Here is a 57671-nt window from a genome sequence, read left to right as displayed (position 1 = left end):
ATGACCGTTTCGAGATAGGGCTCGACGACCAGCGATTGTCCCAAGGCCTCCATCACGGGGATCTGGTCGACGCCGTCGCCGCCGACGCCGCCCCATTCGGGAGCAAAGCCCAGACCGAGGATGCCGAGATCGGTAGAGAAACTGCGCCAGACCTCCATAGACCAGCCTTGCGACGACTGGACGATGCGCCGTCTTTTCTCGAGATCGTAGGCGGCGCCCAGGTAGGATTGCAGGGCTTCTCTCAGCATGTGCTGTTCGGGCGAGGCGTCGAAGGTCATGAACAATTCTCCCAGATCCCGACCATGTTAGGACGTGGGGAAATTTCGCGCTGTCCCGGCTAACGGGACAGGTGGGGGGAAGCGGGCTGGCGCTCTGTCCCTGCAGCGAGGGACTAACGACGTCGGGCAGCACGCTAAGTTCGCTTCAGTGATCTGTCAGGAGCGTTTCATGTCCCCAGCCGCGTCCGTTTCGTCCAATTCGGCGTCAGGCGTTGAAGCCTTTCGCGCGCAGGTGCGGGCGTTCCTTGCAGAAAGGCTCCCCCCGGCCATCGCCGAAGCGCCTCGAACCACTCAGTTGATCGATCACACGGTCCAGCAGGCGTGGCATCGCATCCTCGCCGAACAGGGCTGGGCGACTCCGACGTGGCCGGTCGAGCATGGCGGATGTGACTGGCCGCCCGGCTATCTCGCTGTCTTCGAGGAAGAGCTGGCGCGCGCCAAGGCGCCGCCGATCAGCGTCTTTGTCGAGATGATCGGTCCGGTTCTCTACACGTTTGGCGACGAGACCCAGAAAGCTCGCCATCTGGCGCCGTTGAGAGACGGGGAGGTGATCTGGTGTCAGGGATATTCGGAGCCTGGATCCGGCTCGGATCTGGCGTCTCTGCGAACGCGTGCTCGGAGAGTGGGCGACCACTATGTCGTCAACGGACAGAAGATCTGGACAACCTATGCGCACCGGGCCGATTGGATGTTCGCACTCGTCCGGACGAGCGACGAGGGGCGGGCCCAACAGGGCATTTCCTTTTTGCTGATCGATATGGCGACTCCGGGTATCGAAGTAAGGCCGATCCGATCCATCGACGGCCTTCATCATTTGAACGAGGTCTTCTTCTCAGAGGTCCATGTCCCGGTCGCAAACCTGATCGGGCAGGAAAACGCGGGATGGTCCATCGCCAAATTCCTTCTCGAGCACGAACGGAACGGCGTGGGATCCCTGCTGACGGTCTGGTCTCAGATCGAAGCGGTTTCCTGTTTGATCGATCAGACCTATCCCGCTGGCGATCCAGATTTGGCCTTTGAGCGTGATGCGCTGAAGTCCGCGCTCGCGGAAGCCGAGATCACCCTGTTGGCAATAGACGGGTACAACCAACGGCAGACCGCTCTTGCGCAGCGTGGTGCGGCTTCCTCGGCGGGTCCGTCGATTCTGAAGCTGGCGGTGACGGAACTGCAGCAGGACATCGCGGAAATCGGCGTCAGGGCTCTGGGCAACGACGCCTTGCGAGATCAGTCCAGCTTCATCGAAGACTATCGTCCGGAAGCCATGCTTGGCGGGGAGGGCGGCGCACTGGCCATGCTGCAATATCTCTTCGGGCGGGCCTACACGATTCTTGGCGGCACCAGCGAGGTGCAGCGGAATCTGATCTTTAGAGGACTTTCAGGAGCCGGCGGCCTTGCGCACGCCGGTTAGGTCGAAGGCGACGCCTGCCAAGGCCCGGTCTGGCCGACCGCTTGCGAAAGCGGCGGCTCCGCGGTCAACGACCATCAAGATTTCAGAGCTGGCCCGGAGACTGGACACCACGCCTCGCGCCCTAAGGTACTACGAAACGATCGGCCTTCTTGCGCCCGCTCGCACGCGAGGCGGCTCGCGTCTCTACTCCGAAGTCACCCTGGATCGGGCTCGCAGAATAGTCACGCTTCGACGGCTGGGCCTGACCTGCCCCGAAGTCGCCGTCTGCATGGGATTGGATCTTCATTCCGACGCGGATCGCCTGCAACTCCGGACCCGTCTTGAGTGCCTGCTCGCGCGATCGCTTCGCGACTGTCAGGACTTGAAGGTCGCCGTCAGTTGGTTGCAGCGCTGAGGCGAGTGTCCAGCCTGCAGGTGCTGTCAACTTAACCGCCTTCGGACGAAGTTTGCTCAACCCCGTCCAATCTAGGCGACAGCCGCCGTCCAAGCGACATCCGCCTGGGCGCGGAAGCGCCGAAGGGTAGGGCGGCTGATCAGGTGCCGTTGGACGTTGAAGGTGTTGTAGATCGCGGCGTGGGTGGTGAGGAAACGTTGGGCCGAGGCCTGGGACTTGAAGCCTTGTTGCTGCCGTTCTCGTCGTCGGATCGGCAGGTGGGAGTTCTCGACCCGGTTGTTCTCTCGCAGGCGGCCTGGGTGGTGAAGCTGAGAGAGGCCAAGCTCCCGAAGCGCCGCACCGTATGACGCCAAGCCATCGGTCGTGATCCTTTCCGGCTCAACGGGCTGGTTGCGCAGCAGGCGGCCCAGCAGTTTCAACGCCGCTTCCGTATCCCGTCGTCGCTGAACGACGAGGTCGAGCACCTCGCCTTCGTCGTCCACGGCGCGCCAGAGATACATCCGCCGCCCGCCGATCCAACAGACCATTTCGTCCAGATGCCAGAGTGGCGACGGCCCCGGCCGGCGCTTCCTCAGCCGCTTGGCGATCAAAGGGCCGAACTTGCGCGTCCAGCAACGGATCGTCTCGTAGCTGACCTCGATCCCGCGTTGAGCCAGCATCTCCTCGACATCGCGCAGGCTGAGGCTGAAGCGAAAATACAGCCACACCGCATGGCGGATCACCTCCGCCGGGAAACGGTGGCGCTTGAACGACAGCGGTTTCACGAAATCTGTCTCCGATCAGCCCTTTGCGGGGACGTTGAGTGGAGACAAGTTAGCGTGACGCCCAAAGACTCGAAAGGAGACCGAGATGGCCGATGTTGAATCCCGTCCACCCGTGAATAAGGCCCTGTTCGTGCGACTGCGCGCAAAGCCTGGCAAGGAGGCTGATCTAGAGGCCTTCCTGCGCAACGGGCTGGCGGCTGTGATGGAGGAGCCGGACACGACGACATGGTATGCGGTCCGCTTCGGCCACGACGACTTCGCCATATTCGACACCTTCCCGAGTGACGCCGGACGGCTCACCCATCTCGCGGGGAAGGTCGGGCGTGCGCTCGTTGCCAAGACCCCTGAGTTGCTCGATGGCCTGCCGAAGATCGAGGATGCACAGGTTCTCGCGTACAAGCTTACAGATCAAGACGGTCAGGTCAGGGACTGAGGCTCCGAGCGGCCCCTGCCTTTGACTGCAAGGCGGGGGCTTGTTGGCCGGGTTCGTGACATGCCCAAGCGTTGGCGGGGCAGCTTAAAGCCGCCCGACAGTAGACTTCTCACAAATCACAAACCGCCCTCATGGCCGTGTAGCGGCCAATCCAAGCTAAAATGCTGGCTTTGGATTTGCTCTCCGATGCGACCTCCGCTTCTGGCATCGACCAGCTTGGCTGAACGTCTGGAATCCGGCACCAAGCCAAAGTCCGCTACTGGCGCACTTCGGACGCGCCGGAGCAGAATTGGGTAGGGCGCTTTGCGCCTAAAGCGGAATTCGCGGAAGCTGGATTGCGGGTCGATGTCCGCCTTCCTCCGATGCGAGCCAATCGAAGCCCCGCGATGGAAGCGGGCCCATCATCTGAAGAGATCATGCCTGCGGTCCACCGCGTATTCAGATGGACGCCGCCAGTCGCACAACCCGACTGACAAAGTTTGGCCCGCCCCTGAGCCACTGAAGGTTCGGAACAGGCCGGTTCGGATGTTTCCTCCCGGATGCCTTTTAGATAACGCGTTGTTCAACCCGCAAGTCTGCTCTGATGGATGATCAGGCCTACGCGAACGTCTGGCTGATCAACTGATCGGTCAGGTCGAGGTGAACCTCCAGGGCGGCAAGGGCTTCCGTCCGCGCTCGCTCGGCAGCTGCTCGGTCGCCTGCCGTCAAGTGCGCCCCGAACTCGGTGATCTTGGCGGCGACCAGCTGCTCAGCCCCCATAGCGCGCCGCTCCAGCGTCCCGTCATCCATTGCAACTCCCCATCGCAGTAATGCGGCCCGGCCAATGTGTCCTCGCCCAGCCGGGCCGCGTGACGCAGTTCGGGCATGAGCCGCGACAGCTCTGCCGTATCGCCTCACGGCACGGCTTGGCAAATTTGGAAGACTGGCCGGGGCATCTGCGGAACCTCCGGCCCTTAGCCTTCGACGGACAAAGGTAGCCTTGATCTACAAGAAGACCGGAAACCTGCGCGCCTGCCAACTCGTGCTCGGCCAAGGAAAGCTGGAGAGCACCGTTAGATATCTCGGCATCGAAGTGGACGACGCGTTGGAGATTTCGGAGCAGATCGACCTTTGAGTCGGCTTGGGGCAGCCTGCCGGAAAGCGGACTGCCCTAATGTCTCGCAGGGGTGGGCAGCGGGCCTGCGCTTAGTTGGGCAATCTGTTGTGATTGGCTTGGAGTTTAGTCAGCCGTGAGTTTGTCGACTAAAGCACAGGCTGCGGTCAGCGTTGGCGCTGCCAGGTGATTCCGGGCTCCATGGTTCATGTCCACCACCCTAAGCCATGTGTCGAAGAAGCGGTCGGTCGTGACGACAACTGTATAGGTGCGAAGTAGAGGATCACGAACTCGGCGCTGAAAATCTGCGCCGATGCGCGCCACCCCCGCGACATCGATATCTTCTATTGGACCCCTATCGTCGATGATCCACGTCCATTCCGATAGGATCAGGCTCCTTGGCTATTGTTGCCAGCGTAGCCGCCTCGAATGACGCCTAGCGAGTGCCTTCTGAAACGGTGACGATCACCCGCTGAAGCTTTTCGTTCGTGTCGATGGTGACCGGCATGGAAGCCGCTCTTGTAAGCCTGAAGTTTGTTGGGTCGAGCCCCTCAGGCTAAGCAACCACACGCAGCTTAGATGAACTCTGATGAGGTCTCGAAGGCATTTCTCGCGCCTGGTCATCCAGCTTGAAGCGGGCAATCAAATCGACAAGCTGTCCAGCCTCGTTGCTGAGGCTCTGGCTGGCCGCCGTAGATTGTTCCACCATCGCGGCGTTCTGCTGCGTCACCTGATCCATCATGTTGACGGCCGTGTTAACCTCCCGAAGGCCTGTTGCCTGCTCCTGGGTGGATGCCGCTATCTCGGAAACAAGGCTATCAATCTCGGCTACCCGGCTCACGATCCGCTTAAGCGCTTCTCCAGTCTGGCCGACCAACGCGACGCCGGTGTTAACCTGCGTTGTTGAGCCGGTGATCAGAACTTTGATCTCCTTTGCCGCGACTGCCGATCTCTGGGCGAGTGCCCGGACCTCAGATGCCACCACGGCAAAGCCTCGACCGGACTCGCCCGCGCGTGCAGCTTCAACACCTGCATTCAGAGCCAGTAGATTGGTCTGGAATGCGATCTCGTCGATCACGCTGATGGTCTGACCGATCAGGTGAGCGGAAGCATGGATCGCGTCCATCGCGGAAACCGCTTCCTGCACCACCTCACCACTGGCTTCTGCATCGTTCCGGGCTGCAAGGACGGTTGCCGACGCCTCTTTCGCGCCAGATGCCGTGCGACTAACTGTGGCTGTTATCTGGTCCAGTGCTGCCGCCGTCTGTTCTAGGCTAGCGGCTTGCTGTTCCGTCCGGCGGGACAAGTCGTCAGATGCGCTACTGATTTCAACCGCGCCAGACACAATGGAACGAGCATTGGTATTGATGACCCTCAGATCGGATTGGAGCGCGCTGATCGCCAAGTTAAAGTCATCCTGGAGCTTGGCGTATTGGGCGGGGAACTGACCAGGAATACGGTAGGTAACATCGCCTTGGGCCATCGCGCTAAGACCTGCGGCAGTTTGCTCGACGATGAGGGCCTGCTCACGAGCCACTTCAAGCTCGAGGGCACGTTTTTCCCCGGCAACGCGGTCGGCTTCGACACGCGAAACCTCCAAAGCCGCAGAGGCATGAACGATACGTGCCGTCGCCTCGTCCGCCGTTGCCTGGCTCAGGGCGTTGGCACCGAACATAGCGGTCACGCTGGCTGCGCTCCAGGCAAGGACGGCGGCTTCGACAATCAGAACAACAGCGTGGAAGATCACGCGACCCAGGTCCGCTGACCCCGGAAACACGAGGTCTGGCAAGACGAAACTCAAGACGAGATGGTGGACCGCGACCGTCGCGGCCGCGCCGACGATGGCGCGCCAGTCGCAGTAGATGACGACGACAGCGAGAGCCGCGAAATAGGCCATGTGCATGTCGATCTGATAGGCATGCCCCGCGAGGCCTGCCACGAGGGTCGAAACCAGCGCCATCAGCAGTATCGACGAGAGCATCCGCCCAATCGAGCGGGATCGAAACATCTTCCAGATCATCGTCTGCAGGCCTGCGAGCAGCAGCACAGGCAATACTGATCTAACGAGATCTGATCCCATCAGAAGGCTCTGACCCAACCCGACTGCGGCAAGACCCCATGACAGCAGCGTGATTAGATCGCTTCCCACCGCACGCTGATGAGCAAGATCACGGGTTTGAAAGGTCATTTGGAGACATCCGGCGCGGGGCCGCAGGTCAGCATTCCGGGATCCAGAATAAGCCAGACGCCTGCCCGGCGAAGTTGGGGTTGAAGATCGGTCCCGCCATAAATCGTGACGATATTAGGCGTCCGACCAAACGAGGCAGCCGCCCCCATCGGCGTCACCACTCGACGGACTTCTGCAGCGCTCCACCATGGTGGAAACACCGCCGTCACCACGAACGCTGAGGCTGGCGGGGCGGAAATGAGCACAATAGCGACCGTGCTGGCCAATATTGCTAGCGGCGCCATGGTCAGTTCCAGCGATCTGGGCATGTGAAAAGACAGAACAGCACCTCCGGACGTTCATGGGGCAACTGGCCTAAATAAATCACTAAGGGATTGGTCTTCCGAAAGGCAGTTGTTGGATTCCGTTCAACTGAAGTCGTCCCGTCTTTTCGTGAATGTCTGCATAGGGTCGATTTCAGGCTTGAGCTTCGCCGCCGAAAGCGGACGTTCGCCTCCAGGCCGGAAAACGGTCGCGGTCGATGTCAGCTAAGGGTGGTTAGCGGACGTACCCACCTCCTCAGTCACCCTTATCATTGAACTCCGGAGCAGAGCAGTTCTCGGTCGAGACAGTATAACGACCGTAGTTCCTACCAATCTGGTTCCCGGGAGCCGTTCTCGTCTGGACCAGAACAACCTCTCCATCAGCGCTTACTTGAATGCGTCCTTGGTTGCTCCAGCCGTCTGTGAAATCAAAGACAAGTCCGCCATCGGTCGTTATCCGGGCAACGTCAGTTTGGGCAGTGAGTATCTGCGGGCTGTCGGGCATCTTGTTCCAGAACGACATTCCATACCCGGCCGGGGTTTCGGTCACACGGATCTGCATGAGGAATGGTCCAAGAGGCACATCTTTGCCGGTCCCTGTGTACCCAAGCATTTCGCGTTTGAGGCAGTAGCGCCCGGGAGAAAGCGTTGCAGCCAAAGAGCGCTCTGGAGGGCGGGATTTTACTCCAGTAAGCGATTGCTCAATAGGTGCTTTGGCGCATCCTGCGAGATGCACCGCGCCCATAAGCAGGATCAGAGACAAACGATCGGTCATGCGATCAGCATCTTTGAACCCGCAACTGTCCGCAATGGGTCGATTTCAGTCTTGGGCTTCACGGCCGAGAGCGGACGTTGGCCTCCAGGCCGGAAAACGGTCGCGGTCGATGTCAGCTAGGGGTGGGAAGCGGTCCTGCCGATGGGCTCAAAAGCGAAAACCCGTCTGGCTAACTTCAGAAGCTGGCGAAAACGCTCGCGACCAACGCGCCTTTATCAACGTCGCTGTCTATCCACTCGAGTCCGGCAGTCAGGACACCTACGGGCATGAACCCGCCAACACGCCAGTCGGTCTTTCCGTCGGGCGCCCAGGCGCCGTCCTCATAGCCAATCGATGCGGTCAGACTGACGGTCCAGGATTCAGGCGCGTAGTCCACGCTAGTCCAGACGTAGCGATTGTCCTCGTCGCCGAGCGCCCGCTGCTCGGGAGCGAAAGCGACGCCAAAGGTTGTGGTGACGGGGCCGAAAGCGCGGCTGACCTGCACCGGCGCCTCTACATAGTCGACTTCGTCGCCACCGGGATATCGGTAGGCCGACAAGGCCGCGTCCCAATCCAACCCTAACCAAGAACCTGCCCAGCCGCCCGTAAGCGTCACCTCGAGTTCCGACCCATCGCTGTCATCCCCTGCACCGTATTCTTCAATGCTGGACAGATAGACATCAGTGTAAAAGCCAGAAGCGTGCGACAGGGTTGCGCCCGCTTGCAACGCCGGATCGCCCCCGGACAAGCTCAACCCGCGGAAGCGATAGTCGCTGACCGCTCCGATCCTAGCCTCGACGTTCCAAGCGCCGCCGTCATCCTGCGCCGACACCGCAGCCGGCAAAGCGACACCCAGGCCCGCGGCGATTATCACCAAGCGCTTCATAACCAGTCCCCTTTTGGGGAACGGGTACTGCGAGGAGGTTAAGTTTGTCAGAAGTATCCAAGTCTTAAGGCTGACTATGGATCATCCCACTACGGAAGGGTTGGGAGTCCGACATGAACAATGCATTGCCTGCGCTACGGCGCGAGATGCAGCTGATGAAAGCCGGCGCGGCTCTCGTTCTAGGCGTCGTCTGTTTGGGCATGGTCATAGCTCTCCTGCTGGTAAGCCGCGCCATCGACGCCAGTGCGCTCATGAATGAGCAAGCTCTGGTCGAGCGCCGCATCGCGCGCAGCCTGACTGGCATAACCGACGACATCACCTCCGCCACGATCTGGAACGACGCCGTCACGGCGATTGAAAGCCGGGATCTGGAATGGATGCAGATCAACTTCGGCGACTACTATGCTGATTACATGGATCACGTCGTCACCCTGGTCTTCGACGAGCAGGGCCAGCTTCTGCAAGCGTCGCGCGACAGCGAAACTGTGAGCGCGGCCCGCGAGGCGCCATTGATCACGGCAACGCAGATGCTGCTTGCCGAGGTCAGGAAACACTCCACGGAGGCCCCGCGCCGCACGGCGGTGGGTTTCAGCGGAGTGGCGACCCGATCGGGTGTCGTGCGGGCGGACGGGCAACTCTATCTTGTGGCAGCGGCGACCATCGTTCCAGAAGAAGAGGCTCCGGTTGCGCGACCGGCCCGGGACGCCGTCGTGATCTCGGCCAAGCCTGTTGAGGCCCTGATGTCCTCAATGAGCGCCGACCTGGGTTTGCAGGCCCCCCGGCTGACCGCGTTGGACGCGCCTCATCTCGCCGTGTTGCGGTCCGCTGATGGGTCGGCCCTGGCCGGTCTGTCGTGGACGCCTGCACGTCCCGGACGGCAGGTGCTGATCAGGGTAGTCCCCGTTTTCGCGGGCTTCCTCATCGCCTTCCTGATCGCAGCCGCTTCGATGTGGCGGCGCATTGCTGGAAACGTCCGTCGCTTGAGCGAAAGCGAAGCGGCGCTCAGCGGAGCGCTAGTCGCGGCCGACGCTGCTAATGTGGTCAAGTCGCGCTTCCTCGCCAACATGAGCCATGAGCTGCGCACGCCGCTAAATGGGGTGCTCGGCATGGCCGAGATTGTATTGCTGAGCGGCCTGACAGGGCCGCAGCGGGCGCAGGTCAATATTATTAAACAATCCGGCGAGCACCTCCTGAGCATGATCGAGCGGATCCTTGAGATGGCCCACATCGACAGTGCGCTCTCGGAGCCCGAGGTCCGGCCGATGGATCCCGCTACGGTCTTCGCTCAGGTGGTGGCAGGTCTGCGAGACAAGGCGGTCGCCAAACGGCTCGCGCTGATGGAGGACTACAGTTCTGCAGGACCAAGACTCGGCGATGCCGGCAGGGTCTCGAAAGTTCTACACGCTATCATCGACAACGCTATCCAGTTTACCCCGCAGGGGTCCGTTCGTTTGACGCTGGAGCAGACAGAGAAAAGCGTGATCTTCATCGTGGCCGACACTGGGGTCGGCATGTCGCAAGAAACGCAGTCCCGCCTCTTCACGCCTTTCAGCCAAGGCGATGATTCCGCAACCCGCTCTGTTGATGGCGCGGGACTGAGCCTGGCCCTGGCCAAGCGCCTGGTGACCTCAATGGGCGGGCTCATCGAGTATGATACCCGGGTAGGCAGCGGCACGACCTTCCGAGTTCAGTTACCTTTACCGGCGGCGCAATGAGCGGGCTTGGCATCCACATTGGCGGTCTGAGCCCGCTCAGCCAGGTTCCGGCTTTTCGGGCTACTGATTGGCTGGCGTTTTTCGGACCCGCATGTGTCTGACTCGAGGCACGAGCTCGCGTCTAGGTCGGCTCACCGGAATGTCCGCTCCGGGTGGGAAGCGGACGTTGGACTTGGGCCGAGAGCTGATTATCCAACCTAACTCATATCGCTACGCGCGTGATGCAGCCCTCGCTTCGGCGCGGGCGTCGCGACGGGCTACGTCACCACCCATTTCGAAACCCTGTGCAAACATTTGCCAGCCAAAGAGAGCGACCCACGCCAGCGCCAATGCGGTCTGAAAGCCGCGATAAAGGGCTGCTCCGCGGGGTCGCGCCTCGATAACTGGACGGTTTCTAATCAAAGCCAGAAACCCGACGCTAAGCGCGATCATCAGAATGTAAGGCAAAATGTTCACGTTCGTCTCCATGCTGGCTCAGCGACCTTACAACGACTGGTCGTGTTCGCCAGTCGCATGCAGACCACGATAGGGCGATAAAACCAAAGGCGGTGCCTGAACGGACGTCCCGAATGTCCGCAACGGGTCGGGAACCGTCATGGGCTGTCAGCTGGAATTACGACTTTCGATCACACTGAATGTCGTGTTTGCGGCAGCCGGCGAATGACCGCTTCTGGCGCTTCTGAGACCTTGAGGCTTAACCGCCGTTCGTGACTGAGGCTGTGTAAAAACGAGTTGAGCTGCGGGCGTGCGCGAGCGGCATGATGCGCAGAGCGCCTCATTCTCAGGCTCTGATCGCGTCTATCAGCGACTTGGCCCCCAACACCGCCATCGCCCGCTTCATGTTATAGGCCAGGATGTGGAGGCTGATCTCGGTCTTCACGTTGGGCAACCGCTTCATCAGGAAGTGGGTGTGGCCCATCCAGGCCTTGATGGTGCCGAACGGATGTTCGACCAGGCTTCGCCGCTCGCGCATGGCTTTGGGCCTCAGGTCCATTCGGGTTTGCAGGGCATCGATCACCGCCTCATGCTCCCAGCGCGTGACCTTTCGCTCGACCGCAGGCGTGCACTGAGCCTTGATGCTACAGCCTGTGCAACTGGCCCGATCCCAGTATCGATGCAGCTTCATGCCTCTTTCGACGACGGTCATGTGGTATGGAAGCAGGGAGCCGGCCGGGCAACGGTAGACGTCTTGATCAGGCAGATAGACGAAGTCCTGCTTGCCGAAGCGCCCATTCGCCTTTGCGCCTGACGTCAGCGTCTTTGGCACGAAGGGCGTCGCGCCCAGGGCCTCACAGGCCAGGATCTCCTCGCCGGAGAAGTAGCCCCGGTCCGCCAGCACATCGAGCCTCTCCACGCCCATGGCGTCCTTGGCTAGACCAGCCATGTTCGCCAGCTGTTGCTTGTCCGATCCGGTCATCACCACCTCATGGGCGACGATCAGGTGATGCTCGCCCTCGACGGCGGACTGGACGTTGTAGCCAACGATGCCGCTCCCCCGGCCTGATGTCGCCATGGCGCGAGCATCGGGATCGGTCAGGGATACCTGGCCATCAGGCGACGCTTCGACCTCAGCCTCCATGACCTTCAACATCGCCATCTGAGCGCGAAGGCGACCGATCTTCTCGACCAGCCTCACCGATCGCGCCTCCACGCCATCTCCCTCGTGACGGTCGGTCGTGTCGAGGTCCCGCAAATAGCCGGCGATGTGCTCGGCGACCTGCTCGATCCGCCGCTTCACCTTGTAGGCGGTGAAGTTCTTGTCGCGGGTGTTCACCGCCTTGAACTTTGAACCGTCGATGGCGACCAAGGCCGCGCCGAACAGGCCAAGCTGGCGGCACAGGACCACGAACTGCGCACAGGCCGCCTGGATCGCCGGACCATTCTCGCGGCGGAAGTCGGCAATGGTCTTGTGATCCGGGGCCAGCCGCCCCGTCAGCCACATCAGCTCGACGTTGCGCTGCGCCTCGCGCTCCAACCGCCGGCTCGACTGCACCTTGTTCAGGTAGCCGTAGACGTAGAGCTTCAGCAGCATGGCCGGGTGATAGGCCGGACGGCCCGTCGCCGCCGGCGTCATACCCTCGAAGCTCAGACCGATCAGATCCAATTCGTCGACGAAGACATCGACCACCCGGACCGGATTATCCTCGGCCACATAGTCATCGAGACACTCGGGAAGCAGCGTCTGCTGCCGGCGATCTGCACCCTGAACGAAGCGGCTCACAACCCACCTCCTGCTGACCTCAGGAGGCTAACCTAATTCGCTCATTCCGGAGGCGTTTTCACACAGCCTCGACTCATTGCAGACGGAGAGAAGGTCCGCTGCCGGACCAGTGGCCATCTAATCGCTAAGGGCGGATGAGTGGACAACTTCTTGTGTTAAGGCCAAGCCCTGAACTCGACCACAGCCGCCCAAAGGTCATCGACGCCTGGGTCTGCTTGGCTGTACCAGCGATCAAACAAGGCACGGAAAACGACAGCCAGCGCTGGCCATGCACGCGCACAGGCCAAGGCACCTAAATAGAGCCGGCGGTATGTGGAGGCGGGATCGTCTTCGCGGGAGCCGGCGATCAGAACCATAAGGACGGGATCCACGACATCGGCGGTTCGTGGGTCGTCCAAACGAACAGCGCTGGACATCGTCTTCGCAACTCCGCCAGCGATGGCGTGCATCATCCTGAAGAAGGCGTCGTCGTCGAGAGGATGCGCCTGAAGCCCCTCGACTGCTATTTGGCAAAGGGTCATTCCATCTTGGGATAGGGCTAGGGTCGAGAAATCGAGGGCCGCCACCGCAGCGGAGTAACGCTCAGCTTCGGCCTCTGCGCAGCCCGGGCGGGCTAGGAGGCTCGCCATTCGCCAAGCGTCCAGCGCGCCGGATCCTGTCTCGATCTCGCTCAAGGCCGCTTGGAGATAGGCTCGCCGGAGGGTTCCGGGCACCAGGTCGGAGGCGAGCAAGCCCTCAGGCGTACGATTGAGCCATGACCCTAGCGCATTAGTGCTGTGCTCGCTGGCCAGAAGCAGCCCGGCGTCGGGCCCAATCTGATCCGGTGCGAACGCAAGGACGCGGGTGGCCAACTCGCCTTGGAGCGGCGTCGGCAGTCGCATCCAGTCCGGCGCGCCCCCCAACACATAAGCGAGGCCGTGATAAACGAGGGAGCTGGGCCTCAGAAGAGCAGGCCCAGCGCGATCGCGGTGGAAGGCCGGGTCGCCAGCCAACTGGTCATCCCTCGGAGTGCTGGGCTGATGATCAGCGAACCGTCGGCGGATGTCCGCATAATCGTCGGTCAAGCCGCACAGGACGGTCTGGAGGCGGTGGGCATGCGCCCAGCACAGGGCAAGCCGCTCCTCTAGCGGAAGTGCGCGCCAGTCCGGGTCGGAGGCGTACGCCTTGCGGGACCAGGCAACCAAGTCGAGCAGCAGTCCGTGCGCCTCGTCCGGATGGGCCAGCACGGCCTCGATCGACACCACGTCATCCGCTCCAGCCCTGCGACGCGCCGCAGTCAGATGCAGAGCGGCCACAACGCTGAGCGGAAAGCTTGGGGTGAAGGCCGGGACAAGGTCGGAAAGGTCGACCGGCAGACCACCTAGTCTCAAGAGCGCCTGATCATCGCCCAAGGACGTCGAAAGATTCAGCCATGCCTGACGGACGCGTTCCTCAATGGGGCCGGTTCCGTCGAGCCGCAGAGCGTGCAGGGCGGCTCGAGCCGGCGGGGGAAACAGACCTTGCAGCGGGATGTCTCCCGACCCGGCGAAGGCCTCGGCCAGTTCACTGTAGTGATGCTCGACGACGCTTTCCCGCGCTCGCAACAGGGTTTGGACCAAGGCGGTCTTCGACCGCGACCGGATCGCCGTCGCGTTGGCTTCGTCACGCACTCCGGCCGGCAGGTCTAGGGTCTGCACATAGGCCCGGATTGCCGCACTGCGCGGTTCGCCCGTCAGGGCAAGCGCCTCGGCGAAGGGGAGGTTCATGACGATCCCGGGAGGCGCGCCGACCGTGAGCCGTTGGTCCGCCCAACTCAACGGGACCGACTGACCATCGACCGACTTGACGGTGGCTTGGCCCTGCCGGACAGCGCGTGCGCAGGCGGACCACAAGGGTTGGCTGTCGAAGACATGTTCACCGGTGGACAACCGGGTGTGGGACGTCAGGCCTACTGAGGCGGCAAATACGGGATCCGCGATCAGGGGTTCGCGCAAGGCGTCCGGCAGAGCCATGATCTCGTCGTGGCGCAGCTTGCGGACCAGCCTCATGTCCTCTGGCGCGACTTTCAGGTCGAAGGTCGCCTGGTAGAGCGACCGGTATTGTTCGACCAGCCGCGACACCCACGCCCTGTTCGAGCGGCCCATGCGCGGCGCCAAGGCGCAGCGGCTGAGCCAGTCGATGTAGGCCTTTCGGCGGGCCAAGCGTTCGGCATACTGGCCCCCGTCGATCTGCGCGCCAAGTGCGAACAGCCCCGCCAACGAGATCGAGGCCATCAGGCGGTTGCCATCTCCGGGCTGATCGACCGGGAGGGGGCGCACGCACCGCTCCAGCTTCAGACTCGCCCAGATCCAGTCCGATCGCGCGACGCGATCCTCCTCGGTCACGCCGTCCTCGCTCCAGACCGCGCGCAGGCATTGCTCCATCAAACGCATCTGGGTGCTGAAGAAGGTCTGCTCGCTGGCCCGTTCGCCGGTCAGGCTGACATACAAGTGGCGATCCAGCCGGCCCGTCGAGGCGAGATTGCGCCTCAGGACGGCGAGGTCGGGCGTCTCGCGCAGCACACCGCCACGGATCGGTGCGGGTCGCAGCGACGCCATGACCTCGTCCGCGGTCATGGGGATGAATGCCGCGCCGCCTCTTCGGAGGCGCATCAGCGCGCCGAAGCGTTCCGCGGCTGTCATGCGGCCCGCGCTGACGAGGGCGTTCAGCACCTCGACGACGGTGACGATCGGGTTGTCCTGGCTACGGCGATAGCCGCTGGTCATCCGATCATCGATCCAGACCACGCGGCCCTCACCGCCCGGCGAAGACAACGCGCCCATCAGGCAGGTCTCCAGCGGGGTCACCCGACGCGGCGTCGCCGGATCGGCTTGGGACGCATCGTCTGCGGCGGGATCAACGTCGTCGTCATCGCCCTCACTTTCGCCGTCCTCTGAAAGGGCACTCTCGGTCGACAGGTAGGCGAATGTTCCGCGGGTCAGGCCGAGAGCCACAGGGCTTACCTCAAGGTTTGTTCGTCAGAACACGCTTTGAAGAACGAACCATGAATATGGGCTATGCGGCGCGGTCGTTGAGAGGCCTGAGCCCGCCTGCAGTCGCGGCGTCGGCCCAGAGATAGTCGCCCGTCAGGCCGATATGGGCCCAACTCATCGGCGACAGGTGCGCCAGAAGCTCATCTGGCACCGCGACCTCCCTGTCCTGGAGATGCTCGACGGCGCGCTGCATATATAATGTGTTCCACAGGGCGATGGCGGCGATCACCAGATTGAGGCCCGAGGCGCGGTGCTCCTGGTTTTGCAGGGTGCGATCGGCGATCCGGCCCTGTTTGTGAACGAATACCGCCTGGGCAAGGGCATGGCGGGCCTCGCTTAACTCTTTACGCAGTCAGGTAGCGGAAATTCGCGTCAAAGGCTGACATCAAGCCGAACGCACGGTAGGCATCATCGAGCAGGGTGAGGTGAGTGGTGAAGCCAGACGATATCCGAGTCGAGCCGCCCAAGCCCGCGGACGGCGCCCGCGCGCTGGCCAAGCAGCGCACCGCCGCCCAGATCATCGAGGTCAGCCTGCGGCTCTTTCGCCTACAAGGGTTCGACGCGGTCACCACCGACCAGATCGCCCGCGAGGCCGGGGTCACTCAGCGCACCCTGTTCCGGCATTTTCCGCGCAAGGAGTTGATCCTCTACGACGGCGACTACGACTATGTCGCACGGTTCGAGCGGTTTCTTGACGAGGCCATGCGGGTCTGGGACGATCCCGGCGAGGCTATCCGCTCGGCCTTTCGCTCGTTGACCGCCTATTTCGACGCCAATCGCGAGCGTATCTCCGCAATCTATACGATCATCCAGACTTCGCCCCAGCTCACCGTCGTCGAGCGAGGACACCAGGCGCGGATCGATCGGCTGGTGGCCTGCGCCCTTGATGGGCGCGAGGCCTATCTGGCCCGCGCGTCCGCGCCGTCCATGCATGCCCGGATCGAAGCGGCGGTGCTGTTCGCCACCATTCGCCCCATGTTCCGGGCCTGGCTGAACGGCGAGCTGACAGGCGAGCTACGGCTCTACGCAGAGGTGGGCTGGGCCCATGTCGATCCGGTCCGCCGCGCCGCACGGGCCTATGCCGACGCCACCGGTTTCGATCGCATTGAGGCCGCCCAGGCGAGCTGAGCGTCCCCGCGCAAATGTCACATTTCTAAGATGGACGCTAATGTCAGTCGCTGACATGAGAAGGCGACTTTGCTCGCGGATCCTCGGTCATGACCACCTCGCCGTCGAACCAGCGCCTGGGATGGGCGCGGTTGATCGCCTTCGTCGCGCCGTGGGCGCCGATGGGCGCGATCACGCTGCCCGCCATAGTGTTCCTGCCGCCGCTCTATGCCGGCCACGTAGGGCTGGGCCTGGTGCTGGTGGGGCAGGCGGCCATGGCCTCGCGCCTGTTCGACATCGTGATCGACCCGATGATCGGCGCGGCCTCGGACGCCACGCGCACGCGCTGGGGACGGCGGCGGCCATGGCTGCTGGCGGGGACGCCGATCTTCTGCCTGGGCGCCTGGTTCCTGTTCCGGCCGCCCGCCGACGCTGGCGTCGTCTATTTCCTGGTCACGCTGTTCGCCACCTATCTGGGCTCCTCCCTGATCCTGGTGCCGCACACCGCCTGGGCCTCGGAGCTGTCCCAGGACTATGACGAGCGCAGCCGCGTGCTGGGCGCCAATGAGTGGTTCAACCTGCTGGGCGTGTTGGCCGTGGCGGTGCTGGCGGCGGGATTGGAGCAAGCGGTCCGCGCCGACCTCGCGCGACAGATGGCGGCGGTCGGCTGGCTGGTGACACTGAGCGCGCCCGTGGCGGTGGCCTTCTGTCTCCGGTCCGCGCCCGATCGGGTCGAGGCCGCGCCGATCCGGACGGCCACGCCGCCGCGCCGCTGGCTCCACGCCGCCGCCGTCCTGGGCAACGGCCGTTTTCTGACCCTGTCGATCGTCAAGTTCGTCAACAGCGTCGCCGAGGCCATGGCTTCGGCCCTCTGGGTGTTCGTCGCCGCCGACGTGCTGGGCCTTGCGGGCCAGGCCTCGACCCTGCTGGCCATCCACATCGCCATGGGCTTCGTGGCCATCCCGGTCTGGACGATGGCCAGCTACCGGCTGGGCAAGCGCCGAGCCACGATGCTCGCCATGGGCTGGCGCGTGCTGCTGACCCCGCTGCTGCTGGTGCTGCCGCATGGCGGCTTCGGTGCGGCGGCGCTGTTCATGGCGGCGGTGGGCCTCAGCCTGGGGGCGGAGTCGTCGCTGTTGCGGTCCATGGTGGCCGACGTGGTCGATCAGCACGCCCTGGAGAAGGGCGTGCGGCAGGCCGGCGTCTTCCAGGGCACGTTCAACGTCATCTCGAACCTGGGCAAGGCGGTGGGCGTGGGCATCGCCTATCCGGCCCTAGCCCTATGCGGCTTCACGCCCGGAGCGGTCGATGCGGCGGATCACAGCCGAATCGCGGCCTTGTTCTACGCCTTCGCGCCGCCTTTACTGAACGGCTTGGCCGCCTTGGTCCTGCTGCGCTTCGACCTCTCGCGCGCCGACCTCGCGCGCATCCAGGCCCGCCTCGCCGCTGGCGAGGTCTCCCGTTTCCCCGACCAGCCAGAGTGAAGATGACCAAGCCTTTTGCCTACGCGCCCCGCAATTTCCGCGACCTGGGCGGCACACCCGCCGCCAGTGGCCGAGTCCGCACGGGCCTGCTGTTCCGCTCCGCCCAGTTTGATCGTCCGACCGCCCAAGAGGTTCGATTGATCGCCGGCCAGGCCATTTCGCTGGCCGTCGACCTGCGCCATGACGTTGAGAAGGCCGCGCCGGCCCAGCGCCTTGAGGCGGTCCTGCCGGACCTGCGCGGCCTCGCCGTGTCGCTGACCGACATCATCCCTGACGGAGAGACGCGCTCGGCCGCCGATCTACTCGGCGGCTTGGCTAGCGCTGCTGACGCCCGCCACTGGATGGCCGGGCAGTTCGCCGACACCGTCCGCCGCCGCCGCCCGCAGGTGGTGCAGGTGCTGGAGGCGCTGATGGCTCATGAGCAGGGCGGGGCGCTGTTCTTCTGCGTCGCGGGCAAGGACCGCACGGGCGTGATCGCGTCCCTGTTGCTGATGGCGCTGTGCGTTCCGCGCGCCCATGTGGCCCGCGACTTCGATCGCACCAACCGACGGATCCTGAGTCTGCCGTTCCTGAAGCTGCGCTCGCGAGGGGCCAAGTCGCAATACGACCTGAGCGGGGTGCCCGACGCGGTCATCGACGCCCTGGCCGACGCCCACCCGCTGTTCCTGGACGCTGTCTACCGGACAGTGGACGGCGAGTTCGGCGGGATCGACGGCTACTTGACGAAAGAGGGCGGGATCGACCCCACGATCCTGGCCGCCTTCCGCCGCCGCTTGATCGCCGCGTGAGGTCGAGATGTCGCGCACGGTTCGAACAACCGTCACAATAACCGACTATGTCAGCCACTGACATCAACGGCGTTTTGGTCGCCGAACTCGAGGTGCTGAGATGAAGACGAGACTCGCGGCCTGCGTTTCCCTGATCGCCCTGGCCGCCGCCACCCACGCGGCCGCCCAGGCCGCTCCGGTTAAGTCCGAACCGACCGAGCTGACCGAGCTGACCGAGGTCATCGTCACGGGCGAGAAGTTCGGCCGCACGCTGAAGGACACGGCCACCAGCGTGGGCTACGTGTCTGCGGCCGACATCGAGGCCTCGACCATGATCTCCGGCCGCGACGCCTTCGAGCGGCTGGTCAACGTCAACACCGCCGGCGCCAACGGCCGCTTCGCCATCCGGGGGGTGGCCTTCGACAACGTCACCGGCGCGGGCTTCGGCGCTCTGGGTACGATCTATGTCGACAACGTGCGCATGAGCGACAAGAGCACGCGCTTCGGGCCGGACCTCCTGTGGGACGTCCAGTCGGTCGAGGTCCTGCGCGGCGCCCAGTCCACCCTGCAGGGCCGCAACGCCCTGGCCGGCGCGATCTACATCACCTCGCAGGACCCCACCTTCGATTGGCGCGCCAAGGGCCGGGTGATGGCCACCGACGGCGGCGGCCGCGATTACGCCGTGGCGGTGGGCGGTCCGCTGGTCGCCGACTCCCTGGCCTTCCGCCTGACGGCCGAGAAACATCAGAGCGACGGCTTTACCAGCAATCCGGTGCTCCACACCGACAAGGCCGACTACGCTGACGACCTGCAACTGCGCGGCAAGCTGCTGTTCAAGCCGAACGACGACCTGACCGTGCGCCTGGCCGTCAACTACGCCGACATCGACCGCCGCGACGCGCCGTCCGACACCCGCACCCTGGGATCCGACGGCTATCTGCCCGGCAACGCCTCGCTGGGCTCGGGCTTCGAGACCGGCGTCACCGGCGCGGCCGCGGCCGAGCGTCGGGTGACCTATGTCAACGTCCCAGAATACGACCGCACCAAGACCACGGCCGGCGCCCTGACCGCCGACTGGCGCCTGGCGCCAGGCCTGACCCTGACCTCCGAGACCACGGCCTCCTACAGCGACAACTACAAGCAGCGCGACGGCGACGGCGGGTCTTTCAAGTACAACTACACGGGCGGGGCGATCACCCTGTCCAACCCCCACAAGATCGGAGACTTCGACCGCCTGGCCTCGGGCACGACGACGGCCGACCCAGTGGACCTGCAGCAGGAACGCTACCGGCTGTGGAGCGAGGAGCTGCGGCTGAAGTACGACGCGGGCCAGAACCTGCGCCTGCTGGGCGGCGTCTTCTACACGCGCGAGCACGAGCGCGAGGACAACTTCACCCTCTACGTCTTTCGCAATGTCCAGTCGCTGGTGGCTTCGACGGCCAAGGGCTACGGCCTGAACACGGCCACCGCCAACCTGCTGGCCAGCGCCTACAGCAACGACGCGCCGCTCTACACCTTCAACGCCCAGCCGGTGGATGTGGAGAACTACGCCGGCTATGGCGAGGGCGAGTATGACCTCAGCCCACGCCTGACCCTGAACCTGGGCCTGCGCTACGATCATGAGGAGAACACCTCGGGCGTGACCGTGTCGGGCACGGTGCTGGGCTTGGCCGACCCGACCCAACTGGCGGCCATCAGCCCGGCCCTGGGCCAGCTGGCCGCCGGCATCAACGCCGCCCTGAACCCGTTCACGACCGCCAAGTCCGTGGCTGACCAGAGCTTCCACGCCTGGCTGCCCAAGGCAGGCCTGCGCTACAAGTTGAGCGACGATGTGACGGTCGGGGCGGTCGCCCAGCGGGCCTATCGCGCCGGCGGCGTGAGCGTGAACGTGGTGCGCCAGTTGGTGACCCCGCTGGCGCCTGAATACACCTGGAACTACGAGGTCTATACGCGCGCCGATCTGCTCGATCACCGCGCCCATTTCAGCGCCAACGTCTACTACGTGGACTGGAAGGACCAGCAGGCCGTCATCGACCTTTCCGACAAGGAGAACGACAGTATCGGCGTCAACGCCGGTCGCTCCAAGCTCTACGGCTTCGAGGCCCAGTTGGAGGGTGACCTGACCAAAAGCTTCAAGGTCCATGCGGGCTTGGGCTACAGCCATACCGAGTTCACCCAGTTCAACGTCACCCTGCCGGCCGCCGCCGCGGCTCTGGGCCTGACGGTCGATCCGGCCAAGCTGGACGGGCTGGAAGGAAAGTCCTTCGCCTACGCGCCCCGCTGGACGGCAGTGCTGGGCGGGACCTGGACGGGCCCGCGCGGGACCTTCGCCAGCGTCAACGCCAATTATCAGGGCACGAGCTATTCCGACACCGCCAACACTCACAAGAACGGGGCCCGCACCCTGGTCTCGGCGCGCGTCGGGGCGGATCTGGGCCGCGTGACGGTGGCGGCCTTCGCGCGCAACCTGCTCGACGTCGACTACGTCAAGGACGCCAGCACCGCCCGGCCGCTGCTGGGCGAGCCGCGCGTGGTCGGGCTGTCGCTGGAGGCGCGCTATTAGCATGGGCGACCTGCCGCTGATCGGAATTCCCGCGGGCCTGGGGCTGCTGAGCCTCGTCCTGGCCCTGGCGATCCTGCGCCTCGTCGCGCGACGAGAGGGGCCAGGACGCGTGGGCGCTGCGGTCAGCGGCGTCTCCTGCCTGGTCCTGGCCGGGTTCTGGGCCTTCGTGGCCGGTTTTCACGCCATCACGGGGTAGGGCGATGAAGCGTCTTGTCGCCCTCGCCGTCGCGCTTCTATGGCTCGTGCCCGCCAGCCACGCCCTGGCCTGGGACGAGGTCACCCATGGCCACATCACCGACCAGGCCGTCACCCGGGTGCGCGATCCGGAGCTGAAGGCTTTCTTGCTGGCCCATCGCGACGCCGTGCAGTCGGGCTCGGCCTTCCCGGACTGGGGCCATGCGATCAAGCCGCATGGCGAAGCCCTGCACGCGCGCTATCTCGATGTCGCTTTCGACGACCTGACGGCCCCGGGCGCGCGCGCCCGGCCCGGCTACGACGCCTTCCTGGCCCACTATCTGGGCGCCTACGCCCACGTGGTCGAGGACCGGGTTCTGGACTGCACCCTGAAGCAACAGGCCAAGGTCGTGGGCGAGCGCCGCGACGACATGGAGAACGGTATGCTGGCGATCGCCGGCGAGGGCTATCTGCGGCGCGACTACACGCCGTTCATGCCCCAGGCCGACCTCGCCCGCGTCTATGCCCAGGCCGGCTATTTCGGCGACAGGCGCCTGAACGCGGCCACGCTGCCGACGGTCATGCGCAAGGGCATGGAGGCCGGCGCGATCCAGAACCGGCAGCTGAAGTTCCTGTCGTTCCTGACCTATGACTGGGCCCGGCGGGAATTCCCCTGGGGCTACGCCAATATCGAGCGCGCGCCGGGCGGCTTCGAGTCCAACGCCGCCGCCGTCGCGGCCGGCTGGGAGGCGATCTGGGCCCAACTGCACGGTCGACCCGCCCCTGTCTTCGTGTACAGCCTGCCCAGCGACGGGGGCGTGCTGGCCAGCACCGATCGCGAGGCCCCCTATGGCAAGATCACCGTGGTGGCGCGTCGTCGGTTCACCGTCAGCCGGCTTGACCCGGCCTGGGTGCATTTGTCCGGCCAGCGGTCGGGTGCGATTCCGGCGATGGTGCGGCCCTATCTTCAGGACGGCGAGCACGACACCGACCTGGTGTTCCAGGTCGAGGCGGCCCGGCCCTGGACGCCGGGCGAGACCTATCGCCTGACGATCGACGGCGCGCCCGACGCCACCGGACGCCTGGAAGCCTCGCCACTGACGATCACCTTCCGCGCGCCGACGGGGCCCCAATTCACCCAGCGCGCCCCGGCGCCCCGGCCCTGGCGGCTGGGCGCCTTCCTGGCGGTGCTGGTCGGCGGGATCGGCGGCTTCGTCTTCGGCCTGCCGGACGTGCTGCGGCTGGCCTTGCGTGGCGAGCGCTGCTGGCCCCCGCTGCGGGGGGTCGCCAAGACGGTGGGGTTGGGACTGGGGGGCTTGGCGCTATGGCTATTGGTCACGGACGGCGTCACGCTAATCAACGTCCTGCGTGCGCATCACTGAATTCTCAGCACGAGGGCTCACCTCAAGGTTTGTGCGCTAAACCTCGATTAAATGCACAAACGGTGAACAAGTCTGAACTTTTGGCCATTGCCCTGCAGCGGACCCAGCCTATGCCTCTGACGCAGGGATACGGCCGATGGTCGCCTTGCTGACACCTAGAACCCTAGCCAGGTGGCGAACACTTTCGCCATTGGCACGTTGCTGAGCAACAAAGGCGCGCTGCGCTACAGTAAGGCTGTGGCGACGCCCCAGCTTCACGCCCCGGGCCTTTGCTCGTTCCCGTCCTTCGCTGGTTCGAGACCGGATGAGCTCCCGTTCGAACTCGGCGAGACCGCCTAGGACGGTGAGCATCAGGCGGCCATGCGGGGTTGTAGTGTCAGCCCAGGTGTCGCGGACTGACCGAAATTGCGCGTCTTTGTCCGCGAGCGCGGCCAGCACATTAAGAAGATCGCGGGTGGAGCGGGCCAGCCGATCCAGTCGGGTGACCACAAGCACGTCGCCGGTGCCGAGCGACGCAATCGCCTTTTTAAGCTGGGTGCGGTCGGTCGTGGCTCCAGATGCAATTTCGCTGAACACCTTCTCACAGCCAGCCGCCGTCAGTTCGGCGATCTGGGCGGCGGCGCTCTGGCCGTCGGTCGAAACCCGTGCATATCCGCAAATCATGGGCCTGATTCTGAGACTATAATCTGAGACACGCAAGCCGCTGATATCGTTGGGGCTGGTCAGCGTCTCTTTTTTCAAGAATTGTGAGCCGCCGCAGAAGCGGCGGGGACATTCCCATGGCGCGGCGAAGCTTGCTCACGGGTGATGAACGGCGAAAGCTGTTCGAGCCTCCGGTCACGGACCGGGAGGTGGCGCGCTGTTATACCTTCTCAGCCGAAGACCTCTTATGGATCGAGGCGCGTCATGGCGCCTCCAATCAGCTGGGTGTCGCGGTGCAAATGGCGCTGTTGCGCCATCCGGGGTTCGGGTGGCGTCTGGACGAGACCGTGCCGGCCGCAGTGCTGCGTTTCCTGGCCGACCAGGTCCACGTGGCGCCGTCGGCGCTGGATGACTATGCACGGCGACCGCAGACCCGCCTGACCCATGTTCGACAGCTTCACGAACGATTGGCCTTGCGGCCGTTCAACCGAACCGATCTTCGCCGTGCAGTGGAAATCGCCAGCGCTGCGGCGCGGTCTACCGACAAGGGCGGGCCGATCGTCGAGGCGTTGATCGCGGAACTGCGTCGGCAACGGATCATCCTACCCCCGGCGGAAACCTTGGAGCGCATCGGCCTGGCTGGCCGCGCCCAGGCAAGGCGCAAGGCGGCCGACGATCTGCTTGCTTCGATCACCCTGTCGCAGTTCGAACGCATCGACCAACTGCTGATCAACGATCCGGCTTTGCGCAAATCGCCGCTGGCCTGGCTCCGGGAAATTCCGGAATCGCCCAGCGCCGCCAGCATGGCGGGCATCACCGAGCGACTGGCCTATGTCCGGGCCATCGCCATCGATCCGGCGATCACCAGCAGCATCCACGAGCACCGCTTCGAGCAATACGCCCGCGAGGGATCGGTCGCACCGGCGTTTCTTCTGAGCGGGTACAGCGTCGGCCGACGCCGCGCGACCGTTGTGGCGCAACTGATCTTCCTGGAAAGCCGCCTGAGTGACGCCGCCGTCGATATGTTCGATAAGATGGTCGGCTCGCTGTTCGCCAAGGGCCGCCGCGGCCGCGAGCGCAAGTACCAGGCTAGCAGCCGCGAGGTCAGCCAGATCATGCGTCTGTTCAGCGGCGTGATCGGCGCCGTTGATCAGGCCCGGGTCGATGGCGGCGACGTTCTCGACCGCATCGACGCCCATGTCGGTTGGTGGAAGGTGCTGGCCGCCAAGCCAAAGATCGACGCACTGGCCGCCCTGGCGATCGAGGATCCGCTGGTCAGCGCCGCCGACCGCTACGGGGCGCTGCGCCGGTTTGTCCCGACTTTCCTGGAGCACATGCGGTTCAGGGCCGGGACCGGTGGCGCGCCCTTGCTCAAGGCGTTGGAGATCCTGCGCGACCTCAACCAGTCCGGCCGACGGGAGTTGCCCAACGACGCGCCCCTGCCGTTCGCGTCCAAAAATTGGAAGGCCCTCGTCAAGCCGGTCGGCGGCCCGATCAACCGGCGGCTCTATGAGACCGCGCTGGCCGCCACGTTGCGCGACCGCATGAGGTCTGGCGATGTGTGGATCGAGGGCTCGCGAGCCTACAAGCGTTTTGCAGACTTTCTGCTGCCCAAGGATGAGGTCGCCGCCGAGGCGGAGGCCCTGCCGATCAATGTAGAGATGGGAACATACTTGGCCGAACGGGCAGGCCTCCTGGATCAGCGCCTGACCGCCTTCTCTCGGCGCCTCTCCAAGGATGACTTAGTTGGCGTGACTTTGAAGGGCGAGGAGTTGTCGGTCACGCCGGTCAAGGCCAACGCGCCCGACGAGGCCCGGTCACTTGACCGGGCGATTGACGCGCTACTGCCCCGCGTCCGGATCACCGAACTACTGCGGGAGATCGACGCCCTAACCGGGTTCTCGTCGATGTTCCGCGAACTGCGGTCGGGCAAGGTCCACGACAATCCCAGCTGCATCCTGGCCGCCGTCCTGGCTGACGCCACCAATCTGGGCCTGGAGCGGATGGCCAACGCCAGCCAAGGCGTCACCTACGCCCAGCTTGCCTGGACCCAGAGCTGGTATCTGAGTGAAGAGAACTACAAGGCCGCGCTGGCCAAGATCATCGAGGTCCACCACGCTCAGCCGTTCGCCCGCCATTGGGGCGACGGCCAGGCTTCATCGTCCGACGGACAATTCTTCCGATCCGGCCGGCGGCGCGGCGGGGCCGGCGAGGTCAACGCCAAGTATGGGCCCGAGCCCGGCTTGCGCATCTATACCCACCTGTCGGACATGCACGGATCGTTTCACACACGTGTCTTGTCGGCCACCTCGTCGGAAGCGCCCTATGTGCTCGACGGTCTGATCGGACGCGGGGGCGGCGAGCACTACACCGACACCGGCGGGGCGACCGATCATGTGTTCGCTCTCTGCCATCTCCTCGGCTACAGGTTCGTGCCGCGTCTGCGCGATCTGCAGGATCGTCGGCTGGCCATCATCGGCCCCAAGCCGCGCCACAAGATCCTTGAGCCTCTACTGGGTCGACCGATCCGCGTCGACGTGATCGAGGAGAACTGGGACGACGTCGTCCGCCTGGCCGCGTCGATCAAGGCCGGCTCGGTAGCCCCGTCGGTGATGCTCAAGAAGCTGTCGGCGTTTAAGCGACAGAACCGCTTGGATATGGCCCTGGCCGAGGTGGGCCGGATTGAGCGGACGCTGTTCACCTTGGACTGGTTGGAGAGCCCCGAGTTGCGCCGGCGTTGCCAGGCGGGCCTGAACAAGAGCGAGGCCCGCCATGCGCTTGCCCAGGCGGTATTCGTTCACAAGCAGGGCCGGATCGCCGATCGCACCCTGCAAAACCAGGAGCACCGCGCCTCGGGCCTCAATCTGGTGATCGCCGCCATCGCCCTGTGGAACACATTATATATGCAGCGCGCCGTCGAGCATCTCCAAGACATGGAGGTCGCGGTGCCAGATGAGCTTCTGGCGCACCTGTCGCCAATGAGTTGGGCCCATATCGGCCTGACGGGCGACTATCTCTGGGCCGACGCCGCGACCGCAGGCGGGTTCAGGCCGCTGAACGACCCGGCCGACCGGCTGTACCGAGCAGCGTAGCCGTGTGTTCCTGCTTCGTACTTCTTAGCGTACTTTAGCGCACAAACTTTGAACCGCGCGGCTACTGGCTTTCGCGACCCGCATTGTCGGCATCTGCCAATCATCGTCTATTCGGCCGGCAACCCGACGGAGTCACCGTGCTACAGTTTGAATTGCTGAAAAACCACGCTGGCATGGTGCTGATCGGCGACTACCTGACGCTTCGCGAGCTCCATACCCTCGTTCACAAAGTCAACGAGGACTCGCCGATGATCCACGACAAGGAGGGGCCGTTTCTCGGCCTGGCTTACGACATACGAAAAGCCTACGAGCAGCAGCGGCGCGTCATTGATCCGCCCGAGCACATCCCCGAGATCGGCCCAAGGTTTGGCGTGGAGATTCTGTGGCCGGTCCTGCTGTTCCAAACCCGATTGCTCCGCCGGGCGCTCGCCTGGGTGCCGCATGGACCCGGCGACCAAGCTCTAGTCTACGCCCTTGAGCACACGGTCCAGACCGCGATCGAGGCAGCCTTTAACGACCTCGCACCGATGGTCGTCAGCGCGTGGCAAAATCTGGACCCCGTGCAGCCCGAGGCCGACGACCAGTTGGACGCCCGCGGCGCATTGTTCTGCTCCTGGCCTAAAGCGCGCCGGAGGCGAGACTTCGCCAACCTGCTCGAAAGCTTCAGTCCCTTGTACGCCTTTGCCTACGAGGTGAAAGTTGGCAGAGGAGAACGGCCGCTCCTAGACCCGGCTGAGATCGAGCTTTGGCGCGGGGCCGAGTGGCCCGACCCGAAGTGGTAGCGTTCTCAAGGTTTTTGCGCCCGTAGCGCTGAAGTTCTTGGTTTGTACTTCAAAGCGTGTTCTGGCGAACAAACCTTGAGGTGAGCCCTACTTCGAGGACGTCAGGCCCGACGTCATGATCCTCGATGAGGTCGGCAATCTGAACGCCTATACCGGGGCCCGTGGCGCCATCTGCCTGAACGCGCTGCGGCGGCTGTGCAACGTCCACAAGGTCGCTCTGCTGGGATTTGGCACCGCGACCGCAATGACCGCCATGCAGGCCGACGAGCAGCTCGAGAACCGACTCGAAATCTTCCACCTGCGACCGCTGACTCCGCCGGAATTCACCACCTTTGTCGACCTGATGACCAGCGCCATGCCGCTGCTCCAGCCCACCGTCTGGTCGCCAGCGATGCTGGAGCGCGCATACGAGATGACCGGCGGCTATGTCGGGCGCACGGTTTACCTGATCCACGACGCGGCGACCGAGGCAGTTCTATCCGGCATCGAACAGATCACGCCGGAGATCCTAGACAGCGACGAGCTCGCAGAGAGCCTGGCCGCGCTGCGCCAGGCGCGAATGCGCGCCGGCAGGCGGGGTCGCCGATCTGGGGGAGACCGTTGACGCTCAAGCCCTATCCGGACGAAGCCCCCGGATCAGTCCTGATGCGCTGGGCCGCACGGGGCCGCGTAGCGCGCGCGCTGGGTCAGATCGCGTTTCAGGACGACGTTCAGACCCCGCAGGTGGCGCTAATGGCCTTGCGGCAGGCGGGTGCCAGCGATGAGGTTCTGGAGCAAACCGACGCCTTGGCGCTGGACCGGCGCTGGCCCTTGCTCGCGGCCGACGATCTCGACCGCCCCGCCGAGGAGTCCGACCGGTTGGGAAAGGCATGCGAGTTCTGTCTCGCGGAGGACTCAGCTGAAGGGCGGGATCACTATCTGAGGCAGGATTGGCGGCTGGCTTGGCGGATGAGCTGCCGACGGCACGGTTCGCCGCTAGTCGATGTGGAGACCTTCGACCTCGTCCCGGTCGTAATCAATGGCCAGCGCGAACGCCGGGTGCGGTTGTTGCGAAATTTCGAGAAAACCGTGGATCGCTTCCTGAGGCGGGCGCGGGGAGGGGGCTTCAACCGTCAAATTATCCCGGCTGCCGCGCTATGCTTGGAGGCTGACATTGACGCCGCCCTCGATGGGCGTCGGCTTCCCGCACTCTGGTGCTTGGGGTCGGACTGGCCGCGGGCGAGGCGGTCCCTGATAGGTCTCGCCGATCTGCTACTGAGTCCCTCTCGTACCGGGCGCGAACGTCTGATCCACTATGTCGCTGATGAAGACCTGATCCCGTACAGCCACACGCAGTTTTTCACCACAGGGGGTTTCCCTGTTTTGGGCAGCCTCTGGCAACGCCGCATCCTCGAAAGCTGTGCTCGGCTTCTGATTGATCCGGACCGGTATGAGCATCTGGATCAGGGACGGCGGTACACGCCCCATGCTGATCTGCTTGGGGGGGGCGGCACGGTGAGGGCTCACGGCGCTCTCGGCCGGATGGCTTCCGCCGACACGCTGAGCACCATCCTGGCGTACGCGCGGGTCGAGCAGATCGAGCGCCTCGAAGCCAACCTACCTGGAATGGCCAAGCCTCTGGCAAACCGAATACGCAACGCCGCTGCCGTCGCGCTTTATATCCCATAGGGAACTAGACGACCGCCGACATGCGGCGACTTCGTTAGCTCCGGTGCCTAGGTTCTATATAGGATAGAATATATCGCCACCGCCTAGACGCCGGACTCCAGTTTTGCGACTCTCTAGGAGTTAAAGTCAAAAAATGTTCCAGGAGTCAGGGTGATGAAACCGAAAAACGGTTCGCTCCCGGATCACTACCAGACGATGAGCCTTCGTCTGCCTAGGCCGATCCATGAACGCATGAAAGCCTTGGCTTCGCGCCGCGGCTCCCGTGCGGCTGAAACCTATATCGATACGGTCGAGGCTTTTATCCGCGACCATCTGAGCGACGATCAGCACATTTTCGCGGTCGAGAACGACGCTGTGCATATCACCATCAGCACACCCGGCGCGTTTGTGCGCGCGGTTCGCGAGGCCGCGAATGTGCGGCGAGTCAGTCCCAACGAACTGATCTACACGGCCGTACTGCGGGAGCTCGACGCTACGGCCGCCCCAGGCGTCGGATGATCGGAGTTCGAGTCCAGGGATTCAGGCACCTGAGTCCAGACATTTGGGAACAAAAGCCGTGTCGGCGGGAGAATCCAGCGATTGGGGAAAACTGACAGTATAGTCACTCGCCGAGGGCTAAATTGCGCATAATATATCTTAGGCGCATAATGGATACGACCAAAGTCTCCCTGACGCTTGCCGCGCGACGATGCCAACGTCCCTGCAATGCGCAGCGTATGCGGCGTGAAACGGTCGGAAAGACCTGATAGCTGGGAGGCTAACGCAAATGACGGACAGCGCCATTGGTGCGCCGGTCGATGATGAATATGTGGTCGGCAAGAACGACAAGCTGGTGATCCTGGCGTCGTCGGTCGGCACTGTCATCGAGTGGTATGATTTCTATCTGTACGGGTCGCTCGCCGCGATCATCACCGTGCAGTTCTTCTCCGGCGTGAATGAGACGACCGGCTATATCTTCGCCCTGATGGCCTTCGCCGCCGGTTTCGCGGTGCGGCCGTTCGGCGCGATCGTCTTCGGGCGCCTGGGCGATCTGTGGGGCCGCAAGAACACCTTCCTGGTCACCATGCTGCTGATGGGCCTCTCGACCTTCGTGGTCGGTCTTCTGCCGCCCTACGCCGCCATCGGCATCGCGGCGCCCATCATCCTGGTGCTGATGCGCCTGATCCAGGGCCTGGCCCTGGGCGGCGAGTACGGCGGCGCCGCCACCTATGTCGCCGAGCATGCGCCGCACGGCAAACGCGGCTTCTACACCTCCTTCATCCAGATCACGGCGACCGCCGGCCTGGTGCTCAGCCTGGTGGTCATCCTGGGCGTTCGCGTCGCTGTGGGTGAAGAAGCCTTTGCGGAATGGGGCTGGCGGATTCCGTTCCTGGTCTCGATCCTGCTGCTGGCCGTGTCGCTGTGGATCCGCCTGAAGCTGTCCGAGAGCCCTTCGTTCAAGCGGATGAAGGCCGAGGGCAAGGGCTCCAAGACCCCGCTGAAGGACTCGTTCGGCAAATGGCCCAATCTGAAGCTGGTGCTGATCGCCCTGCTGGGCCTGACCGCCGGCCAGGCCGTGATCTGGTACACGGGCCAGTTCTACGCCCTGTTCTTCCTGGAACGGGTGATGAAGCTGGACGCCACCCTGGTCTATGTGATGCTGACCATCGCTCTGGTCGCGGCCTCGCCCTTCTTCATCTTCTGGGGCTGGCTGTCGGACAAGGTGGGGCGCAAGCCGGTCATCCTGGCCGGGTGCCTGATCGCCGCCCTCACCTATTTCCCGCTGTTCAACGCCCTGACCCAGGCCGCCAATCCGCGCCTGGCCGCCGCCGCCGCCTCGGCGCCGGTCGTGGTCTATGCCGATCCGGCGGACTGCAACGTCCAGTTCGACCCCATCGGCAAGACGGTGTTCAACCAGTCCTGCGACGTGGCCAAGTCGCATCTGGCCAAGGCCGGCGTCACCTACACCAATGTCGCGGCGCCTGCCGGGACGGTGGCCGAGGTTCGCATCGGTGATCAGTCGGTCGTCCAGAGCTTCCGCGGCGACGCCATGACCCCGGCGGACTTCGCGGCTCAGAAGAAGACCTGGGACAAGGGCCTGAGCGAGGCCCTGACCGCCGCCGGCTATCCGGCCAAGGCGGACAGCGCCCTGGTCAACAAGCCGATGGTGGTGCTGATCCTGTTCATCCTCGGCTTCTATGTGACCATGGTCTACGGACCGATCGCGGCCGCCCTGGTCGAGATGTTCCCGACCAATATCCGCTACACCTCCATGTCCCTGCCCTATCATATCGGCAACGGCTGGTTCGGCGGCTTCCTGCCGACGACGGCCTTCGCCATCGTGGCGGCGACCGGAAACATCTACTCCGGCCTCTGGTATCCGATCATCGTGGCGCTGGCGACGGTCGTGCTGGGCTTCCTGCTGGTCAAGGAAGGCAAGGACGTCGATCTGAACGCCTGATCCTGCTTTCGGGCGTGATGAGGGGCGGGCTGTCTTCGGACAGCCCGCCCTTTCATTTGCCTGTCCGCCCTTGTGAAACCCACCCTGCACGGTTCACATCCCGCTCATGTTCAGCCTGGTGATCCTCGGCCTCGTGGCCGGCTATATGGCGATCCTGTTCGCCGTCGCCTGGTGGCAGGAGCGGCCTGCGGCGCAGGCGCGGGGCCGCGCGCTCGCGCCCTGGGTCTACGCCCTGTCGCTGGCCATCTACTGCACGTCCTGGACCTATTATGGGGCGGTCGGCACCGCTGCCCGCGATGGGTGGGAGTATCTGCCCATCTATATCGGACCCGTGATCGGTCTGACCCTGCTCTTCCCCCTATGGCGACGCATAGCCGCCGCCGCCCGGCGCGAGAACGTGGGGTCGATGGCGGACTTCGTGGCGTCACGCTACGGCAAGAGCCAGACCTTGGGCGCCGCAGTCACCATCGTGGCCATCCTGGGCTCCCTGCCCTATATCGCGCTGCAGCTGAAATCCCTGTCGATGGCCGGCGCCCTGCTGACCGCGGGCACGCCGGTGGCGGGGGGAGAACGGCTGACTGTTCTGGCGCTGGCCGGGGTTCTGGCGGGGTTCGCCATCCTGTTCGGCGCCCGACGCCCGGACCTGACCGAACATAATCGCGGTCTGATCCAGGCCATCGGCCTGGAATCCCTGGTCAAGCTGGGCGCCCTGCTGTTCGTGGCGATCTTCGCCCTGATCCTGCTGATCCACGACGGATCGAGCCCGCGTATCGTCGAGGGGCTGGGCGCCCTCGCCTCGCCGCCCGAGATCACGCCGCGCTTCACGGCCATCACCCTAGTCTCGACCCTGGCCATCTTCTGCCTGCCGCGCCAGTTCCACGTCGCCTTCGTCGAGGGCGCCCAGCCGGCGGACGTGAAGAAGGCCCGCTGGATTTTTCCGATCTATCTTCTTCTGACCAGCCTGGCCGTCCTGCCCCTGGTCGCGGCGGGGGCCCTGTTCGCGCCGGCGGCGAACCCCGATCTTCTGGTGCTGGCCCTGCCGTTCGGGCGGGGTGAGTCCTGGTTGACGGCCATCGTGTTCGTGGGCGGCTTCTCTGCCGCCACGGCCATGGTGATCGTCGAGGCCGTGGCCCTGTCGGCCATGGTCTCCAACAGTCTGATCCTGCCCTTCCTGGCCCGCGACCGATGGCGGGTCAGAGGCGACTCGTCGGACATGGCCGGCACGATCCTGCAGGTGCGGCGCGGCGCCATCGTCGCCGTGCTTCTGCTGGCCTGGCTCTATTATCAGGCGACGGACCAGTCTCGCGGGCTGGCCGCCATGGGTCTGGTGTCCTTCGCCGCCATGGCCCAGTTGGCGCCGTCCCTGTTCGGGGCGGTGCTGTGGCGCGGCGGGCATGCCCATGGCGCTCTGGCGGGCATGAGCGTCGGGGTTTTCGTGTGGATCGTCATGCTGGCCCTGCCCCAGTTGGCGCCCGGCGCCCCCTGGCATCTGCATGTCATGATGGGGGTGAAGGATCCGCTGGCTCTGGGCGTCTTCGTCAGCCTGGGGCTGAACCTCGTCGCCTATGTCGGGGTGTCGCGCTTCGCCCAGCCGCGTCTGATCGATCGGGTGCAGGCGCGGGCCTTCGTGGATCGGCTGGGGCCGGACTGGCTGGAGTCGAAGCCGTCGCCGTCCGGCGCCTCGGTCGGCGACCTGCGCGCCCTGGTCGCGCGCTTCATCGGCGACGAGCGGGCCGAACGGGCCTTCGCCGCCTGGAGCGCGGAGACCGACATCCGGCTTCGCGACGCCGACCCGGCCGACGCCGGCCTCGCCCGCGCCGCCGAACGGATGCTGGCCGGCGCCATCGGCGCGGCCTCGGCGCGGCGGGTCATCGCCGCCGCCCTGGCCGGCGGCGGTCGTGCGCCAGAGGATGTCGTGCGGATGCTGGACGAGGCCTCCCAGGCCGTGCAGTTCAGCCGCGACCTGCTGCAGACCACCCTGGACAATATCGACCAGGGCGTGATTGTGGTGGACGAAGATCTACGTGTAACCGCTTGGAATCGCCGCTATGTCGAGATGTTCGGCCTGCCCGTCGGCTTCGTCCATGTCGGCCTGTCGATCGCCAGCATCTATCGGCTGAACGCCGAGCGCGGCGAGAGCCCGGACGATATCGAGGCCTGGGTGGAGCGCCGGCTGGAGGCCCTGAGCCGGCGTATCCCGCACGATCACGAACGGCGCCAGCCCGACGGCCGGGTCTTGCGGTCCTCCGGCGCCCCCATCCCCGGCGGCGGCTATGTCACCAGCTACACCGACATCACCGCCCTGCGCCGGGCCGCCCGTCAGCTGGAAGAGGCCAACGAACGTCTGGAAGCCCGCGTGGCCGATCGCACCGCCCGGCTGGACGAGGCCCGGCGCGTGGCGGAGGACGCGACGGCGTCCAAGACCCGTTTCCTGGCCGCCGCCAGCCATGACCTGCTGCAGCCCCTGCACGCCGCCCGCCTGTTCATCGCCGCCCTGAAGGAGGAGCCGGCGGTTTCCGGCCCCGGGGCCGAACCGACCAGCCGCACCCTGGCCGTCAACGCCGACCGCGCCATCGACAGCGCCCACCGCCTGCTGACCGCTCTGCTGAACCTGTCCAAGCTGGAGGCGGGCGGGGTCAAGGCGGCCGTGACCCGCCTGTCGCTGGACGGTCTGTTCGACGAACTGAGACGCGAATATGCGCCGGTGGCCGAGGCCAAGGGACTGGTTCTGACCCTTGTGCCCAGCCGCCTGTGGGTCTCGTCCGACCGGGATCTGCTGCGGTCCATGCTGCAGAACCTGATCGCCAACGCCATCCGCTATACGGACGCCGGTCGGGTGCTGGTCGGGGCGAGGCGGAGCGGCGACGCCGTGCGGCTGCTGGTCTGCGACACCGGACGCGGCATCCCCGATGCGGAACAGGAGATGGTGTTCGGCGAGTTCGTGCGCCTGCCCGGCGCCCCTGTCGACGAGCCGGGCGCCGGACTGGGTCTGGCTATCGTGCGCCGCTTGTCCAGCCTGCTGGACCATCCGCTGGAGTTGAACTCCCGCTTCGGGCGCGGCACCATCTTCCGCATCACTGTGCCGCGCAGCCCGCCGGATCGGGTCGTCGAGACCGCGCCTACGCATGAGGTCCGCCTGCCCCTGGCCGGTCTGCGCGTCCTGTGCGTGGACAACGAGCCGGTGATCCTGGACGCGCTGAACGCCCTGCTGACCCGCTGGGGCGCGCGCCCCACCCTGGTCTCTGGGGTCGAGGCGGCCATGGCCGCGCAAGGGCCGTTCGACGCCGCCGTCGTCGATCTGCACCTGGGCGACGGGCCGGACGGATTCGCCGTCATCGACTGGCTGCGGCCGCGCGGGGTGCGCCGGATCGCCCTGGTCACGGCCGACACCCGGGACGGGCTGAACGAAAAGGCCGCCGCCGCCGGGGCCGTGCTGCTGCCCAAGCCGATCAAGCCAGCGACCCTGAAGGCCTTCCTGTCGAGCTAGGCGGGATCCATCTGTTTGGCCAGGATCACCGCCTGGGTGCGGTTATGGACCCCCAGTTTGCGGAAGACGCTGGTCAGATGCGCCTTGATCGTGGCCTCGGACACGCCGAGGTCGAAGGCGATCTGCTTGTTCAGACGGCCGGCCTTCAGGCCTTCGAGGATACGCAACTGCGACGGCGTCAGGCTGGCGACCCGCGCCGGCAGGTCGTCGTCCGCGACGTCCGGCGTCTCCGGCGCCCAGCCGTCGCCGGCCAGGATGGCGGCGATGGCCTCGACCATCTGCGGAAGACTTGCCGACTTGGGAATGAAGCCGGCGGCGCCCAGACCCAGGGCGTGGCGCACGACCGTGGCGTCTTCACTGGCCGACACCACGGCGACCGGCACGGTCGGATGTTCGGCGCGGATGGCGGCCAGACCCGCCATGCCCTCGCTGTCCGACAGTTTCAGGTCCAGCAGCAGCAGATCGACCCCCCCGATGTTCAGGGCGGTTCGGGCTTCGGCCAGACTGGCGCATTCGTCGATCCGCACCCCTGGCGCGGCCTTGTCGACAGCCGAACGCAGCGCGGCGCGAAACAGCGGGTGATCGTCGGCGACGACGATACGATCCATAAGGCGTCCTTCCCTTGCACGGCATGCTTGTCGGCCGCGTCGTCGACAGCATGGCGTGGTTCGACTTTGGTCGAAACTAGACCAATGGCTAATGGCCGCCTACGGCCCAAAAGGAAAGGTTCACACAGGACGCCCGCATCAGATGGGCGCGGGAGGAACCATGATGATCAAGTCCAGTCTTCTGGGCGGGTGCGTGGCTGCGGCCATGAGTCTCGCGCCCGGCGCCGCCTTCGCCCAGGACGCCCAGGCCGCGCTCGAAGCCCGTATCGCCCAGCTCGAAGCCGAGTTGAACAGCCTCAAGACCGAAGTCGTCGCCGCCCGCACCCAGCAGGCGGCGCAGCAGCAGGACATCATCCGGCTGGAGACCCGTCCTGCCCCCCCGCCCCCGGTCCCGCAGGCGGCCGCGCCCAGCGACGGCTTCCGCATCGGCGACCACACGGTGAAGTTCGGCGGCTTCGTCAAGGTCGACGCCTCGGCCTCGAACTATTCCGGCGGCGATCCGGCCAACGGCGACGCCCTGCGCGAGTTCCACATTCCCGGCTCCATTCCCATCGGCGGCGCCGACGAGGATACGGCGACCGACTTCAACGCCCGCCAGACCCGCTTCTGGCTGACGACCGATGGACTGGTCGGCGGCCACAAGGTCGGCACGCGGCTCGAGATGGACTTCCAGACCCTGCCCGGCACGGCGGACCAGCGCACCACCAGCCCGGCCAACCCGGCCCTGCGCCGCGCCTTCGTCACCATCGACAACTGGCTGATCGGCCAGGAGTGGACCAATTTCCAGAACACCGCTGTCCTGCCGGAATCCGCTGACTTCATCGGCGCGGCCGAGGGCACGGTCTTCGCCCGCCAGGTTCAGGTGCGATACACGCGCGGACCCTTCTCGATCTCGGTCGAGAACCCCGAGACGACCGTCACCCCGTTCAGCGGCGGAGCACGGATCATCGCCGACGACAGCAGTCTTCCGGACTTCACCGCCCGCTACGCCGTGGCGCAGCCGTGGGGGGATCTGCAGTTCGCCGGTCTGTTGCGTCAGCTGAAATATCAGAACCCGGCGACGGACATCGATTCCACCGCCACGGGCTGGGGCCTGTCCGCCTCGACCAAGATCAAGGTCGGGGCCAAGGACGACCTCCGACTGATGGTGACGGGCGGCGAAGGCATCGGCCGTTATGTGGGGCTGAACTTCTCTAACGACGCTGTGCTGGACGCCTCGGGCGAACTGGATGCGATCAGCGTCGTCGCCGGCTTCGCCGCCTATCGTCACGTCTGGGCGCCCGGCTGGCGTTCCAGCCTGATCTGGTCGGCCCAGAAGGTGGACAACGACACCAGCGTGACCGGTCTGGCCGTCAACCGGTCCGCCCAGAGCATCCACGCCAACTTGATCTGGTCGCCCGTTACGGCGTTTGATGTGGGGGCCGAGCTGATGTTCGCTGATCGCGAAATCGAATCCGGCGCGAGCGGCGACATGACCCGACTGATCCTGTTCGCCAAATACGGATTCTGAAAATGCTGGAGACGTCTCGCGTGCCCGATTCCGAACTCTACCCCGTTCCCGCAGACTTCGCCGCCCGTGCCCACATGGACCGGCAGGCCTATGAGGCGGCGCGGGTTGCGGCGCGCGAGACGCCCGAAGCCTTCTGGTCCGAGCAGGCCCAGCGCCTCGACTGGATCAAGGCGCCGACCAAGATCAAGGACGTCTCCTTCAAGAAGGAAGATTTCCGCATCCGCTGGTTCGAGGACGGCGTCCTGAACGTCGCCGCCAACTGCATCGACCGTCACCTGCCCCATCGCCAGGACGAGACGGCCATCATATGGGAAGGCGACGACCCGGCCGACAGCCAGCACATCACCTATGGCCGGCTTCACGACGAAGTCTGCCGCATGGCCAATGTGCTGAAGGCGCATGGCGCCAGGAAGGGCGACCGGATCACCATCTATATGCCGATGATCCCCGAGGCCGCCTACGCCATGCTGGCCTGCGCCCGCATCGGGGCGGTCCATTCCGTGGTCTTCGGCGGCTTTTCACCCGACAGCCTGTGCGGCCGGATCGAGGACTGCGGCTCCACCCTGGTCATCACCGCCGACGAGGGCGTGCGGGGCGGCAAGATCGTGCCGCTGAAGGCCAATGTCGATGCGGCCCTGGAGAAGGTGAAGGTCGACACCGTCCTGGTGATCCGTCGCACCGGCGCCGACGTGCCGATGATCGAGGGCCGCGACGTGGACTACGCCGTCGAGGCCGCCAAGGCCGCGACCGAATGCCCGTCCGAGCCGATGAACGCGGAAGATCCGTTGTTTATCCTCTACACCTCAGGCTCCACTGGAAAGCCGAAAGGCGTTCTTCACACGACCGGCGGCTACCTGTTCTGGGCCGCCTGGACCCATGAGCTGACCTTCGACTATCGTCCCGGCGAGGTCTTCTGGTGCACCGCCGACGTGGGCTGGGTCACGGGCCACTCGTATCTGGTCTATGGGCCGCTGGCGAATGCGGCGACCACCCTGATGTTCGAAGGCGTGCCAAACTACCCCGACGCCAGCCGTTTCTGGCAGGTGGTGGACAAGCACAAGGTCGAGGCCTTCTACACCGCCCCCACGGCCCTGCGCGCCCTGATGCGCGAAGGCGACGCGCCCGTGAAGGCGACCTCGCGCAAGTCGCTGCGGGTGCTCGGCACGGTCGGCGAACCGATCAATCCCGAGGCCTGGCGCTGGTATCACGAGGTGGTCGGAGACGGCCGCTGCCCCGTCGTGGACACCTGGTGGCAGACCGAAACCGGCGGGCATCTGATCACCCCCCTGCCCGGCGCCACGGACCTGAAGCCTGGCTCGGCCACCCTGCCCCTGCCCGGCGTCGAACTGCAGATCGTCGATGCGGAGGGCCAGGAACTGGTCGGCGCCGTCTCGGGCAATCTGTGCATCACCGACAGCTGGCCGGGCCAGATGCGCACCGTCTATGGCGACGACCAGCGCTTCTTCGACACCTATTTCTCGACCTACCCGGGCCGGTATTTCACCGGCGACGGCTGCCGCCGGGATCAGGACGGCTATTACTGGATCACCGGCCGGGTCGACGACGTCATCAATGTCTCGGGCCACCGGATGGGCACGGCCGAGATCGAGAGCGCCCTGGTGCTGCACGACGATGTCGCCGAGGCGGCCGTGGTCGGCTATCCCCACGACATCAAGGGCCAGGGCATCTACGCCTATGTCACCCTGAACAAGGGGGTCGAGGCGACCGAGGATCTGCGCAAGGCCCTGGGGGCCCATGTCCGCCGCGAGATCGGTCCGATCGCCACGCCCGACGTGATCCAGTGGGCCCCCGGCCTGCCCAAGACCCGGTCGGGCAAGATCATGCGCCGCATCCTGCGCAAGATCGCCGAGAACGAGATCGGAGCCTTGGGCGACACCTCGACCCTGGCCGATCCGTCCGTCGTCGAGGATCTGGTCCAGAACCGCGCGGGCTGAGCACGCCAGCCGGGCTTGTGCACCGCCTCCAGTCTCGTCAAAACCGGACCAAGGGGCCGGCCGTAGCGCCGAACGCCTCAGGCCTTGGGTGGAGACGACGAGATGACGATCCGATTTGACGGCCAGGTGGCCATTGTGACGGGCGCGGGCGGCGGTCTGGGGCGGGAACACGCCCTGGCCCTGGCGGCGCGCGGGGCCAAGATAGTGGTCAATGATCTGGGCGGCGCCCGCGACGGTTCGGGCGGTTCGGCCACCGCCGCCGAGGCCGTGGTCGCCGAGATCGAGGCGGCCGGCGGCGAGGCCATCGCCAATGCCGCCTCGGTGACCGACTTCGCCGCCGTTCAGGCCATGGTCGAGGCGGCCGTGGCGAAATGGGGTCGGGTCGATCTGCTGGTCAACAACGCCGGGGTGCTGCGGGACAAAAGTTTCGCCAAGATGGAGCTGGAGGATTTCCGCTTCGTCGTCGACGTCCATCTGATGGGAGCGGTCAACTGCACCAAGGCGGTGTGGGAGATCATGCGGGCTCAGAATTACGGTCGGATCGTCATGACGACCTCGTCGTCCGGCCTGTACGGCAATTTCGGCCAGTCGAACTATGGCGCGGCCAAGATGGCGCTGGTCGGACTGATGCAGACCCTGTCGATCGAGGGGGCCAAGAACGACATCCGCGTCAACTGCCTGGCGCCCACCGCCCATACGCGCATGACCGAAGACCTGGGCGCCGCCCTGCCCCTTGAGGCCCTGGGGCCGGAGTTGGTCACGCCGGGCCTGCTGTATCTACTGAGCCGGGACGCGCCCAGCCGCTGTATCCTGGCGGCGGGCGCCGGCGGGTTCGAGCGCGCCTATGTCACCCTGACCGAGGGCGTCCACATCACCGGCGAGGATGCGCCGGAACAGGTGGCGGCCCGGTTCGACGCCATCTCCGACCGGTCGAAAGAGATCGTGCCGGAGATGGGCGCCGCCCAGGGGATGATCGAACTGACCAAGGCCCAGAAGGCGCACGCTTCCTGAGCCGCATCAGTCGGCGCGGTCAGCCGATCGCGCCGACGCAGCCTTCCGCCTCGCCGGGCGTCAGTTCCGCCTCGGTCAGGGCGATGGTCCAGCCGTGGTGGGTGTTCAGACCCCAGCGACGCGCGCCGCCGCCGTCGCCCGCATCACCGCCGGCGGTGACGACGACGCGGCGGCCCCTGGGCAGCGCCGGCGGGTCGATCTTGCCCACGGCCAGAGACGTCGGCGTCTCGCCGCCGTAACCGTCGAATACGCTCAGCATCGACCATTCGCGCCGCAGGCCCATCCACCAGGCGTCCTCGGTGTTGATGGCCAGGACGGCGACCCCGTGACCCTCGGCGGCGAAGGCCAGGGCCTTTTGCGGGTCGCGGACCATCTTGATGTCGGCGGCGGCGCCGAAACGCAGCCGGGCGCCGTCATAGGCGCGGGTCGGCTCGATGGGCGCCCAGACCTGGACCTGGAGCCGCCCCTGGCGCGCCAGGCCCCAGCCGATGATTTCGCGCCACAGGTGTTCGACGGCTTCGGCGTTCTCGGGCTGGGCCTTGGACAGCATGCGCGACAGAACGGTCTGTTCGCGGTCGGGGCGCAGCTTGGTGTGGGGGCCGGTGGGGGCGTCCTTGGCGCGGCCGACGGTGGCGGCGACGGCGAGGCGTTGTTCGAACAGGGCCAGGATCTGATCGTCGATGGCGTCGATCTCGGCGCGCAGGGCGGCCAGGGCCTGTTGTTCGGGGGTTAGTTCGACCACGTCAGGCCACACTTGCTGGACGTTGGAATTGGGCATGGGTTCGGGCTTTCGGCAAAGGGGGATTTCGATGTGCAGGGGCGGACAGCCGCTCTGGTCCAGAGCGGTCGCCGGCGAGACAGTCAGGGACGAAGAGCGCCCGACGCCTCAGCCGGCGTATCGAAAGCCGTAAAAGCCGTAGCCGAAATAGAGGCCGGAAACCGCGCGCGAACGGTCGAAGGAAACAGAAAGAACGCGCTGGCGGGACATGGGTCCGGGTCCGGTTATGCGGATCGATTGCGATCCGTGCGGCCTTAAAGCACGCAAAGACCGTGCGCCGTCAAGCCCTTCAGACGCCCAGCAGGACGAAACGCGTCCGGTTGTCGCTGGAATCCTGAAGATCGTTGCGCAGGATCGACAGGCCATAGACCTCCGCCGCGCCCACCGGCGCTACGGCCGCCTGGGTCGGATCGCCGGCCTCGGCGACGTCGCGGGCGGCGCCGGCGGTGTCGAAATGCTCGACCACGTTCAGCCTCATGCCCTTCAGCGTCTGTTCGCACTGGGCCAGGGCGATGGGATGGCTGAGCACCCGTTTCAGATCGGCGATCCGGGCGCCCTCAAGGCCCATCAACGCATGACGGATCGGCCGCCAGGCCTCCGCCACCACGGGGAGACCGGATTCGCGCACCAGGGTCGCCGCCGGTTCGACCACGCCGATGGACGAGTTCTCGACCGGGATCAGGGCGCAGTCGCAGTCCCCGGTCTTCAGCGCTTCAATTGCCGCTGCAAAGGTCTCGAAGGGCACGGCCACGTCCCAAGGCCGCAGGGCCGTGCAGGCCTCGTGGCTGAACGCCCCCGGCGCGCCCTGGTAGGCGACCCGGCCGGGCTTGTCGTCTTGGTGCGCAGGCGTATCCATATTCGTTACGTCCGGGATCGTCCCCGAACGCCCTTCCTTGTCGTTGGCCGCTGATCAGACGGAACATCCTTGTCCGCGCCATGGCCGTATCCGAGCGTATCTGCGGCGCCGCCCCTGTTCCGACAAGCCGAATATGGCGCCGGCCGGCTATCGAACCGGCTATGGGCGCGCTAGCCTTGCTGTTCCCGTTCCTGGAGGCTTCATGTCCGTCGTCTCTCGCTCCAGCCGTCGCGCCGTACTGACCGGCCTGGCGGGGACCGTCGCCGGCTGCGCCGCGACGCCCCCTGTCCCGCTCGCGGCCGGTTTCGCCCCGCGCCGGATCGCCCCGATCCTGATGGAGCCCGAACGAATCATCCGCATCACCGTCTGCACCCGCCCCTTCCGCCCCGCCGGCCCGCGTCTGGACGTGGAGACGGTCGGCGAGAGCAAGGTGGTTCACAACTACGGCCACGGCGGCAGCGGCTGGTCCCTGTCCTGGGGCTCCAGCGCCATAGCGGCGCGCAAGGCCATGGCCCTGGCCGGGGTTGTCGGCGGTCCGCCCGTCATCGCGGTGATCGGCAGCGGCGCCCTGGGTCTGACCTCGGCGCTCCAGCTTCAGCGGATGGGCGCGCGGGTGACCATCTACGCCCGAGAGCGCGCCGCCTTCACCCGTTCGATGCGCGCGACCGGCAGCTGGACGCCGGACAGCCGCATCGCCGACGCCGACCGCGTCTCGGCCGAATTTCCGGCCCTGTGGGAACAGATGGCGCGCGAGACCTATGCGACCCACCAGACCTATCTGGGGACGGAAGGCGATCCGGTCGTCTTCAGCGACCGCTATATCCTGTCGGGCGCAGCGGACCTGCCGCGTACGGCCGAACCGCCGCCGATCCGCACCGCGCCCGGCGTAAAGCCGATCCGCTTCGCCGAATACAGGCTGGACGGGCTGGCCCCGCGATCCTTCCCCCTCCCCGTTTCGGCCTCGCCCTTCCCGGTCCGGGAAACCCGGATGGTCAGCGCGATGCAGTTCAATGTCGCCGAACTGGCGCATCGGCTGGAGACCGAGTTTCTGAGCCAGGGCGGGCGGATCGAGACCCGCACGTTCAACGCTCCGGCGGACCTGACCACCCTGCCCGAGAAGATCGTGATCAACTGCACCGGCTATGGCGCAAAAGCCCTGTTCGAGGACAAGGAGATGATCCCGGTGCGCGGTCAGATCGCCTGGCTCGCGCCCCAGCCGGAGGCGAACTACGGCCTGCATTTCCGGGGCGTGACCGTGCTGTCGCGACCGGACGGTATCGTGGTTCAGGCCACGCGCAACGACATGAACGGCGTCGGCATCGACGACGAGACGCCGGACCGGGACGAGGCGAACGCGACCATCGGCCTCGTCGCCCCGCTGTTTCCGTCGATCAGGCGGCTTCCGACCGGCTGATCCGCCCCGACTTCAGCCGCTCGGCCACCAGGAAGGCCAGCTCCAGCGCCTGGTCGGCGTTCAGGCGCGGGTCGCAGTGGGTATGATAGCGGTTGGACAGGTCGTCCTCGGTCACGGCCTGGGCGCCGCCGATGCACTCGGTGACGTTCTGACCGGTCATCTCCAGGTGGACGCCGCCGGGGTGGACGCCCTCGGACTCAGCCACGTCGATGAAGGTCCGCACCTCGCCCAAGATCCGGTCGAACGGCCGGGTCTTGTAGCCGTTGCCGGCCTTCAGCGTATTGCCGTGCATCGGGTCGATCGACCAGATCACCTTGCGGCCCGAGGCCTTCACTTCGCGCATCAGCTTGGGCAGGCGCTCGCCGACCTTGTCGTGACCGAAACGGCCGATCAAGGTCAGGCGACCCGAGACATTGTCCGGGTTCAGGGCGTCGATCAGCGGCAACAGGTCGTCGGCCGTCATCGTCGGTCCGCACTTGACGCCGATAGGGTTCCTGATCCCCTTCATGAACTCGACATGGGCGCCGTCCAGCTGGCGCGTCCGCTCGCCGATCCACAGCATGTGGGCCGAGGTGTCGAACCATTCGCCCGAACCGCCGTCCAGCCGCGTCAGGGCGCTCTCGACGTTGAGCAACAGGGCCTCGTGGCTGGTGAAGACCTCGACCCGGCTCAGGTCCGGATGGCTCTCGGGCGTGACGCCGACGGCCTCCATAAAGGCCAGGGCCTCGGTGATCTTGTCGGCCAGTTCGCGATACTGGGCGCCCGCGGCGTTGTCGCCCGCGAAGCCCAGGGTCCAGCGATGGATGTTGTACAGATCGGCGTAACCGCCGCCGGCGAAAGCGCGCAGCAGGTTCAGGGTCGAGGCCGACTGGTTGTAGGCGCGGATCAACCGTTGCGGATCAGGCGCGCGCTCTTCCGGCGTGAAGCCCATGCCGTTGATGATGTCGCCGCGATAGCTGGGCAGTTCGACGCCGTCGATCTCTTCCAGCGGCGACGAGCGCGGCTTGGCGAACTGACCCGCGATCCGGCCGACCTTCACCACCGGCTTGCGTCCGGCGAAGGTCAGAACGACCGCCATCTGCAGGATCAGGCGGAAGGTGTCGCGGATATTGTCGGTCGAGAACTCCTTGAAGCTCTCGGCGCAGTCGCCGCCCTGGAGCAGGAAGGCCTCGCCCCGCTCGACCTGGGCCAGTTTCGACGTCAGGCGGCGCGCCTCGCCCGCAAAGACGAGCGGCGGCAGGGCGCGCAACTCGTCCTCGACGGCGGCGAGGGCTTTGGGATCTGGATAGTCCGCCGGCATGTGCAGGGCGGTCTTGGTTCTCCAGCTTTCGGGGGTCCAGCGTGTCATCGGGCAAGAATAGGGCTTTGCGGCCGCTCAAACAACGAAAACACGAATGGATTTTGCCGTTGAGCCTCAGTCTTCGGCGGGCGGCGCCTTTTCCGCCGCATCCGCCGCCTTGCGTTCGGCCTTGGCGGCCGCCTTTTCAGCCGCCTTTATGGCCGCCGCGCGCTCACGTTCCTGCCGTTCGAAACTGTAGTTGGGCTTGCGGGCCATGGGCGTCCTCGTATGGTCGATAGTCTGGCCCCAAACTGACGGCCCGCCACGCGGGACGCAATCGCCAAATCGCTCCGTCCGCTGACGTGAGCCTACAGAAGGCGCTCCTTGCGGGTCAGAAACTTGGCCAGGCGGTGCAGCACGATCAGAATCTCGGCGAAGATTGTCATGCGGTCTGAACGCCTCTTGCGCCTTGATGTTCATCCGCCGACCCATCGGCCGCACCCTCCCGTCGATCTGGCCCGCGCCTTGGATGTCCGCGCCGGATGGACGTAGCGGGGCGTGAATTTTCGACGACATCGACCGGACGACTCTGGCGCTCGCCCTCGCCTCGCCCATCTGTGATCGGGGGCGAGTCGACAGACCAGAGGTGCGATATGAGGCCCTATGACCTGACCCTGGACGAGATGCTGGCCGACCCCATGGTGCGGCAGTTGATGGATCGCGACGGCGTGGCTGAAGCCCAGGTGCGGCGTCTGTCCGAGCATATACGCCGGCGTCGCGGTCCGGGGCTTGGCCCGACGGCAGGCTCCGGCTTCGCCGTTCGTTACGACGTCGTCGCTCCGGAGCCCCAGAACTTCGCCGACTGACCGGCCAGAACGCACGGTTCATGCCGGAGACGGCGCCCTCCGGCGCCGGATCAGATGTTTTTGGCGTAAAAACCATGGAAACGGACGATCTTTCGGTATCGCAGCGTCGCCATTGATGGCATCGCTGACGCCCTCTTTTCCTGCCCCTGCGAAGTTCGACATGTCCGAAGAATTCTACCGCATGAAACGCCTGCCTCCGTATGTGATCGCGGAGACCAACGCCATGCGCGCCACCGCCCGCGCGGCCGGCGAGGACGTCATCGACCTGGGCATGGGCAATCCCGATCTGCCGCCGCCGCCGCACGTGATCGATAAGCTGTGCGAAGTGGCGCGCAAGCCCGACGCCCACGGCTATTCGGCGTCGCGCGGCATTCCCGGCCTGCGTCGCGCCCAGGCCAACTACTACGCCCGCCGTTTCGGCGTGGACCTGGATCCCGACGCCGAGGTGATCGTCACCATGGGCTCCAAGGAAGGTCTGGCCAGTCTGGCGACGGCCATCACCGAACCCGGCGACGTCGTCCTGGCGCCCAACCCCTCCTACCCGATCCACACCTTCGGCTTCATCATCGCCGGGGCGGCGATCCGCAGCGTGCCGACCACGCCGGACGAGCGCTATTTCGAAAGCCTCGAACGGGCCATGGCCTACACCGTGCCGCGCCCCAAGGTGCTGGTGATGAACTATCCGTCCAATCCGACGGCGGAAACGGTCGATCTGGCCTTCTATGAACGGGTCGTCGCCTTCGCCAAGGCCAACGACCTGTGGATCATCAGCGACCTGGCCTATTCCGAGCTCTATTATGACGGCAAGCCGACCGTCTCGATCCTGCAGGTGCCGGGCGCCAAGGATGTGGCCGTCGAATTCACCTCGCTGAGCAAGACCTACAGCATGGCCGGCTGGCGGATCGGCTTCGCGGTCGGCAATCCCAGGCTGATCGCCGCCATGGCGCGGGTGAAATCCTATCTCGACTATGGCGCCTATACGCCCATCCAGGCGGCGGCCGTCGCCGCCCTGAACGGGCCGCAGGACATCGTCGAGCAGAACCGCGCCCTGTATCACCGTCGCCGTGACGTGCTGGTCGATAGTTTCGGCCGCGCCGGCTGGGAGATCCCCAAGCCCGCCGCCTCCATGTTCGCCTGGGCGCCCCTGCCCCCGGCCCTGGCCCATCTGGGCAGCCTGGAGTTTTCCAAGCAACTGTTGACCCACGCCAAGGTCGCGGTCGCTGCGGGGGTCGGCTACGGCGAAAACGGCGAGGGTTTCGTCCGTATCGCCCTGGTCGAGAACGAGCAGCGCATCCGTCAGGCCGGGCGCAACATCAAGACCTATCTGAAGTCCATGGGCGTCAACGTGCCCCCCGGCCGGGACGTGCCCGACGTCTGATTCTCCCAATTGGTTTGGGAGCCGGCTACGGCCGGCTTCGGACTTCCCAGTCCAGGGTCCAGCGATTGGCGCCGGCCCGCTTCAGCTCGCTGACGGCGGCGGGCACCTGCCGGTCCAGCCCATCCAGCAGGGCTACGCCCTGGCTGACCGAGGCGACGGTGGCGTTGGTCTGCCAGAAGGGGCCGCCCAGGCCTCTCAGCGAGAAACGGATGTGGACGGTGTCATTGACCTGGGGCATCGGCGTTTCCATCGGCGGCTGCGCGCGGCGACGCGGCTATCGGGAACGGGCGGGAACGGAGAAGATGGTGGATGCGACAGGGATTGAACCTGTGACCCCCTCGGTGTGAACGAGGTGCTCTCCCGCTGAGCTACGCATCCATGCCTTGCGGAGGCGGCGACATAGCCCGGTCGCCCGCCCCGCGCAAGCGTCCGTTTCAGATTCCTGCGGCCCGGACCGCCTCGGGCGTCTCCGCCTCCGGATCGCCGGGCAGCCAGGCGACGTGACCGTTGTAGATGTCCTCGTTCAGGATCCCCTCCTCCTTGGCCACCAGCACCGGCACCAGCATCTGGCCGGTCACGTTGGTCGCCGTGCGCATCATGTCGATGATCCGGTCGATGGCGACGATATAGCCGATGCCTTCCAGCGGCAGGCCCGCCGTGGACAGGGTCAGGGTCAGCATGACGATGGAGGTCCCCGGCACCCCCGCCGTGCCCAATGAGCCCAGCACCGCCGTCAGACCGATCAGGATATATTGGGTCAGGGTCAGGTCGATCTGGAAATACTGGGCGATGAAGATCGAGGCGATGGCCGGATAGATGGCCCCGCACCCGTCCATCTTCACATTGGCGCCCAGGGGCACGGCGAAGGCGGCATAGGCCTGGGGCACGCCCAGACGCTCGACCGTCTGGCGCAGGGTGATGGGCAAGGTGCCCAGCGAGGACGAGGTGGCGAACGCCGTCTGCTGGGCGGCGAAGGCGCCGCGGAAGAAGCTGGTGACTTTCAGCCCATGCAATTTCAGCAGGCCTGAATAGACCACCAGGATATGGAACAGGCAGGCCGCATAGATGGCGACGATGAACTTCAGCAGCGGCAGCAGGGCCTCCCAGCCATAGCCGCCGACGACCGAGCCGATCAGGCCGAACACGCCGATGGGCGTCAGCTGGATCACCCAGCGGGTGATGCGGAAGATGACCGCGGCGCCTTCGTCCACCAGACGCCGCACCCCCTGGGCCCGGTCGCCCAGGGCCACCAGGGCCACCCCGACCAGGGCCGAGAAGAAGATGATCTGCAGCACCTTGCCCTCGGCCAGGGCCGCGAACGGATTGGTCGGCACCACCCCGATCAGCACCTCCAGCGGGGTCGGGATCACCCGGTCCTTGACCTCGCCCAGCGGCAGGTTGGACAGGCCCACGCCCGGATTGATGATATGGCCGAAGGCGAAACCGACCAGCACGGCAAGCAGTGAGGTGATGGCGAACCAGATGATGGTCCGCACCCCCAGCCGCACCGCCCCGGCCCCCTCCCCCAGTTTGGCGATGGAGCTGGCGATGGTGAACAGCACCAGGGGCGCCACCACCATCCGGATCAGGTTCAGATAGACGTCGCCGATGGGCTGCAGCCAGACCTCGGCCCGTTCGCGCAGGATCAGCCCCGCGACAACGCCCAGGGCCAGGCCGGCGAAGGTGCGTTGCCACAGGGGTATTCTGAAGAAACGAGCGAACATGGAGGCGCTTTCGACAAGGGGTGCGCCAAACTGGTCATCGCGCCGGCTATCCGCAACCGCGCGAGTGCGGGTTCAGACCCCAGATTTACTGTCCGGCGCCCTCAGAATTTCAGCGCTCTCATCACGTAGAAGTCGGACAGGACGCCGTCGATCGCCTCCTCGACGTCCTCGAAGGCGTCAATCAGGACGTCGCCGCCCAGGGTTTCGACCGGAACCGGCGTGTAGCCGAAGGTCGTCAGAATACAGGGCATGCCTGCGTCCCGCGCCGCTTCGGCGTCCGGCGCTGCGTCTCCGACCATGATGGCCCGTTCTGGGTCGCCGCCGCCCTTGACCACGGCCTCCTTCAGATGAGCGCCTGCGGGCTTTCGCGCGCTGACCCGATCCGGCCCGACGATGGCGGCGAAATGCCGGGTCAGGCCCAGCTTCTCGAGCAGAAGCTCTGACAGGTCCGACCGCTTGTTGGTCGCCACCACCAGGATCGCCCCGCGTTCGCTCAGCCGCTCCAGCGTCTCGACCACCCCCTCGAACGGCTGCGAACCGTCGGCGATGTGGGCGGTGTAATCGACCAGAAACCGCTCGAACAGCTCGTCCGATTGCGCCCGTTCGACCGATGCCCCGGCCGCCTCGAACCCATGAACCAGCAGCGCCCGCGCCCCCGAACCGATCAGGGTGGAGGCGGCTTCCATCGGCACGGGCGGCAACCCTTCCTCGACCAGCAACCGGTTCAGGGTTCCGGTCAGGTCCGGCGCGGAATCGACCAGGGTCCCGTCCAGGTCGAAGACAATGGTCCAGCCTTCCAGGTCGCGATCGGTCATCCACATCTCCCGCTGGCCCGCATGATGGGCTAGATCGCAGGACGACTAGACGCCGGAACGATTCATGACCAGCCAGACGCGCCCTCGCGCCGCCATCATTCTCGCCGCCGGCCAGGGCACCCGGATGAAATCGCCCCTGCCCAAGGTGCTGCATCCGGTCGGCGGTCGCGCCATGCTGGACCACGCCATTGACGCCGCCCAGGCCCTGGGCTGTCAGAAGATCATCGTGGTGGTCGGAACCCATTCGCCCGCGGTCCGCGCCCATGTCGTCAAACGCCTTGGCGAGGCGGCCATCGCCGTTCAGGACCCGCCCCTGGGCACCGGCCACGCCGTCCGCGCCGCCGAACAGGCCCTGGCCGGGTTCGACGGGGATGTGGTCGTGACCTATGGCGACGTGCCTCTGCTGAAGGCCGCCGACATCGAACCGGTGTTCAACCCCGAGGGCCTGACCGTCATCGGCTTCGAGGCGCGCGATCCGGGCGCCTATGGCCGGCTGATCCTCGACGGCGACGCCCTGGCCGCCATCACCGAGGCCAAGGAGGCCTCGCCCGAGGTCCTGGCGATCACGGCCTGCAACTCCGGCGTCATGGCCGCTCCGGCGGACCTGCTGTTCGCCCTCCTCGCCGATGTCCGAAACGACAACGCCAAGGGCGAATACTATCTGACCGACGTGGTCGAACTGGCCCGCAAGGCCGGCCGCCCGACCCGCGCCGTCTTCGCGGCCGAGGATTCGGTCATGGGCGTCAATTCCCAGGCCGAACTGGCCCAGGCCGAGGCCCTGTTCCAGAGCGTCCAGCGGGACGCCTTCCTGGCCGCCGGCGTCACCATGGCCGCGCCCGACACCGTCCACTTCGCCTGGGACACTCAGGTCGGCGGCGGAACCGTGATCGAGCCCTTCGTCGTCTTCGGTCCCGGCGCGGTGATCGAGGGCGGCGCCCGTATCCGCAGCTTCAGCCATATCGAGGGGGCGCGCGTGGCGTCCGGCGCCGAGGTCGGCCCCTACGCCCGCCTGCGGCCCGGCGCGGACCTGGCCGAGGGGGTCAAGATCGGCAATTTCGTCGAGGTGAAGAATGTGAAGATGGCCGCAGGCGCCAAGGCCAATCACCTGGCCTATCTGGGCGACGGCTCGATCGGCGCGGCCGCCAACATCGGCGCCGGAACCATCTTCTGCAACTACGACGGCTTCAACAAGGCGCAGACCGAGGTCGGCGCCGGCGCCTTCGTCGGTTCGAACTCCAGCCTGGTCGCCCCGGTCGTCATCGGCGACGGCGCCATCGTCGCCTCGGGCTCCGTGATCACCGAGGACGTGCCGGCCGACGCCCTCGCCTTCGGCCGCGCCCGTCAAACCCTCAAGCCGGACGCCGGCGCCGCCTTCCGCGAGAAGGCCAAAGCCAGGAAGGAAGCGGCGAAGGCCGCCAAGCTGAAATGAGCGATCTACAGAAGAAGAACGCCGGCGAGGCCGCTGCGGCCCATGTCGAGGCCGGCATGATCGTCGGCCTGGGCACCGGCTCGACCGCCGCCTGGTTCGTCAAGGCCCTGGCGGCGCGCGGCCTTTCTGGGCTGCGCTGCGTCCCGACCTCCGAGAAGACCGCCGATCTGGCGCGCGAACTGGGGCTGACCCTGTCGACGCTGGAAGACACGCCCCGCATCGACCTGACCGTCGACGGCGCCGACGAGGTCGGTCCCGGCCTGGCCCTTATCAAGGGCGGCGGCGCGGCCCTGCTGCGTGAGAAACTGGTCTGGGAAGCGTCCAGCCGCTGTATCGTCATCGCCGACGCCGCCAAGGTGGTGCCGGTCCTGGGCGCCTTCCCCCTGCCGATCGAGGTCGTCGCCTTCGGTCACAAGACCACGGCCAACCGTATCGCCGACGTCCTGGTCGACCACGACATCAACTCGCCGGCCCGCGTGCGCCAGGCGGATCGCGGCCTGGTCCGCACCGACGGCGGCAATCTGATCTATGACGCCGGCTGCAAGGCCATCCATGATCCGGTCCGTCTGGCCGATGATCTGAAACTGATCACGGGCGTGGTCGAACACGGCCTGTTTCTGGACCTGGCCGACCTGGCGATCATCGGCACGGACAGCGGGGTCGAAACCCTGACGCCCTGATCTCCCTCCACCTGGCGACCTTGCTCCTGGGTGTCCCGGCGCCTAAGTCCCACGCCTCGCCCCCGGTGTGACCGGAACCGATTTCAGACGATTCAGACTATTCAGACGCTGTTTTTTTGAGTCTGAACGGAGCACCCGATGGCCGACTACGACTACGACCTCTTCGTCATCGGCGCCGGCTCCGGCGGCGTCCGCGCCGCGCGCCTGACCGCCCTGGGCGGCAAGAAGGTCGCGGTGGCTGAGGAATACCGCGTCGGCGGCACCTGCGTCATCCGGGGCTGTGTGCCCAAGAAATTCATGGTCATGGCCTCCGAGGTCAGCCACGCGCTCGAGATCGCCGAGGGCTACGGCTGGTCCTTCGACAACGCCCGGTTCGACTGGCCGACCTTCCTGGAGGCCAAGGACGTCGAGATCGCCCGCCTGTCGGGCATCTACGCCGCCAATCTGGGCAAGGCCGGGGTCGAGCTGGTCCACGGCCGCGCCGTGCTGAAGGACGCCCATACGGTCGAGATCGTCGGCAAGAATCAGACCTTCACCGCCGAGAAGATCCTGATCGCTACGGGCGGCCGCCCGTGGAAGCCGGAAAGCCTGGAGGGCATCGAACACGCCATCACCTCCGAAGAAGCCTTCCACCTGCCCGAACTGCCCAAACGCATCCTGATCGCAGGCGGCGGCTATATCGCGGTGGAGTTCGCGGGGATCTTCGCCGGCCTGGGCGTCGAGACGACCCTGATCTACCGGGGCCCCAATATCCTGCGCGGCTTCGACGACGATGTGCGCGCCCACCTGGCCGGCGAGATCGAGAAGCGCGGGATCAAGGTCGTCCTGGGCTGCCAGCACGAGAAGATCGAGAAGACCGCCACCGGCCTGGTCAACCACCTCGAGAACGGGATGAAGCTGGAGACCGACGTGGTCATGTTCGCCACAGGCCGCATCCCCCACGTCAAGGACCTCGGCCTGGAGGCGGCCGGCGTCGAACTGAACGACGAGGGCGCGATCAGGGTCGATCCCTGGTCCAAGACGACGGCCGACAACATCTGGGCCATCGGCGACGTGACCGACCGGATGAACCTGACCCCCGTCGCCATCCGCGAGGCCGTCGCCTTCCACCAGACCGTCTATCGCGACAATCCCCAGCATTTCGACTACGAGGCTGTCGCCACCGCCGTCTTCAGCCAGCCGCCCGTGGGCATCGTCGGCCTGACGGAATCCGAGGCGCGTCGGTCGTGTTCCACCGGGGTCGATGTCTATCTGACCCGTTTCCGGCCGATGAAATACGCCTTCACCGGATCAGAGGAGCGCGTCCTCATGAAGCTGGTGGTCGACGCCGAAAGCCAAAGGGTGGTCGGCGTCCACATCGTGGGGCCCGACAGCCCGGAAATGATCCAGCTCGCCGCCATCGCCGTGAAGGCCGGCCTGACCAAGGCCCAATGGGACGCCACCTGCGCGGTCCACCCGACCATGGCCGAGGAACTGGTCACGATGAGAGAAAAGCAATCGGGCGCGACCTCGGCGGGGTGACGGCGGCGTCTTTGACGGCCGGACATCTGTCTAATAGTGCGTTTTTACAGTAACTTGTGGCGACTTGCTGATAGTGTGAGGCCGCTCCCGGAACCGTTTGATCAGATCCAGCCGCGCGCTGTCCGGAACCGGCGTGGCGCTGGGGCCGTCGTTGCGGAACAGCATCAGCTGAGTGTCGCCGCCCCCGGCCATCGGCCAGTCCGGCCGCCCCACCCCATTGGGGTCGCCGGACCGCGAGAAGGCGGTCCAGTAGCCCATCATCGCCGCCGAGGCCGCGACATCCGCCTCCCGGACCGGATAGGGCAGCAGCGGCAGGGTGCCGAACACATAGGGGCGCTCGATGGCGTGGGTCGCCCCGCCGTGCGGTTCGGGATTGTCCGGCGACGAGATGTCGAACCGGTATAGATAGGCCGGATGCCCCGCCGCCGCGTGCAGCCGCGCCAGCCGCCGCGCCGGCTCGGAGAAGACCGCGTCGGTGATGAAGCCCCGGTCGAAGCCCGCCTCCCCGCCATAGGCCGCCGTGATCGTGGCCCGCTCCAGCCAGGTCAGGTCGTCGTCGATCATGCCGTAGCCGTTGCGATCCGTCGGCTTCATCCACCAGAACTCGGCGCTGTTGGTCCCGATCACCATCGGCACAGGCGCCTGCCGCCCGGCTCGGAAGGCCGCTTCCACGGTCGAGGGCACGATCCGGCCGTCGATCAGGGACAGATCTCCGTTAGCGAAGACGGGCGCCGGGGTCAGCAGCAGCTCGACCGGCGCAGCGCGCAGATCGGCCGCAGTCAACAGGTTATGACCGTGGGCCCAGACCTCGCCCCGCTCACGCGCCGACGGCAGGTCGTAGGCGCCGCGCCGGTCCAGCGGGGTCTGCAACTCGCGCCCCAGGCCCGACTGCACGATGGCGCGGTCGAACAGGCCCCGCGCCGGCGGCGAAATCATCATCCGGGTGACGATGGCCCCGCCCGCCGACTCCCCGAAGATCGTCACATTGGCCGGGTCGCCGCCGAAGACCGCGATGTTCGCCCTGACCCACTGCAGGGCCGCGATGACGTCCATCAGGCCGTAGTTGCCCGCCGCCTCGTCCGCCGGTCGTTCCGCCGCCAGGGCCGGGTGATCGAAGAAGCCCAACCGGCCCAGCCGATAGTTCATCGAGACCACGACCATGCCCTGACGGGCCAGATGGGATCCGTCGTACAGGGCCGCCGTGCCCGATCCATTGACCAGGCCCCCGCCGTGGATCCACACCATGACCGGGGCCGGCGACGCGGCGACGTCGGTCGGCCGCCACACATTCAGGTTCAGGCAGTCCTCGCTCATCGGCAAGGGCCCCACGCCGGGGTCGCCCTGCGGCGTGGCCTGGATGCAGATCGGCCCATAGGTCGAGGCGTCGCGCCGCCCTTCCCAGGTCGGCGCCGCGCCCGGCGGCCGCCAGCGCAGTTCCGCCACCGGCGGGGCGGCATAGGGAATGTTCTTGAACGCGGCGACCGTGTCGTCGGCCCGCCCGGCCAGCACGCCCTGAGCCAACTGGACGACCGGCTGTTCGGGAGGCGGCTGATCTGTCGGTTGAGCCATCATGAGGGAGAGGGTGGCCAAGGCGCCGGCAAATGTCATGTCCCGTCCTTAGCAAATTCTCCTGACACGCCAATGACGATCAGGTGAAAGGCGAATTCTGGGTACGGTAGCGAACTCTTTGCCTCCTCGCGCGTTCGGCACCGGTTGGGCTGGGGTGTAGATTGACAGTACAAGTGAAACCGGGCGCTTCCGTAGTCGATTTGGCGGCGGCCTTCGAGGCGTCGCCAAATCCTTATCTTCTGCTTACGCCGGATCTGCGCATCGCCGAGGTCAATCAGGCCTATGTCGAGGTCACAGGCGCTCGCCGCGAGGAGATCCTGGGCCGTCCCCTGTTCACGACCTTCGACGCGGGCCCCGGCGAAGATGCGCCCGAAAACGTGCGTCAGGTCCGGGCGTCCCTCGAAAAGGCGCGCGACACCTGCCAGCGCGACCACCTCGCCGTCGTGCGATACGCCATGCCGCGCAAATTGTCCGACGGCCAGGAGGTGTTCGAGGAACGAATCTGGAGTGCGACCCATACGCCAGTCCTGAACGCTGAAGGCGAGGTCGTGCTGCTTCTTCAGCACACCATGGACATCACCGATCTGTCGCCGGCGATCCGGACAGATGAACCGACAACCGCCCTGGACGCCTTGGTCGGCGGGTCGGTCCTGCGGCGAGCTCAGTCGGTTCAGGAGGACAATCGTCGCCTGGAGAGCGAGCGCAACCGTCTGGTCGAGATGTTCATGCAGGCGCCGGGGTTCGTGGCCATCCTGACCGGCCGCAACCACTGTTTCCAGATGCACAACGACGCCTACAGCCAGTTGATCGGCCATCGCGACATCGCGGGCAAGTCCATACGCGACGCCCTGCCGGAACTGGTCGGACAGGGCTATTACGAGTTTCTGGACACCGTCTTCGAAACGGGCGAGCCCTACGAAGGGCGAGAAAGCCTGGCGAAATTACAAAGGACTCCCGGCGGCCCGCTGGAAACCCTCTATCTCAACTTCATCTATCAGCCGATCCGTGACGAGGCGGGCGCCGTGGTCGGCATCTTCGTTCAGGGCCATGACGTCACAGCCAACGTCCTGGCGACCCAGCGCCAGAAACTGATGATCGACGAGTTGAACCATCGGGTTAAGAACACCCTCGCCACGGTCCAGTCGATCGCCATCCAGACCGCGCGTTCCCACGTCGACCCCGCCACCTTCGCCGCAACCTTCCAGTCGCGGATACTGGCCCTGTCTCACACCCACGACCTGTTGACGCGAACCCATTGGGAAGGCGCGGATCTGCGGGCGATCCTGGAACACGAAACCGAAGCCTTCGGTCCCACCCGCATCAATCTCAACGGCCCTGCGACGGCGCTGCCCCCCGCCACAGCCCTGTCCCTGGGCATGATCTTCCATGAGCTTGCGACAAACGCCGCCAAATACGGAGCCCTTTCCACGCCCGATGGGCGTGTTCTGATCGACTGGAGTTTGGCCGATCAACGCGACCGAAAGCTGAAGCTTGTCTGGCGTGAAATAGGCGGTCCGAAAGTTACGCAACCGGACAGAAGAGGCTTCGGTAGCCGATTGATTGAACGAAACATTCGCCACGATCTGGCGGGGGAGATCGATCTAGTCTACGCCAGCGATGGATTGATTGCGGAACTGACGGTTCCACTCGACAGGACACCCGCCCCATGACCCAACCTCTAAACGGTCGCCGCATACTTGTGGTGGAAGACGAATCCCTGGTCGCCATGTTGCTCGAGACCATCCTCGAGGACATGGAGTGCATTCCCGTCGGCCCAGCGTCCAATATCGACGATGGTGAAGCCATGGCGCGCGACACTGTCGATCTCGACGCCGCCCTGCTGGACGTCAATGTCGCCGGCCGTCAGGTCTTCCCGGTCGCCGAGGCGCTGAAGGCGCGCGGCGTGCCTTTCGTCTTCTCCACCGGCTACGGCGAAGGTGGATTGCCGGAAGAGTGGCGCGGCGCCACCACCATTCAGAAACCCTTCACCGAGGCCGCCGTTCGAGACGCCCTGATGAAGGTCATGGGCGTCGCCCAGGTCTAGAGATCAGGCGGACCGTCGATCCTTGCAGGGTCGGCGCTTGTCCTGACGCCGTCTCTCCAGCGGCCGTGCAGCATGGGCTTGCCCAGCCAATAGGCCAGCTCTGCGGGGCGCTGGACATCCCAGGCCGCCAGGTCGGCGACCTTGCCGACCGCCAGGGTTCCGATCTGATCTTGCAGCCCCAGGGCCCATGCGGCTTCCCGCGTCGCGCCCGCCAGGGCTTCTTCCGGGGTCAGGCGAAATTGAACACAGGCCAGGTTCAGGGCGTCGGTCATGGACGCGACAGGAGAGGTGCCGGGATTGCAGTCGGTCGCAACGGCCATGCGAACGCCATGGACGCGTAACAGACCGACCGGGGGCGCCTGGGTTTCGCGTAGCATCAGGAAGGCGCCGGGCAGCAGAACCGCCGTCACCCCTGCCCGCGCCATGGCTTTGATTCCGTCTTCCGTCGCATGTTCTATGTGATCAGCCGACACGGCGCCGTAACGCGCCGCCAAGGCTGCGCCGCCCCCGTTCGACAACTGATCGGCGTGCAGCTTGACCGGCAGGCCCAGGGTGCGGGCCTTGTCGAACAGGCGCGCCACCTCCTCGATCGAGAAGGCGATAGGCTCGCAATAGGCGTCCACGGCGTCCGCCAGCCCCTCGGCCTGTGCGGCCGGCAGGATGTGATCGACGGCCAGATCGACATAGGTGGCGCGGTCCGCCCGGTGCTCGGGCGGAACGGCGTGCAGACCCAGATAGGTGGTGCGCACGCGAACCCCGCCTTCCCGGCCGATGCGGCGGGCGACCCGCAACATCTTCAATTCGCTGTCCTGATCCAGTCCATAGCCCGACTTGATCTCGACCGTGGTTACGCCCGTGGCCTTGAGCCCTTGCAGCCGGTCCATGGCGGAGGCGAACAGTTCGTCCTCCGACGCCGCGCGCGTGGCCTTGACTGAAGCGACGATCCCGCCGCCGGCGCGGGCGATCTCCTCATAGCTGGCCCCGCCCAGCCTCTGTTCGAATTCGCCCGAGCGGTCGCCGCCGAAGACCAGATGCGTGTGACAGTCGATCAGTCCCGGCGTGAGCCAGCGTCCGCCCAGCCGCTCCGTCTCGACCGCCTCCACGGACGGCAAATCCGCGCGCGGTCCGATCCAGGCGATACGACCGTCGGTGATGACCACGGCGGCGTCGCGGATGGCCCCATAGGCGGCCCCGCCTGG

The 57671-nt window shown here is 65.6% G+C and carries 47 protein-coding genes, 1 tRNA gene and 3 pseudogenes (2 of these 51 cut by a window edge); 29 read left to right on the top strand and 22 right to left on the bottom strand.

Features of this window, described 5'->3' with window-relative positions; translation table 11 throughout:
* A protein-coding gene (locus AC07NC_RS04835; protein WP_494568761.1) for an acyl-CoA dehydrogenase family protein crosses the window boundary here: on the bottom strand, nt 1-278 show its 5' end (the start). It extends 850 nt beyond the left edge of the window; the window shows 278 of its 1128 coding nt (coding positions 1-278); it begins with the start codon at nt 276-278; its stop codon lies off the left edge, out of view.
* 169 nt (nt 279-447) lie between these two features.
* Here AC07NC_RS04835 and AC07NC_RS04830 point away from each other — a divergent pair, with 169 nt between their 5' ends.
* Together AC07NC_RS04830 and AC07NC_RS04825 are read left to right on the top strand one after the other, a co-directional pair.
* Nucleotides 448-1686 carry an acyl-CoA dehydrogenase family protein gene (locus AC07NC_RS04830; RefSeq protein WP_490243916.1) on the top strand — a complete coding sequence of 413 codons (1239 nt, stop codon included), beginning with the start codon at nt 448-450 and terminating at the stop codon, nt 1684-1686.
* Entirely contained in the window at nt 1670-2080 is a 411-nt protein-coding gene (locus AC07NC_RS04825) for a helix-turn-helix domain-containing protein (protein ID WP_490243917.1), read from the top strand. Before AC07NC_RS04830 ends, AC07NC_RS04825 begins: the two co-directional genes overlap by 17 nt.
* Nucleotides 2081-2151: 71 nt before the next feature.
* On the opposite strand, the gene AC07NC_RS04820 is transcribed toward AC07NC_RS04825, so the two are convergent.
* On the bottom strand, nt 2152-2844 hold the full coding sequence (locus tag AC07NC_RS04820) for an IS6 family transposase (protein ID WP_494568760.1): 693 nt from the start codon (nt 2842-2844) through the stop codon (nt 2152-2154).
* An 85-nt stretch (nt 2845-2929) separates the two neighbouring features.
* On the opposite strand from AC07NC_RS04820, the gene AC07NC_RS04815 reads away from it, so the two are divergent.
* A complete protein-coding gene (locus AC07NC_RS04815; protein ID WP_494568759.1) occupies nt 2930-3277 on the top strand; it encodes a putative quinol monooxygenase in 348 nt (115 codons plus the stop codon).
* A gap of 597 nt (nt 3278-3874) precedes the next feature.
* On the opposite strand, the gene AC07NC_RS04810 is transcribed toward AC07NC_RS04815, so the two are convergent.
* Nucleotides 3875-4066, bottom strand: coding sequence for a hypothetical protein (locus AC07NC_RS04810; protein ID WP_312599465.1), 192 nt, complete (start codon nt 4064-4066; stop codon nt 3875-3877).
* Between the two features lie 166 nt (nt 4067-4232).
* Between AC07NC_RS04810 and AC07NC_RS04805 the strand changes: the two are divergent.
* Nucleotides 4233-4391, top strand: a pseudogene (locus AC07NC_RS04805) (integrase); the annotation flags it as partial.
* Nucleotides 4392-4926: 535 nt separating this feature from the next.
* Here the strand turns inward: AC07NC_RS04805 and AC07NC_RS04800 are convergent.
* The 3 genes from AC07NC_RS04800 to AC07NC_RS04790 all read right to left on the bottom strand — a co-directional run bounded on the left by AC07NC_RS04800 (nt 4927) and on the right by AC07NC_RS04790 (nt 8500).
* Nucleotides 4927-6558 carry a methyl-accepting chemotaxis protein gene (locus tag AC07NC_RS04800; RefSeq protein WP_494568758.1) on the bottom strand — a complete coding sequence of 544 codons (1632 nt, stop codon included), beginning with the start codon at nt 6556-6558 and terminating at the stop codon, nt 4927-4929.
* A gap of 558 nt (nt 6559-7116) precedes the next feature.
* On the bottom strand, nt 7117-7635 hold the full coding sequence (locus tag AC07NC_RS04795; protein ID WP_494568757.1) for a hypothetical protein: 519 nt from the start codon (nt 7633-7635) through the stop codon (nt 7117-7119).
* 175 nt (nt 7636-7810) lie between these two features.
* A complete protein-coding gene (locus tag AC07NC_RS04790) occupies nt 7811-8500 on the bottom strand; it encodes a TorF family putative porin (protein WP_494568756.1) in 690 nt (229 codons plus the stop codon).
* Between the two features lie 113 nt (nt 8501-8613).
* Here AC07NC_RS04790 and AC07NC_RS04785 point away from each other — a divergent pair, with 113 nt between their 5' ends.
* Nucleotides 8614-10215 (top strand): sensor histidine kinase, encoded by a 1602-nt coding sequence (locus AC07NC_RS04785; RefSeq protein WP_494568755.1) that lies wholly within the window; start codon nt 8614-8616, stop codon nt 10213-10215.
* Between the two features lie 210 nt (nt 10216-10425).
* Here the strand turns inward: AC07NC_RS04785 and AC07NC_RS04780 are convergent, their stop codons facing one another.
* The 4 genes and pseudogenes from AC07NC_RS04780 to AC07NC_RS04765 form a co-directional block, all read right to left on the bottom strand.
* A complete protein-coding gene (locus tag AC07NC_RS04780; RefSeq protein WP_494568754.1) occupies nt 10426-10671 on the bottom strand; it encodes a hypothetical protein in 246 nt (81 codons plus the stop codon).
* Nucleotides 10672-10996: 325 nt separating this feature from the next.
* Complete coding sequence (locus AC07NC_RS04775) at nt 10997-12436, bottom strand: IS1182 family transposase (RefSeq protein WP_447941415.1); 1440 nt, start codon at nt 12434-12436, stop codon at nt 10997-10999.
* Between the two features lie 155 nt (nt 12437-12591).
* Nucleotides 12592-15408, bottom strand: a complete 2817-nt coding sequence (locus AC07NC_RS04770) for a hypothetical protein (protein WP_494568753.1) — start codon at nt 15406-15408, stop codon at nt 12592-12594.
* Between the two features lie 61 nt (nt 15409-15469).
* Nucleotides 15470-15781 (bottom strand): annotated as a pseudogene (locus AC07NC_RS04765) (Tn3 family transposase); the annotation flags it as partial.
* 98 nt (nt 15782-15879) lie between these two features.
* On the opposite strand from AC07NC_RS04765, the gene AC07NC_RS04760 reads away from it, so the two are divergent.
* From AC07NC_RS04760 to AC07NC_RS04735, 6 genes are all read left to right on the top strand, one after another.
* A complete protein-coding gene (locus tag AC07NC_RS04760; protein WP_494568752.1) occupies nt 15880-16575 on the top strand; it encodes a TetR/AcrR family transcriptional regulator in 696 nt (231 codons plus the stop codon).
* A gap of 89 nt (nt 16576-16664) precedes the next feature.
* Entirely contained in the window at nt 16665-18038 is a 1374-nt protein-coding gene (locus AC07NC_RS04755) for an MFS transporter (protein WP_494568751.1), read from the top strand.
* A gap of 2 nt (nt 18039-18040) precedes the next feature.
* Complete coding sequence (locus tag AC07NC_RS04750) at nt 18041-18826, top strand: tyrosine-protein phosphatase (RefSeq protein WP_494568750.1); 786 nt, start codon at nt 18041-18043, stop codon at nt 18824-18826.
* A gap of 100 nt (nt 18827-18926) precedes the next feature.
* Nucleotides 18927-21368, top strand: coding sequence for a TonB-dependent receptor (locus AC07NC_RS04745; RefSeq protein WP_494568749.1), 2442 nt, complete (start codon nt 18927-18929; stop codon nt 21366-21368).
* 1 nt (nt 21369) lies between these two features.
* Nucleotides 21370-21564 carry a hypothetical protein gene (locus AC07NC_RS04740; RefSeq protein ID WP_494568748.1) on the top strand — a complete coding sequence of 65 codons (195 nt, stop codon included), beginning with the start codon at nt 21370-21372 and terminating at the stop codon, nt 21562-21564.
* A gap of 4 nt (nt 21565-21568) precedes the next feature.
* Nucleotides 21569-22924 (top strand): hypothetical protein, encoded by a 1356-nt coding sequence (locus tag AC07NC_RS04735; protein WP_494568747.1) that lies wholly within the window; start codon nt 21569-21571, stop codon nt 22922-22924.
* A gap of 108 nt (nt 22925-23032) precedes the next feature.
* Here AC07NC_RS04735 and AC07NC_RS04730 read toward each other — a convergent pair whose 3' ends face one another.
* Nucleotides 23033-23665, bottom strand: coding sequence for a recombinase family protein (locus AC07NC_RS04730; RefSeq protein ID WP_494568746.1), 633 nt, complete (start codon nt 23663-23665; stop codon nt 23033-23035).
* Between the two features lie 38 nt (nt 23666-23703).
* On the opposite strand from AC07NC_RS04730, the gene AC07NC_RS04725 reads away from it, so the two are divergent.
* The 7 genes and pseudogenes from AC07NC_RS04725 to AC07NC_RS04695 all read left to right on the top strand — a co-directional run bounded on the left by AC07NC_RS04725 (nt 23704) and on the right by AC07NC_RS04695 (nt 35035).
* Nucleotides 23704-26658: a Tn3 family transposase gene (locus AC07NC_RS04725; RefSeq protein WP_494568745.1), complete on the top strand. Its 2955-nt coding sequence runs from the start codon at nt 23704-23706 to the stop codon at nt 26656-26658.
* A 137-nt stretch (nt 26659-26795) separates the two neighbouring features.
* Nucleotides 26796-27440 carry a DUF6904 family protein gene (locus AC07NC_RS04720; RefSeq protein ID WP_494568744.1) on the top strand — a complete coding sequence of 215 codons (645 nt, stop codon included), beginning with the start codon at nt 26796-26798 and terminating at the stop codon, nt 27438-27440.
* A 103-nt stretch (nt 27441-27543) separates the two neighbouring features.
* Nucleotides 27544-28044 (top strand): annotated as a pseudogene (locus tag AC07NC_RS04715) (TniB family NTP-binding protein); the annotation flags it as partial.
* Entirely contained in the window at nt 28041-29108 is a 1068-nt protein-coding gene (locus AC07NC_RS04710) for a TniQ family protein (protein ID WP_494568743.1), read from the top strand. The pseudogene AC07NC_RS04715 and the gene AC07NC_RS04710, both read left to right, overlap by 4 nt.
* Nucleotides 29109-29261: 153 nt before the next feature.
* Entirely contained in the window at nt 29262-29606 is a 345-nt protein-coding gene (locus AC07NC_RS04705) for a hypothetical protein (protein WP_494568742.1), read from the top strand.
* Nucleotides 29607-29874: 268 nt separating this feature from the next.
* Complete coding sequence (locus tag AC07NC_RS04700; RefSeq protein WP_008262186.1) at nt 29875-31548, top strand: MFS transporter; 1674 nt, start codon at nt 29875-29877, stop codon at nt 31546-31548.
* A gap of 106 nt (nt 31549-31654) precedes the next feature.
* The gene (locus tag AC07NC_RS04695; protein ID WP_494568741.1) at nt 31655-35035 is read left to right on the top strand and encodes a hybrid sensor histidine kinase/response regulator; all 3381 of its coding nucleotides are present in this window, start codon (nt 31655-31657) and stop codon (nt 35033-35035) included.
* Here the strand turns inward: AC07NC_RS04695 and AC07NC_RS04690 are convergent.
* A complete protein-coding gene (locus tag AC07NC_RS04690) occupies nt 35032-35643 on the bottom strand; it encodes a response regulator (protein ID WP_494568740.1) in 612 nt (203 codons plus the stop codon). The genes AC07NC_RS04695 and AC07NC_RS04690 overlap by 4 nt on opposite strands.
* 160 nt (nt 35644-35803) lie before the next feature.
* On the opposite strand from AC07NC_RS04690, the gene AC07NC_RS04685 reads away from it, so the two are divergent.
* From AC07NC_RS04685 to AC07NC_RS04675, 3 genes are all read left to right on the top strand, one after another.
* A complete protein-coding gene (locus AC07NC_RS04685) occupies nt 35804-37153 on the top strand; it encodes a DcaP family trimeric outer membrane transporter (protein WP_494568739.1) in 1350 nt (449 codons plus the stop codon).
* Nucleotides 37154-37155: 2 nt separating this feature from the next.
* The gene (acs, locus tag AC07NC_RS04680) at nt 37156-39108 is read left to right on the top strand and encodes an acetate--CoA ligase (protein WP_494568738.1); all 1953 of its coding nucleotides are present in this window, start codon (nt 37156-37158) and stop codon (nt 39106-39108) included.
* Nucleotides 39109-39210: 102 nt separating this feature from the next.
* Nucleotides 39211-40119 (top strand): SDR family NAD(P)-dependent oxidoreductase, encoded by a 909-nt coding sequence (locus AC07NC_RS04675; protein ID WP_494568737.1) that lies wholly within the window; start codon nt 39211-39213, stop codon nt 40117-40119.
* 19 nt (nt 40120-40138) lie between these two features.
* Here AC07NC_RS04675 and AC07NC_RS04670 read toward each other — a convergent pair whose 3' ends face one another.
* Both AC07NC_RS04670 and AC07NC_RS04665 read right to left on the bottom strand, forming a co-directional pair.
* The gene (locus AC07NC_RS04670; protein WP_008261594.1) at nt 40139-40897 is read right to left on the bottom strand and encodes a chorismate mutase; all 759 of its coding nucleotides are present in this window, start codon (nt 40895-40897) and stop codon (nt 40139-40141) included.
* Nucleotides 40898-41186: 289 nt separating this feature from the next.
* Nucleotides 41187-41753: a prephenate dehydratase domain-containing protein gene (locus AC07NC_RS04665; protein WP_008261806.1), complete on the bottom strand. Its 567-nt coding sequence runs from the start codon at nt 41751-41753 to the stop codon at nt 41187-41189.
* A 202-nt stretch (nt 41754-41955) separates the two neighbouring features.
* On the opposite strand from AC07NC_RS04665, the gene AC07NC_RS04660 reads away from it, so the two are divergent.
* The gene (locus AC07NC_RS04660) at nt 41956-43167 is read left to right on the top strand and encodes an FAD-dependent oxidoreductase (protein ID WP_494568736.1); all 1212 of its coding nucleotides are present in this window, start codon (nt 41956-41958) and stop codon (nt 43165-43167) included.
* On the opposite strand, the gene AC07NC_RS04655 is transcribed toward AC07NC_RS04660, so the two are convergent.
* Both AC07NC_RS04655 and AC07NC_RS04650 read right to left on the bottom strand, forming a co-directional pair.
* A complete protein-coding gene (locus AC07NC_RS04655) occupies nt 43145-44515 on the bottom strand; it encodes a class II 3-deoxy-7-phosphoheptulonate synthase (protein WP_494568735.1) in 1371 nt (456 codons plus the stop codon). The genes AC07NC_RS04660 and AC07NC_RS04655 overlap by 23 nt on opposite strands.
* 66 nt (nt 44516-44581) lie before the next feature.
* A complete protein-coding gene (locus AC07NC_RS04650) occupies nt 44582-44722 on the bottom strand; it encodes a hypothetical protein (protein WP_008261426.1) in 141 nt (46 codons plus the stop codon).
* 377 nt (nt 44723-45099) lie between these two features.
* On the opposite strand from AC07NC_RS04650, the gene AC07NC_RS04645 reads away from it, so the two are divergent.
* Nucleotides 45100-45312 carry a hypothetical protein gene (locus AC07NC_RS04645; protein ID WP_494568734.1) on the top strand — a complete coding sequence of 71 codons (213 nt, stop codon included), beginning with the start codon at nt 45100-45102 and terminating at the stop codon, nt 45310-45312.
* A gap of 160 nt (nt 45313-45472) precedes the next feature.
* Entirely contained in the window at nt 45473-46690 is a 1218-nt protein-coding gene (locus AC07NC_RS04640; protein ID WP_154726004.1) for an LL-diaminopimelate aminotransferase, read from the top strand.
* Between the two features lie 25 nt (nt 46691-46715).
* Here AC07NC_RS04640 and AC07NC_RS04635 read toward each other — a convergent pair whose 3' ends face one another.
* From AC07NC_RS04635 to AC07NC_RS04620, 4 genes are all read right to left on the bottom strand, one after another.
* Nucleotides 46716-46928 carry a hypothetical protein gene (locus AC07NC_RS04635; RefSeq protein WP_035306857.1) on the bottom strand — a complete coding sequence of 71 codons (213 nt, stop codon included), beginning with the start codon at nt 46926-46928 and terminating at the stop codon, nt 46716-46718.
* 65 nt (nt 46929-46993) lie between these two features.
* A tRNA-Val gene (locus tag AC07NC_RS04630) sits at nt 46994-47068 on the bottom strand.
* A 56-nt stretch (nt 47069-47124) separates the two neighbouring features.
* Nucleotides 47125-48414: a dicarboxylate/amino acid:cation symporter gene (locus tag AC07NC_RS04625; RefSeq protein ID WP_494568733.1), complete on the bottom strand. Its 1290-nt coding sequence runs from the start codon at nt 48412-48414 to the stop codon at nt 47125-47127.
* A 101-nt stretch (nt 48415-48515) separates the two neighbouring features.
* On the bottom strand, nt 48516-49235 hold the full coding sequence (locus AC07NC_RS04620; protein ID WP_494568732.1) for an HAD-IA family hydrolase: 720 nt from the start codon (nt 49233-49235) through the stop codon (nt 48516-48518).
* 58 nt (nt 49236-49293) lie between these two features.
* On the opposite strand from AC07NC_RS04620, the gene glmU reads away from it, so the two are divergent.
* From glmU to gor, 3 genes are all read left to right on the top strand, one after another.
* A complete protein-coding gene (gene glmU / locus AC07NC_RS04615; RefSeq protein WP_494568731.1) occupies nt 49294-50658 on the top strand; it encodes a bifunctional UDP-N-acetylglucosamine diphosphorylase/glucosamine-1-phosphate N-acetyltransferase GlmU in 1365 nt (454 codons plus the stop codon).
* Nucleotides 50655-51338 (top strand): ribose-5-phosphate isomerase RpiA, encoded by a 684-nt coding sequence (gene rpiA, locus AC07NC_RS04610; RefSeq protein ID WP_494568730.1) that lies wholly within the window; start codon nt 50655-50657, stop codon nt 51336-51338. The genes glmU and rpiA overlap by 4 nt, the downstream gene beginning before the upstream one ends.
* Before the next feature lie 138 nt (nt 51339-51476).
* Entirely contained in the window at nt 51477-52859 is a 1383-nt protein-coding gene (gor, locus tag AC07NC_RS04605; protein ID WP_494568729.1) for a glutathione-disulfide reductase, read from the top strand.
* A 30-nt stretch (nt 52860-52889) separates the two neighbouring features.
* On the opposite strand, the gene AC07NC_RS04600 is transcribed toward gor, so the two are convergent.
* Complete coding sequence (locus AC07NC_RS04600) at nt 52890-54467, bottom strand: carboxylesterase/lipase family protein (RefSeq protein ID WP_494568728.1); 1578 nt, start codon at nt 54465-54467, stop codon at nt 52890-52892.
* A gap of 134 nt (nt 54468-54601) precedes the next feature.
* On the opposite strand from AC07NC_RS04600, the gene AC07NC_RS04595 reads away from it, so the two are divergent.
* On the top strand, nt 54602-56098 hold the full coding sequence (locus AC07NC_RS04595) for a sensor histidine kinase (RefSeq protein WP_494568727.1): 1497 nt from the start codon (nt 54602-54604) through the stop codon (nt 56096-56098).
* Complete coding sequence (locus tag AC07NC_RS04590; protein ID WP_035308891.1) at nt 56095-56472, top strand: response regulator; 378 nt, start codon at nt 56095-56097, stop codon at nt 56470-56472. Before AC07NC_RS04595 ends, AC07NC_RS04590 begins: the two co-directional genes overlap by 4 nt.
* On the opposite strand, the gene hutI is transcribed toward AC07NC_RS04590, so the two are convergent.
* Nucleotides 56469-57671, bottom strand: partial view of an imidazolonepropionase gene (gene hutI, locus AC07NC_RS04585; RefSeq protein WP_494568726.1) — the 3' portion only. It continues 48 nt past the right edge of the window; the window shows 1203 of its 1251 coding nt (coding positions 49-1251); the start codon falls outside the window, past its right edge — the gene reads right to left on this strand; the stop codon is at nt 56469-56471. The genes AC07NC_RS04590 and hutI overlap by 4 nt on opposite strands.

The organism is Brevundimonas sp. GW821-FHT10A07 (assembly GCF_059415785.1).
The sequence above is the reverse complement of the archived record's forward strand: the minus strand, read 5'-3'. Positions and strand labels throughout refer to the sequence as shown.

What these genes read in the sequence shown, in the direction of transcription:
- rpiA (WP_494568730.1), top strand. Translation starts at nt 50,655, where the DNA reads ATGAGCGATCTACAGAAGAAGAACGCCGGCGAGGCCGCTGCGGCCCAT.
- AC07NC_RS04735 (WP_494568747.1), top strand. Translation starts at nt 21,569, where the DNA reads ATGAAGCGTCTTGTCGCCCTCGCCGTCGCGCTTCTATGGCTCGTGCCC.
- AC07NC_RS04655 (WP_494568735.1), bottom strand. Translation starts at nt 44,515, where the DNA reads ATGACACGCTGGACCCCCGAAAGCTGGAGAACCAAGACCGCCCTGCAC.
- AC07NC_RS04795 (WP_494568757.1), bottom strand. Translation starts at nt 7,635, where the DNA reads ATGACCGATCGTTTGTCTCTGATCCTGCTTATGGGCGCGGTGCATCTC.
- AC07NC_RS04815 (WP_494568759.1), top strand. Translation starts at nt 2,930, where the DNA reads ATGGCCGATGTTGAATCCCGTCCACCCGTGAATAAGGCCCTGTTCGTG.
- AC07NC_RS04790 (WP_494568756.1), bottom strand. Translation starts at nt 8,500, where the DNA reads ATGAAGCGCTTGGTGATAATCGCCGCGGGCCTGGGTGTCGCTTTGCCG.
- AC07NC_RS04810 (WP_312599465.1), bottom strand. Translation starts at nt 4,066, where the DNA reads ATGGATGACGGGACGCTGGAGCGGCGCGCTATGGGGGCTGAGCAGCTG.
- AC07NC_RS04685 (WP_494568739.1), top strand. Translation starts at nt 35,804, where the DNA reads ATGATGATCAAGTCCAGTCTTCTGGGCGGGTGCGTGGCTGCGGCCATG.
- AC07NC_RS04645 (WP_494568734.1), top strand. Translation starts at nt 45,100, where the DNA reads ATGAGGCCCTATGACCTGACCCTGGACGAGATGCTGGCCGACCCCATG.
- AC07NC_RS04830 (WP_490243916.1), top strand. Translation starts at nt 448, where the DNA reads ATGTCCCCAGCCGCGTCCGTTTCGTCCAATTCGGCGTCAGGCGTTGAA.
- AC07NC_RS04665 (WP_008261806.1), bottom strand. Translation starts at nt 41,753, where the DNA reads ATGGATACGCCTGCGCACCAAGACGACAAGCCCGGCCGGGTCGCCTAC.
- glmU (WP_494568731.1), top strand. Translation starts at nt 49,294, where the DNA reads ATGACCAGCCAGACGCGCCCTCGCGCCGCCATCATTCTCGCCGCCGGC.
- AC07NC_RS04620 (WP_494568732.1), bottom strand. Translation starts at nt 49,235, where the DNA reads ATGTGGATGACCGATCGCGACCTGGAAGGCTGGACCATTGTCTTCGAC.
- AC07NC_RS04755 (WP_494568751.1), top strand. Translation starts at nt 16,665, where the DNA reads ATGACCACCTCGCCGTCGAACCAGCGCCTGGGATGGGCGCGGTTGATC.
- AC07NC_RS04740 (WP_494568748.1), top strand. Translation starts at nt 21,370, where the DNA reads ATGGGCGACCTGCCGCTGATCGGAATTCCCGCGGGCCTGGGGCTGCTG.
- AC07NC_RS04750 (WP_494568750.1), top strand. Translation starts at nt 18,041, where the DNA reads ATGACCAAGCCTTTTGCCTACGCGCCCCGCAATTTCCGCGACCTGGGC.
- AC07NC_RS04700 (WP_008262186.1), top strand. Translation starts at nt 29,875, where the DNA reads ATGACGGACAGCGCCATTGGTGCGCCGGTCGATGATGAATATGTGGTC.
- AC07NC_RS04625 (WP_494568733.1), bottom strand. Translation starts at nt 48,414, where the DNA reads ATGTTCGCTCGTTTCTTCAGAATACCCCTGTGGCAACGCACCTTCGCC.
- AC07NC_RS04670 (WP_008261594.1), bottom strand. Translation starts at nt 40,897, where the DNA reads ATGCCCAATTCCAACGTCCAGCAAGTGTGGCCTGACGTGGTCGAACTA.
- AC07NC_RS04600 (WP_494568728.1), bottom strand. Translation starts at nt 54,467, where the DNA reads ATGACATTTGCCGGCGCCTTGGCCACCCTCTCCCTCATGATGGCTCAA.
- AC07NC_RS04695 (WP_494568741.1), top strand. Translation starts at nt 31,655, where the DNA reads ATGTTCAGCCTGGTGATCCTCGGCCTCGTGGCCGGCTATATGGCGATC.
- AC07NC_RS04635 (WP_035306857.1), bottom strand. Translation starts at nt 46,928, where the DNA reads ATGCCCCAGGTCAATGACACCGTCCACATCCGTTTCTCGCTGAGAGGC.
- gor (WP_494568729.1), top strand. Translation starts at nt 51,477, where the DNA reads ATGGCCGACTACGACTACGACCTCTTCGTCATCGGCGCCGGCTCCGGC.
- AC07NC_RS04725 (WP_494568745.1), top strand. Translation starts at nt 23,704, where the DNA reads ATGGCGCGGCGAAGCTTGCTCACGGGTGATGAACGGCGAAAGCTGTTC.
- AC07NC_RS04590 (WP_035308891.1), top strand. Translation starts at nt 56,095, where the DNA reads ATGACCCAACCTCTAAACGGTCGCCGCATACTTGTGGTGGAAGACGAA.
- AC07NC_RS04800 (WP_494568758.1), bottom strand. Translation starts at nt 6,558, where the DNA reads ATGACCTTTCAAACCCGTGATCTTGCTCATCAGCGTGCGGTGGGAAGC.
- AC07NC_RS04690 (WP_494568740.1), bottom strand. Translation starts at nt 35,643, where the DNA reads ATGGATCGTATCGTCGTCGCCGACGATCACCCGCTGTTTCGCGCCGCG.
- AC07NC_RS04640 (WP_154726004.1), top strand. Translation starts at nt 45,473, where the DNA reads ATGTCCGAAGAATTCTACCGCATGAAACGCCTGCCTCCGTATGTGATC.
- AC07NC_RS04675 (WP_494568737.1), top strand. Translation starts at nt 39,211, where the DNA reads ATGACGATCCGATTTGACGGCCAGGTGGCCATTGTGACGGGCGCGGGC.
- acs (WP_494568738.1), top strand. Translation starts at nt 37,156, where the DNA reads ATGCTGGAGACGTCTCGCGTGCCCGATTCCGAACTCTACCCCGTTCCC.
- AC07NC_RS04660 (WP_494568736.1), top strand. Translation starts at nt 41,956, where the DNA reads ATGTCCGTCGTCTCTCGCTCCAGCCGTCGCGCCGTACTGACCGGCCTG.
- AC07NC_RS04785 (WP_494568755.1), top strand. Translation starts at nt 8,614, where the DNA reads ATGAACAATGCATTGCCTGCGCTACGGCGCGAGATGCAGCTGATGAAA.
- AC07NC_RS04745 (WP_494568749.1), top strand. Translation starts at nt 18,927, where the DNA reads ATGAAGACGAGACTCGCGGCCTGCGTTTCCCTGATCGCCCTGGCCGCC.
- AC07NC_RS04705 (WP_494568742.1), top strand. Translation starts at nt 29,262, where the DNA reads ATGAAACCGAAAAACGGTTCGCTCCCGGATCACTACCAGACGATGAGC.
- AC07NC_RS04650 (WP_008261426.1), bottom strand. Translation starts at nt 44,722, where the DNA reads ATGGCCCGCAAGCCCAACTACAGTTTCGAACGGCAGGAACGTGAGCGC.